Origin of the sequence: Odoribacter lunatus (genome assembly GCF_943193135.1) — a bacterium.
GTDB lineage: Bacteria > Bacteroidota > Bacteroidia > Bacteroidales > Marinifilaceae > Culturomica > Culturomica lunata.
Genome location: NZ_CALPCZ010000017.1, coordinates 1 through 55539, shown reverse-complemented (window position 1 = coordinate 55539; position 55539 = coordinate 1). Strand labels below are relative to the sequence as shown.

Genomic DNA, 55539 nt, shown 5'->3' with positions numbered 1-55539 from the left:
AGGTGTAATTGCCGCCTTCATTCCCGGCTTGGGGCGTAGCTTCGTGTCCTGCACGGGCAAGATAGCCGTGATGCCAGGATTCGGTGGCGCCCCGCTTTTTGTATTTAAGGAACACCCACGCAGCGTCCCAGTTGAAATCATCCCGCCACGAATTATCCCATGAAACATTCACTTCCACAAAAGCCGTATCGCCGACGATATTGACGACACGGGGTTTACTTGCTACCCGGATATTATTACCGAGAACAGGCGGGGAAAAGACACCGAAAAGAACCATTACGGAAAGGAATACCCATGACCTCCGTAAATACCGCATTCCGGCACACTTGATTAATTTTTTCATATCAAGAAATTACTTAGCACCTTGAAAGCTCCCGGAAAGGTGGGTTTATAACAAAAAGAAAGCGTGGGAACTTTAGTTTATCTGCCTTATGGGTCTGGACTCCCTGTACAAAAATAAACAGTTACCCACACTTGACCGGATATATAATATGTATATACGGCAAACGTGAACGTTTGTACTGTTATCCCTTTGTACAAGAAATTGTCCAGATTTCTAAGGCAAGGATAAAGCTAAACGCTTCAAAATAATATTTCAATTACGGCAGTTCTCTCTGCCACAACAGGACAAATATAAGGAAAAAATTCAAAAAGCAGAAAAGGTTAAAATGGTCGATAGAGATGTGAAATCCATACGAAAGTATATAGAAATCTCCTCATAATCCATAGGATTCCTTTCTATAAGCTATGTTCTAAACCGATAATTTTTACCGGGAGAATTTAGGGACGACGACTTTGAGGACGCCGGGCTGTATTTTGGCGCATACGGGTGAGGACATGACTGTCGCTTCTCCATCTATGTGCACATGGGAGATGTCCCCCTCGATGATGACTTCCCGACACTGGATGTTTTTGTAATAACTCAGTCTGTCGATTTTGCCGTTCATGAAGCAACACAGAAAATAGAATACTTTAAACAGATTCGGCCGCCGCAACAAACATACATCCATTAATCCGTCCCGCAAGGAGGCATGGGGAGCTATGCAAGCGTTGTTACCGAATTGAGAGCTGTTTGCCAGGCTGAGAATAAAACATTTTTCTTCGTGTACTTCCCGGTCACAGGTTATCCGGTAGTTTTTAGAGGTGTAATTAAACCATAGTTTGAGTCCTGCCCATATATAGGAGATGATTCCCCTGACCCGGAAACGGTTAAATTCATGAGCTACTTCGGCATCATAGCCCACTCCGCTTACATTCAGAGAAGGAATGCCGTTTATTTCCAACACATCTATCCGGGCATAAGCGTGCGAAAGTACCTGCCTCAATGCTTTTTTCATGTGAACGGAGTAGCCCAGATGCCGGGCAAATCCATTTCCACTGCCTAAAGAGACGATAGCAAAGGCAACCGATGTTCCCATAAGCGCTGTTCCGACTTCATTGACTGTTCCGTCCCCTCCTACCGCAACGATATGGGTATATGTTCCTTTTTGTAAGGCTTCCTGAACGATTGTCCGGGCATGTCCCGCATATTCCGTGAAACGGATGTCATACGCTACATCCCGATATTCCGGCAATTCCTTTATTTTGTCTGGCAATTTTTTCCCCGCTCCGACGCCGGAAATCGGATTGACGATAAATAATAAATGCCACGCCGCTTTGTTCTCCCTATCTTCCGATTCCATAGTACACATAACCGAACTCTTTCATCTGTTCAGGACTATAAATATTACGCCCGTCAAATATCACTTTTTCTTTCAGGGCTTTTTCTATATAGGTGAATTTAGGTACTTTGAATTCCTGCCATTCCGTCACGACTATCAAGGCATTCGCCCCGTTCAGCGCTTCATACATGGTCGGCGCATATTCTATTTTATTGCCGATCCGACGGCGGCATTCTTCCATGGCCACCGGATCAAAAGCGCATACCGTAGCACCCGCTTCTATCAATTTGTCTATCAAAACCAGTGCAGGTGCCTCACGCATGTCATCCGTCGCCGGCTTAAACGCCAATCCCCACAAGGCAAAACGCTTGCCCCGAATATCCTGCCGGTAGTGTTTCATTACTTTATCGAAAAGTATTCCTTTTTGTTTTTCATTGACACGTTCAACGGCTTTCAGTACTTCCATACCGTATCCGTAACGATCGCCGGTTTTTATCAGTGCTTTTACGTCTTTCGGGAAGCAAGAACCTCCGTAACCGCATCCCGCATTCAGAAATTTCTTGCCGATACGGGTATCGCAACCGATGCCTCTTTTTACCGCCTCTACGTTTGCCCCGACCAATTCACACAGGTTTGCCACATCGTTCATAAAGGAAATACGGGTTGCCAGCATGGAATTGGCGGCATATTTCGTCATTTCCGCCGACGGTATGTCCATCACCAGCAACGGTATATTATTCAACAGGAAGGCATGGTAGAGCCGTTCCATTACTTTTTTCGCTTTTTCCGATTCCACTCCGACAACAATCCGGTCGGGAGCCATAAAGTCGTTTACGGCGTCCCCCTCTTTCAAAAATTCAGGGTTGGATGCTACGTCAAACTCCACTTGTGCATTCCGTTTTGCCAGTTCCTGCGCCACAGCTTCCTTTACTTTAAAGTTCGTGCCTACGGGGACCGTGGATTTTGTCACAATCACAGCGTAGTGGTCAAGTAGTTGTCCTACTTCCCGGGCTACCCCCAATACGTAACTCAAATCCGCACTTCCATCTTCATCCGGAGGCGTCCCCACTGCAATGAATACGGCATCCGCATCTTTTAAGGAGTCTTTCAATGAAGTGGTAAAGAACAGACGGTTATCCGCCCGGTTTTTCGCTACCAGTTCCGCCAGTCCGGGTTCGTAAATCGGAATTTTCCCGTCATTTAATACCTTTATCTTTTCTTCGTTTACATCGACACATGTAACGGTGACACCTGATTCTGCCAAACAAGTTCCGGATACTAACCCGACATATCCCGTACCAACAACTGATATTCTCATGGATTCTATTTTTATAATCGTGTACAAAAATAGAAAAAATCTATAATTTTGCCGTTCGTATATTTCGCTTTTAATTTCGTTTTTAAATTCTATATTATCATGCGATTTAATAAATATTTTTTCTGTTATTGCTGCCTGGTTATTTTTTTGTCGGTTTCTTGTATATCCAAGAATAAGCAATCGGCTGCAACTAATAAATATATTTACAGCCACACCGCAGGTACGATTCTTTCGGGTACCCCTGTCCGTATCTGGCTGGAAGGTACAGCCAAGAGCGAATTTCAGAGCGGAGAGGTCCTCCCCGCTTCCGTTTTACAGTTTTCTCCCGCAGTGAAAGGGCAACTGACGCTGTCCGACGCTTCGATGCTTGAATTTATTCCCGACCAACCTTTCAAAAACGGACAGGCTTATCAGGTGAAATTTCATCTGGGAGTGATTATGGATGTTCCCCAAGAGTATCAATATTTTGAGTTTCCCCTTCAGATTACGGAGTTGCAGGCATCGTTTACTCCCGGATTCCTGATTTCGGAAAATAATGATACACTTTCTTACGAAGCAACGATTGTGACTTCCGATAATACGGAACCGAAAAAGGTTGAAAACAGTGTATCCGTACAATGGAAATCATCCGGCTTAAAGCAGGAATGGCGCCACCAGGGGAATAATCATACACTTAAAATCAAAGGTATAGCCAAGAACGAACAGCCTGCCTCCCTGAAATTGAAGTTCGGCAAATTAATCAAGAATTACGAGGAGTTTGAGATTCAGATTCCAGCTATCCAGCAATTCGGTATTCTGGATATGCGTCTCAATCAGGATGACCGTAATTCCGTCCGGATTGATTTTTCGGAAGCTATCTCCGCCGAACAGGATTTAAACGGGCTGATAAGTATAGAGGAAGTGGATGACATCCGCTATAAGATTTCCGGCAATACTCTTTTTCTTTATTTTACACCGAAGGAAGACCAAAGTGAATTGCATGTTACCGTGCACCCGGGGATTCAAAATTCAGAGGGTGTGGCATTAAGTGAAAGCGATAGCCGGGTAATTGCTTTGCCTTCGGACATGCCGGCGGTAAAATTCATCGGGAAGGGGGTGATTGTTCCCGCCGATGGAGAATTGCTCATTCCTTTTTCCGCCGTCGCGTTAAAAGCCGTCGATATTCAGATTATCAAGGTATTCCGTCAGAATATGAATTTTTTTCTCCAGGAAAACAATTATACGGGTGAAAGTGATCTTATGCAGACGGCCCGTCCTGTTTTCCGCAAAAAGATTGATTTGACGAAGGAGCATGAACATCTGAATCTGAACCGCTGGAATGATTTCACCATCGATTTGTCGAAATTGACCCAGTTGGAAAAGGGTGTTATTTACCGGGTGGAAATCCGTTTCCGCAAATCTTATACGACACTGGCGTGCGCTTCGGACGGAGAGGATGACGCCGATTATTATACGCAGAACTGGGACGGAGACAGTTACTATTATGACAGATATTATTATCCCCGCAATTATCAGTGGAACGAACGCAATAATCCCTGCAGCGATTCCTATTATACGGGAAGCCGTTTTATCAGCAAAAATATTATCAACACGTCGTTGGGTATTCTAGCCAAAAGAAGTACCGACAATAAATATTTCGTCGCCGTCAATAATATCGTTACCGCCGAGCCGGTCGGCAATTGTGTAGTGAGCGTATATGATTACCAAAATCAAAAGCTTGATTCCGCCGTAACGGATAAGCAGGGCTTTGCTTACCTGAATCCCGGCAGTAAAGGGTTTATTGTTCAGGCTGCCAAAAATAACGACCGTGCCTGGCTGAAAGTATCGGATGCCAACAGTCTGTCGTTAAGCAATTTCGATGTGGGAGGCGAGAATGTACAATCCGGGCTGAAAGGTTTTATTTACGGTGAACGCGGCGTATGGCGCCCAGGTGACAATGTTTATCTCTCTTTTATTCTGGAGGACAAACAGCATGTTTTGCCGGCAGGCCACCCCATTACGGCTCAATTAATCGATCCGAAAGGGAATTGCGTGGAAACCCGCCAAAGTACGACGTGCAGCTCTCCTATTCATACCTTTAAGTTTTCTACTCCGGCAGATGCTCCGACGGGTTATTGGAAAGCCCTTGTTAAAATCGGAGGTTCGGTTTTCTCCAAAACTTTGCGTATCGAGACAATAAAGCCAAACCGCTTGAGCATTCATATGCTCTTCCCGGAGGATGATATTGTCGGCAAAGGGGCGGGCTCGTCTGTTATTCAAGTAAAGAGCCGCTGGCTGAACGGGGCTTCCGCTCCCAACCGGAAAGCGATTACGGAAGTACGGTTATATACCGCGAATTATAATTTTAAGAATTATCCCGATTATTGGTTCCAAAATATCACTTCGGGATTTGAGCCTTATGTGGAGACGCTGTTCGACGGGACGACGAATGCGGCGGGAGATTTCTCGTTTGATGTGAATCAAATCAAAACAGAGAATGCGCCGGGTATGCTCCATGCCACGTTTACGACCCGTATTTTTGAGGACGGCGGGGATTTCAGCATTTCAAGCCAATCAGTCAAATATTCGCCTTATTCACTATATACCGGCATCCGCTTGCCGGATACGGATGACAACTGGTTCCCGACCCAAGAGAATGTGAAGTTAAACGGGGTTGTGCTTCGGCCGGACGGAGAAAAGACAACGACCCGGACAACCGTGAATATCCGGGTGTACAAAACAACCTGGCGCTGGTGGTGGGATGCCGAGAATAATTCCCCGGGGGCTTATATCAACCGCTCTTTTGACAATCTGGTGTTCGAGAAAAATGTAACGGCTGTCAATGGCAGTTTTTCCACCGACCTGCATATCGGGGAGTATGGCCGTTATTGCATTATCGCAACCAATAAAGCATCGGGACATACCACGAGCAAAATCGCCTATTTCGGTTCGTGGGTGAATAGCGAAAACAGTGAAACCGCCACGGTGCTGAACCTTTCCACGGATAAGAAATCTTACAAAACGGGAGAAAAAGTGCGTATCCGGATTCCCTCTTCCCGACAGGGTGTTGCTATCGTGAGCCTCGAAAACGGGACCTCTTTTAAGGATATCCGCCGTATCGAGACACAAGAAGGTACGACTTGGTTTGAGTTTGAGGCGACCAGCGGTATGTGCCCGAATGTGTATGTTTTTGTCACGTTGATTCAACCGCAAGAACAACGCGACAATGACCACCCTATCCGTATGTACGGTATTCTCAATATCAATATAGAGGATCCTTCTCTTCACCTGAAACCTGTTATTAAGTTACCGGCGGAATTGCGTCCGGAAGAGGATTTCCGAATTACCGTCAGTGAGGAGAACAAGCAAGAGATGGATTATACCGTAGCTATTGTAGACGAAGGCTTGCTTTCCATTACTTCGTTCCGTACTCCCCAGCCGTTCCCTGCATTTTATGCAAGAGAGGCTTTGGGTGTCCGGACTTGGGATTTTTATGATTTTGTCTTCGGCGCTTACGGTGCACGGCTTGAAAAGGCTTTTGCCATAGGTGGCGACGAGGCGATAAAGTCTATGCAAGACGAAAAGAATAATCGGTTTAAACCGGTCGTACTGTTCAAAGGCCCTTTCCATTTGAAAAAAGGCGAGAAGCAGACGCTTACTTTCCGTATGCCGGAGTATATCGGAGAAGTCAGAGCCATGGTCGTTGCCGCTACGAATGAGGGCCAATACGGTTCCACCTCCGCATCGGCCTTGGTGAAAAAACCGCTGATGCTTTCGGTTGCCCTGCCCCGTACTTTTACACCCGGCGATACTCTTGATATTCCTTTGACTGTTTTTGCCATGGATAACAGTATCCGACAGGTGGATGTCGAATTGACGACAAATGATAAAATCAAGGTACTCGGCCAAACAAAGCAACAAACAAGGTTCCCGGAGAAAGGGGAAAATCTGTTGTGGTTTAAATTGTGTGTACAGGAAACTACGGGGACAGCTACCCTGCAATTCACCGCCCGCTCGGAGAAGGAACAATCCGTATTGAAAGAACAAGCCGAGGTGCGTGTTCCCAATCCCCCGATTACGGAGGTACAATCCCGTATGCTGAAGCCCGGCGAGAGTTATGAGTTCAAAGCTTCCGTTGCCGGCGCTAACCCGCAAGCTACGTTGGAGATTACGACAATACCTCCGCTTAATCTGGCTGAACGTCTGGAGGAGCTCATTACTTATCCGCACGGTTGTGCCGAGCAGATTACGTCGGCTGTATTCCCGCAACTGACGCTGAACCAACTTGTCAATTTGACACCCAAACAAAAAGCGCAGATTGAGGAGCATGTGAAGACTGTTATTAACCGGCTCAGCCTGTACCAAACGAAAGAGGGCGGTTTCGCTTACTGGCCGGGAGAGCCCTATACGTCCGAATGGGTCAGCAGCTATGTCGCCCATTTTCTGCTCACCGCCCAACAATTGGGCTATAAGGTGCCAGCTTCGCTGTTACAAAATGATTTGAATTATCTGAAGACGGCTGCCAACCATGCCCGTATCGGCAGTGCTTATGACGCTATGAATCAAGGCTACCGCCTGTATGTACTTGCTTTAGCCGGGCAAGCCAATCTTGCCGCTATGAACCGGATGAAGGAAGTTACGCCGATGGACAATACGGCTGTGTGGCTGTTGGCGTCGGCTTATGCCGTAAGCAATCATCCGAACACGGCCCGCAATCTTGTCCGGAATATTACGACGGAGGTGGCTCCTTACCGTCAAACAGGGTATACTTTCGGCTCCACAACGAGAGACCAGGCGATTATGCTTCAGGCTATGGTACAGCTGGATATGCCGAATGAGGCTTTCCGGATGTTGGAAAAAATATGTACATCCCTTAGTTCCGATGAGTGGATGAGTACACAAACCACGGCTTTCGCTTTATTGGCTGTATGTGATTACGTTCAACATTTTGTAGGCAAATTGGACGATGTGGATTTGTCGATAAAAGTGAATAATAAAACGCAAAAAGTGATGTTGGAGCGTACTGTTTACCAACAGGAAGTTCCCATTACCAAGGAAAAGGCAGCCGCAGAGGTTACCAATAAGAGCCAAAGCCAGGTGTATGCCCGTCTGATTTCTTCTTCCGCTCCCTATCATGTAGTGAGCAAACGCCTGATGTCGGGTCTGAATATGCAAACCCGTTATTATGACGGTGCAGGTCATCCGATTGACCTGACAGAAATAAAACAGGGTACGGATATTACGGCGGAAATCAGTATTCAAAATACCGGTATCACCGGTACCTACCAGAATCTCGCCCTATCCTATCTGCTTCCCTCCGGCTTTGAGATTATCAATGACCGGCTGACAGGTAATATCACCGCTTTTAAAGAAGCGGATTACGCAGATATCCGGGACGACCGCTATTATATTTATTTTGGTCTGAAACAAGGACAAACGAAAATTTTCAAATTCCGCTTCAATGCGGCTTTCCCCGGTATGTTCACTCAACCCGCCATTACCTGTAATGCGATGTATGACAATACAATTGAAGCGGTACTACCCGGAGGAAAAGTAATTATTCAATAAAGATATGAGAACACGTTTTTTAGGATTTATTCTGTTGTTGTCTGTTTGCCTGTCTGTTCAGGCACAAAATGTTGATACTATCAATATTTACAGTCCATCCATGAATAAGGAAATTAAAAATGTCCTTATTCTGCCGGAAAGCTACGGAAAGGATAAAAACCGGACTTACCCTACCGTTTATCTGCTGCACGGTTTCGGCGGCCGCTATGATACGTGGCTTAAAAATGTTCATACCAATCTTCCCGAATTGGCCTCCCTTTATAATGTTATCATTGTATGTCCCGACGGTGCCAAAAGCTGGTATTGGGACAGCCCCGTCAATCCGGAAAGCCGGTATGAGACTTATGTCAGCCAGGAATTAACAAATTATATCGATGCCCACTATGCAACCGGCAAGGTAAGGGAATCCAGGGCTATTGCAGGATTCAGCATGGGCGGCCACGGAGCTTTGTGGCTTACTTTCCGCCATCCCGATATTTTCGGTGCCGCCGGTTCCATGAGCGGTGGCGTGGATATACGCCCTTTCCCGAACAGATGGGATATGAAACAACAATTGGGAGAATATTATAAAAATCCGGAGAGCTGGGATGCGCATACCGTTATAAATCAAATCCCCTATCCTGCCCCGTTAGGACAACCCGCACTTATCATTGATTGCGGAAGCGAAGATTTTTTCTATGAAGTGAATAAAGCATTGCACGAAAAGCTGCTTTATTATCATATTCCCCATGATTTTATTATCCGACCGGGTGCCCATAACGGGAAGTACTGGAAGAATGCCATAGAGTATCAATTGCTTTTCTTTCATAATTATTTCAAGAAAAACGGCTCTATAGCCGAATTACCCCAAAGATAGCCATAAGACAAGCGGTAATAAGACACCCAAGAAAAGAGCCCCAAAGGTTTCCCCCTTGCGGCTCTTTTCAAAGATATTAATCAACAATTCAGTACTTATGATGAAACAAAAATAGTACTGATTCAGCTGTCGTACAATCCCCATTTCAAGGTAAAAAACAAAGTTTTTTATTCGCTTGTCTCCTTATATATGGGGAGCTACATTTTCCAAGGTCATGCAACTAAAGTATGTTTCATCCGTATTATCAGCATCAAGTTTTAAATTATGCACTTACAAGAAATTATTCAACGTATACACCCCGGTATAGCCGTATTAAAATGCACGGCTGTGCTGTTAGCCTATTTTTTCGGCTCATTTGTCACCAAACGTCTCCATGAACAATCTGGAGCTATCGGTGCGATTCTGGCCTGTACCTCCGCTATTGTTGTATTGCAGGAAAGGGATTTAAAGAATTCGCTCCATACCGGCTGGCTTCGGGTTTTAGGAACTTTTATCGGTGCTTTTATCGCCTGGATTTACCTAACTTTATACTCTTTTTCCGTTCCCGGCATGCTGCTTGCAGTCTTCATTGTGGAAATTATCTGTATGGTCATAAAAGTCCCTGATAACGGCAAAATGGCCACTATTACGCTGGTTATTATTTTAATTACCAGTCTGGAATATCCTCATTTACCACCGTGGGAAAACGGTCTTTTACGTTTCAGTGAAGCAGCCGTCGGGGCCGGCATCGGTATTTTTATGGTCTGGATAGAATATCTCCTGCTGGAACTCAAGAATTTCTGGAAGAATATTATTCATCCTTCCCAAAATGAAAAATAGTTCCCGCAATCCGAATTGTTCAATTTTTTCTAAATTTACATCCCCAAAATGTACAAGAAGTATCTTACAGAACAATATCCAGAATAAAACGTAATAAAATAACAAAACAATAACTAATGCAACAAAAACTATGAAACTGAAATTTTTATTATTAGCTGTAATTTTGGGCTCATTAAGTCTCTTTGCCTGCAGTGATGACGACAATTACAAACCTACCCAAGAATTAGAAGAAGCTCTCGCAGCAAAATACCCCAATGCCACCCGGATATCCTGGGAAAAGAAAGGTATTTATCGCGTCGCCGAATTTCGGCTTAACAATCAAGAAGTACACGCTTGGTTTGATCATTCCGGCGGATGGTATATGACCGAAACAGAACTTAAAACCATTGCTGCCTTACCGGCAAAAGTACAAGAAGGATTCAGAAACAGCGAATACGCTGCATGGAAAGTGGATGACGTAGACAAAGTGGAACGGCCGGACAGTGAACCCGTCTATATCATTGAAGTAGAACAAGGCAAACAGGAAATAGATTTGTATTATTCGGAAGAAGGTATTTTGGTTAAAACCGTAACCGATGACCATTCCAAACCCGAAGACCATCTGACCAATAATCTTCCCGTTTCTGTAAAGAGTTTTATACAAGAGCATTATCCGAATGCCCGCATTATCGAATACGAAATCGAAAACGGCAATTTAGAAGTAGACATTCTTGACGAAAACAACAAAGCCAAAGAAGTCGTTTTCAATAATAAAAATGAATGGGTGTATACCAAATATGAAGTTCTTCGCTCAAACGTGCCCCAAAATGTAATGGATGCTTTATCAGCCTCTCAATACAAGGATTATGCGATTGACGATATTGACTTCTATGAAACACCGGCAATTTCCTATTACCGTTTTGAACTGGAATCGGGCAACAAAGAGGTAAAAATAGATATCGACACAACCGGAAATATCATGCAATAATTCATTATCTCTAAATCTTACATCATGAAAAAATACATCTGCACAGTATGTAATTATATCTACGATCCGGCCGTAGGAGATCCGGATAGTGGTATTGAACCGGGTACTTCTTTTGAAGACCTGCCGGATGATTGGGTATGTCCCTTATGCGGAGTCGGGAAAGAAGATTTTGAACCCATAGAAGAATAAAATCAAAACCGTGTCGAAAATATCCGACACGGTTTATTTATACATTTTTTATCACACGTCCTTTACCTTCAATACATTATACGAAATATCCGTATCGTATACATCCGTACCTTCCACCTTTTTTATCAGACGCACGACTCTGATTGTCAGCGGTAATACCAATACTTCGTAAAACGATTTCAAAAGAGCCTGGGTAAATATCATGACTAACAATTCCCTTACCGGAATAATTCCTCCAAAAGCAATCGGAAAAAAGAGGATAGAATCCGCACTCTCTCCCGCTATTGTTGAAACAATTGCCCGCAAAGAAAAATGGCGTCCCCGGGAAGCTATTTTCATCCGACTCATGATATAAGCGTTCAGAAAAGAGCCGACCAAAAAAGCACAAAGACTGGCAACCACTATACGGGGTGCCATGCCAAAGACAAAATTAAATCCCGCCTCTCCCGTCCAAAAAGACGCCGCAGGAAGCATTATGGCCAATTGAGCAAAAGCCACGACCAAAAAGTTCATGGCAAATCCTGACCAAATAACCAACCGTGCTTTTTTAAATCCCCAAACCTCCGCGATGCAATCATTGATAATATATGATACCGGAAAAACAATTAACCCGGCCGTAGCCGTAATCCCTCCAACCTGTATAACTTTCGTTTCCAAAAGATTGGACGTAATCAGGCATACATTGAAGAGTACGCCTAAAAGCATAAAAGGGACTGTGACTGTTTTCTGCATCCTACAAACTATTCAAGAGGCCAACTTTTCCCTCGTTCACTAATTTCAATATCAATTCTCCGAAAAGCGTATTCGCCCATGCAAACCAACGACGGGTATATTTGGAGGCGTTATCCTTATGGAAAGACTCGTGCATAAATCCAGTATTTCCATCCGTATCCCGAAGCATACGAACACAATTCCGGATTTCCGCATCATCTTTGCTTGTTATAGCTTTCATTATTAAACTCATCGGCCACACCATATCGTATCCGATATGAGGTCCGCCTATCCCCTCACCTGCACTTCCTTTGAAGAAATACGGATTGCTGTCACTCCATACCATACGACGGGTGTTTTTATAAACCTCATCATTTTCAGACACACATTCCAAATAAGGCAATGCCAAAAGACTAGGTACATTCGCATCATCCATAAAAAGCGTATTACCAAAACCATCCGCTTCAAAAGCATATACTTTGCCATGTTGAGGATGACGAGCTACCGCATATTTCCTGACAGCCTGCTCTACTTCGTCCGCCAATTCTCTGCACCGTGCTGCCGATTCTTTTTCCCCAATCACTTTATCCCATATTTCGGCCAATTGCCGCAAAGATTTTACAGCAAATAGATTAGAAGGTATCAGGAATCCCAAATCCGTAGAATCGTCCGAAGGCCGGAAACAAGAAACAATCAAACCGACCGGCTTTACCGGCTGTCCCCAACCGTCACAGGTTAAGGTGTCCGATTTCCTTTCCGTACGTCTCTGAAAACGATAGGGTCCCTTATCTTTCTTACGCTGCTGTTCCGTAAATGTCTGATAAATCAACTGTGCCGCCCGTTGCCATTCCTTATCAAAAACGGAAGTATCCCCCGTTGTTTTCCAATAATTATAAGCCAATCTGACCGGATAACATAATGAATCCACCTCCCATTTCCTTTCATGTATATAAGGCTTCATCTCCGTCAAATCAGATTTCCATTCACTAGACTCCGCCCCATGCGTAAAGGCATTGGCATAACGATCAAGCAAAATACACTTGGTCTGCCGATTTATCACGCCGGCAATCAACAACCGCAGTTGCTCATCTTTCTTGCACAACGGCAGATAAGGCCATACCTGTGCACCGGAATCCCGCAACCACATCGCATTGATATCTCCTGTTATCACAAATGTGTCGGGCCGCCCGTCTTTCATCTGAAAATCAACAGTCGTATCCAATGTATTGGGAAAACAATTCTCAAACATCCAAGCCAGCTTCGGATCCGTCAATTGCTTTTTTACCGACTCAATGACCTCTTCCACGGCCTTGGACATAAAACGCCGGTTTGCCGGCAAAGGACGGTTACTGACAAATTCTTTTTCACCATTTATTGCTTGTGCTACCGCCTTTAGAGGCGTAGTACCCACTGCGGCCGCCATCATCGCCAAACCGCCTTTTTTCAAAAAATCTCTACGGGATACCATACTTTATAAATTACATACACCATCAATTATTTTCTATTCCTCCGCAAACTTACTGTCGGCATGCGGCTTCCATACACTTTTCGCCACACAATGCAGCTTTTCCCCTGTTTCATCCTTTATCTGATGAGCAATCACGATTTCTTCTCCCTCCTGTTCTATCTGATAATACGAATAAATGTCAGTATCCGGCATTATCTCATGCTCATATACCACCTCCACCTCCGTAAGAATATGATTTCTCAAAAAATCAAACGGCAGGGAATTTGTCAGCCACCGCATATAAGAAGCCTGTGTAACATGACCATTAAAATCTATGTTGTCAAAAGTTGCCGGAAACAAACGCCCTTCCGTCATCCGTAACATTCTTTCCTTTTCTTGTAGCAAAGGAGGCAGTGTTATTTTTTCAATCCGGTGACCGGTACTCATCTCAACTATTTCCTGCGTCTGTCTCAACGGTCTTCTCCGCTTCAAATCAATCAACATCCATTCCGAAGTGGCATTGACCAGTACTTCTCCATCCTGACGCAACATCCGGTAATCACGCAAAGCAAACAAACGCTCTATCCCCGAAGGCCATGTTTCCAATATCACCGTCTCTTCTTTGTGAGGCATCTTGAAAATCTGAATATGCAGACGATGCAACATCCATGTCTGTCCCTGTTTATTCAGCGTATTCACATCCACGCCCAAGGTTTCCGTCTGCCTCTCCGCCACATCATTAAACAAATCACACAAGGTCTTTATAAATAAACGTCCCTTATAATTCGTATAATGATTATAAATCTTGATTTGCTCTGTATGTTTGGTAACCGGAATCATATTCAATAACAAATCTGAAGCACCTGTTCTTTATCGGTCGAAACTTTCTCCGTACGTACATGTATCCGTCCCTTCTTCTCCTCGGGATTAAAACACCATCCTATTTTTCCCTCTTCAAATTCACCAACCGACACTGCCGGCAAAGATTTTCCGTTATGCAGGATTTCAACCGGAGCTTCTTCCGCTTTCACTTGTAAAACATATACACGTTCTTTCAGACGTCCTTCATAATCTCCCCTGGCTTTTCCTATAGTCACAGTTACATTGCCTTTTTTATCGGTAGGTGCAGAAACAGAAATTAATGTGCGGGCAAATTTCCCGTTTTCAAAATCCCTTGTTAAGCCGTCATCTTCATACATATCAAAAGAGGTTTGCCCGAACGGATACAAATCAAGTGTCAGAACATCCGCCGGTTTCTCCCAAACGTAATTCATATCCGGATACATCGGAATGATAGCCCCTTCACGCACAAATACGGGACACGTTGCCAAACTTGCCTTGTATTTATCCAACCATTTCCCTCCTTCATAAGCCTCTCCTGTCCAATAATCATACCATGTTCCGGCAGGAAAATATATGTTCTCACGCTGACACGTACCCCGCCAGTCTCCCCGTTTATACACTGGTGCTACCATCATCCATTCTCCACTCATAAACTGATATTGCGTAGCTGTATCGTAAGTAACCTCATCTTGCGGGAACTCAAGCACCATAGCCCGTACCATCGGCACTCCGGTTTCATGAGCCTGACGGCAATAAGTATAAGCATACGGCATCAAACGCATTTTTAATTTCAGATAATTCCGGTTAATCTCTTCATAAGGATGTCCGTATAACCAAGGTTGTTTGTCCACGGGAGCCCAACCGCTCATTGTCATAATAATCGGTGTAAATACTTTCCATTGCAAATCACGTGTATAGGTAAATGCCGAACCGCCAAAAATCCCGTCAATATCACTGGTCGCCGCATTAAATGCAGACAATCCCGCTCCCGTTACTGTCGGAATATGATAGCGGATATAATCGAAATCCCCAACCTGGTCCCCACTCCACACGGTAGAATAACGCTGAGTTCCAGCCCAACCGCATACCGACCAAACAAAACCACGTTCATTCGTATTGTTCTGTATACCTTCGTAAGCCGCTTTCGTTCCATTCAGCGCAAACTCATAACCGGCACCAACCCAAGCCACATCCAATTTACACAAACGGGTTCCACAGGTACCTACCTCATAAGCAATTTTATCTACCCCGTTTTCCGTCCAAAGTCCCGTATAGAATCCCCTCTTCTTTAACTCTTTCACAACAGAATCCAATTTTACATACCCACACCCGTAACCGTCATTAGGCAAAATCCAACCTCTCGGCATATCATGTTCTACATATTTGTCGGCAATCTGGGTTATAACATCGGGAGTCTGCTGTTTCCATCCCACGCGCTGTTCGGGTTTATTATAACAATCGGCATCTCCCATTGTCAGCATCCATTGAGCCGGCATAAAAGGTTTTCCGGTCATTGTCGTATAATCTCCCAATATATCCTTTAAACCGGGGCCATAGAAATAAAAAGCATCAAAACGATTCTCATCATGCGTCAAGGTACTGAAATAAGCTGTTTTCATCCCTTCTTCCGTCGGTTTAGTTTCCTCTCCGTTAAAAGCATACTTCCCTTGTGCAAATGTATTTCTGAATACTCCGTACCCATTGGACGACATATAAAAGGGGGCAGGATTGGAGGCTTCACCTTCCTGCCAACCGGTAACAGCAATATCCAATTCTGTTCCCGCATGTGAAAAACGCCCTTGTTGCATTCCTCCTCCGTAAAAATACTCTTTCCCTCCCCGCTTCAACATCTGAGAAGTTTTAGAACCAAAAGAAATCGGCTCTTTCTCTTCAAACAGCATCTTACGGTCATCTTTATCATACATCGCAAAACGCAACGGATTTTTATAAACACGGACTACGCACTGGGGAGTAGCAAATTTATAGTAATGGCCATTTTCACTTACCGCCACTTTGGGATTTTTAACTGAATAATCCACCACGATAGCATCCGCAGCAGGATTCGTATACTCATTATCTTGAGCAAGCCAAATACGGAATATATCATCCCGATAAAACATCAGTTTCACTTTCGCATAACCGGAAACAAATTCAAATTCATGTTTATTCAACTTTTTAAAACCGGTTACTTTTCCCAAAGACATTTTGGCAGCATATAAATGTACGTTTAACACATCGTTATCCTTTCTCTGATCTTTCGCATACAGAATTTCAAATGTAATTTTATGCGAGCCCTGTTGTGTCAAATCCACCGGCGGAAACACAAGCAATCGCTCCTCCTGTTTTTCCAAAGGCTTTACGGAAGCTTTTACCGTCGCCTTCAACTGACGCCCGTCATTAAACAACGCCCGCACATCAAAATCCTCATTTACAGATTGAGAACCCATATTCTTTATTCTGACTTTTAATGTATCATGCGCCGTAAACTCATTCCCTTCCGAACGATGAGAATCCAAATTCAATAAAGCAATATCCTGCGCATAGGGTTCCGTTAATTCAATATCATCTACCATCCAATACCATGAAAATATGCCTTTCCAGAAAAAACGGATATAAACCTTTTCCTGCTCGGCAGCTATTTCCGATATATTAATCTCTTCTGTAATAGGCTCATGCATATTCGTTGAAGCAGGACGCCCCCCTAATACATCATATTCTTTCCACGTCTTACCATCATTACTAACACCAACCCACAATCCCTTTCCTTTTTTGGTAAACCAGTCATTCCAACGAAAAACATGCTGAAACTTCAGTACCACATCTTTCTTATTCCGGCAGTCAATAGCTGCAGTTTGAAAATACCCTTGCGGATACTGCTTTTTTTGATTCCACTTGGTAATCTCCTCTCCGGTAAAAACTCCAGGACGATATTGCATGTGATACCCCCGGCTCACGGAAGCAATAGGCGGCGCCTGCTGCTCAAACTGAAAAGAACCGGGATAAGGCTGATCCGTCAGCATCCATTCATAAGTATGCCCCTCCGCACCCGTAGAATCCACAATAATCCAACCGTTAGGTAACTTTCCCGAAGAGAAATCCTCTTTCCAGAAGCTCTTTTGCTGAGCACACACCATAACACCAAGCCCGACAAACAAGGCCAATAAAATACTCTTTACCATAACTATCAATTAAAAATCCATTTTACTATTACACGCTTTTATTTTTCTTGTGTAAACATAGAATATTTTTCTTAAATACACACCGCCACAGCCATAAATATTAAAAAGATTATCCTAACAAATATCACTAATCTTACAAATTTCCATAAAAGAGGCACCTCTTGCCGGACCGAAACTACCTCCGACTACAACAATATAGTCTTCTTTGGAATAACCGGATGCCAACAATACTTGCGGAATATCCCGAATAAATTCATCCCGAGAACACGGTTTTTCCGTATAATAAGGAACCACACCGAAAGACAAGGCCAACTCCCGCATCACTTTTTCATTATAACAACGGGCATATACAGGCAAACCTCCCCGAAAAGCCGACAAATAACGAGCCGTCCGACCACTCAATGTATCCACAACGACAGCCTTTATGGGCAATATCGCCGTAACCCGGACTGCCACCCGTGCCAGAGCCGCTGTTACCTCATTATTAATCCGAACCAAATTTCTGTTTGAATCCGAAGGTGTAACCGATTCATTAGCCGCAGCCACCTTGTTCATAACCTTTACAGCTTCCAGCGGATAATCACCATAAGCCGTCTCCCCACTTAACATGACAGCATCCGTTCCCATAAAAACAGCGTTCGCAATATCACTGACCTCCGCCCGCGTAGGACGGGGATGCTCTATCATAGTATGAAGCATCTGTGTAGCAATAATAACAGGCTTCTTACTCTCTATACACTTATTGACTATATAACGCTGAATTCCGGGTATCTTTTCCGCATCAATTTCTATCGCCAAATCTCCCCGAGCGACCATCACCCCATAAACATGATCCAATATTTCATCAATATGATCCACCCCCTCCTGATTTTCAATCTTAGCAATGATTTTTATATTACTATGCGCCTCATCCAATATTTTTTGAATTCCTATCACATCCTCTTTATTACGCACAAAAGAGTGTGCAATAAAATCAAGATGATTTTCAATAGCAAAATCAATAAAAGTGCGATCTTTCTCACTCAACGACTGCAATTTCATTGTCGAACCCGGTACATTTACGCTCTTTCGGTCTTTTACAATCCCTGCATTCGTTGCCTCCAATTCAAGACGGTCAGCATATTTATTCCTGACAATAAATTCTATGTCTCCGTCATCAATCAAAATCTTATCACCAATTTTTATATCTTGCACAAAATGGTCATAAGAAACATGTATCAACTTTTTCTCGGAAGTAAGCCCTTCCTCCCCTGTTACATAAATAATCTCCCCTTTTTTCACCTGCATTGGCTCCGTAACCATTCTCGTCCTTACTTCCGGGCCTTTCGTATCAATTAGTAAAGGTATCTTATTCGACACTTCCCGCACATTCCGTATCACTTTCATGGCATCATCCAATGTCTGATGAGCCGTATTAAGACGCACCACATCCATTCCAGCCTCATACAATTCACGTAAAAATTCAACATCACATCGTTTATCCGAAATAGTAGCTACAATTTTTGTCCGTTTCATAATTCCAATTTATCAATCTTTACAACAAAATTTTCATTCCCGATTTGCCAATAAGGCCTGTATACCCAATTCATACGAATTCAAGCCGAAACCAGTTATTGTTCCCATACACACCGGTGAAAGAAATGAACAATGCCGAAAAGCCTCCCTTGCCGCCGTATTAGAAATATGCACCTCAACGACAGGAGCAGCAACAGCAGCAACAGCATCCGCAATAGCTACAGAGGTATGGGTATATCCCCCTGCATTCAAAACAATACCATCATACGTATATCCGACCTCATGAATTTTATCTATCAAGACTCCTTCAATATTGGATTGAAAATATTCAATATTGACACATTTATACTTTCCAGATAGATATTCCAGATAATTTTCAAACGTTTCCTCTCCATATATAGCAGGTTCACGCATGCCAACTAAATTAAGATTAGGCCCATTCAATATTAAAATCTTCTTTACTCCTTCATTATTCATATCTTTATAATATATTTAAATTCAATGTTTTACATAGCACATAGAATAATATTCAAAAAGAAATTATCGAAATAATTAAATTAAATCCTCCAAAATTATCTATTATTTACACAAAAATATATACCTTTATCCGCAAGTTAAAGCATTTTGCTATTTTTCAGCGAAGATATATTAAATTTATTACACTTATAAAACAACAGGAAATGACTTGGGAAAATGCAATTGAAAATTACAAGACTTACTTGATTCTTGAAAAATCATTGTCAGCAAATTCAGTAGAAGCCTATTTAAATGATATTCGCAAATTGGCCAAATTTTGTGAAGACAATCACAAGCAAAAAGATATTGAGAAAGTATCTTATGACTTACTAAAAGATTATCTGAGCTTTGTCAGCGATATGGGAGTAACCCACCGTACCCAGGCCAGAAGCATCTCAAGCATCCGTTCTTTCTTCAAATTTTTAGTATACGACGGAATATTGGAAAACAATCCGACCAAATTGCTTGAAGCCCCAAAAATCGGACGTAAGTTACCCAGTGTACTTACCGTAGAGGAAGTCGATGCAATCCTGAATGCCGTAGAAATGTATAAACCGGAAGGCCAACGTAACAAAGCTATTGTTGAAACTCTATATTCCTGCGGACTTCGGGTTTCGGAATTAATCAGTGTTAAAATATCCAATATCAACTTCCGGATGGGAATCATCAGAATTGAAGGAAAAGGAAACAAAGAACGTATAATTCCATTAAGCAAGAATGCCAAACAGGAAATCAAACTTTATATGAAAGGATATCGTAGCTATCTCGATATTCAAAAAGGATATGAGGACATCTTGTTCTTGAATAAACGGGGAACCTCCTTATCCCGGGTAATGGTATTCAACATTATTAAGCATGTGGCAGAACGGGCTCACATTACAAAAGCCGTATCTCCCCATACGTTCCGTCATTCTTTTGCTTCTCATTTAGTTACAAGAGGTGCCGACTTAAGAGCCGTACAGGACATGTTAGGACATGAATCCATCTTAACCACGGAAATTTATACACATCTCGATAATAACTACTTAAAAGAAACAATCAATAAGTACCATCCGAGAGTCAAAGGAAACGAAAACAAAGAAAAAGAAGAGGAAGAAAAATAAAAACTCAAAAGAGCGTTAATAACGCTCTTTTTTTTACTCCCAAACATCTTATGGAAAACAACGAGGAAATTCTCAAACAGCTGAATAGCGAAAATCCGGAAATACGAAAAGAGGTTACAGAAAAAATCAAAAACGAAGGTGATCTTTCAATAATTCCTTCTTTATTAGATTATTTATCGTCTATCAATGACCACCATGACATAACAACCATTGTCAATTTGTTGGCGGATATAAAAGACAACGGATTCATATCTCTCTTAATGAATCGGATAAAAAACACCCAACAACCTGCTTGTAAATCCCTTTTTCTCCGAATTTGCTGGGAATCCTCCCTCGACTTTTCCGACTATGCCGAAGAATTTGTTAAGATTCTCAAAGATGACGATTTTATAGTAGCCTTAGAAGCTGCCACTATATTAGAGAACCTAAATCATATAAACCAAGAAAAGAAAACACAACTTCTCAAAGAAATCAAGACCATTGACACCACTGATGAAAAACAATTCCTGGTAGATAACATCTTAGCAACTTGGACCATGGAAGAAACAGAAGAATAAGACGTTTATTTTAACAAATTCTTTATTTGCTCCACTTTTTCTTCCAAAGCCAATCCACCGTCCACCCAATGGATTTCCATTCCATCCCTTTCCATCTTCCTGAACCAGGTCATCTGACGTTTGGCAAATTGGTGTATGGCAACATTCAATTGCTCTATCATAGCTCCATAGTTCAATTTTCCTGTCAGATATAGCGTAATATATTTATACTCCAAACCATAATAAATCAAATCCTCTGCTGCAAGCCCCCCCTCAAGTAGCTTTTTCACTTCCTCCACCATTCCGTTCTGCAAACGTGTATGCAATCGGTCTGTAATACGTTTACGCCGCACCTCCCGATCCACATCCACTCCTATAATCAAAGGACGAAGTTTCGGAAAATGCTGTTCTTCCATCGGATGTGTCCGGTAATACTCTTCAATTTCTATTGCCCGTAACGCCCGTTTCACCGTATCAACATCCGTCGTATTATGCATTTTCTTGTAAGTCGATAAAATAGTTGTCAATTCTGCCAAATTCTTTCCCTGTAAGCTCTCCCTTAACTCTTTATTCACCGGAACAGCCAACAACTTATACGCTTTCAGTACAGCCTCGACATACAACCCGCTACCTCCACACAATACCGGAAAAACCCCTCTTCTCCGGCAATCCTCCCATACCCGAACAAAATCCTTCTGATACTCAAAAACATTATACTTATATCCAGCCTCCACAATATCAATTAAATGATACGGAACCGGCCTTCCTTCATACACATATTCCTCCAAATCCTTCCCCGTTCCAATATCCATTCCACGATATACCTGTCGGGAATCAGCACTGATTATCTCCCCTTTAAACTCTGCCGCCAATCGTACTGCCAACGTTGTTTTTCCAGAAGCCGTAGGACCAATAACACTTAAAAGATTAAACATTTTTCCTTCTTATTTCGTATTTCTCCCCAAGCATACGTTTTTTACACGTTTATATGACAAATGTAATCAATATCACTCTTTTTTAACCAAAAACAGATATATTTGTCGTGAATGCTTATAAGAATATTAAAAAATTACTTATGAATAATAAATGGCTCTGGACGGCTATCGCTATTTTGGGAATGATTAATATCTGTTTTTCTTTACCGATAAAGCAGAAAGAAATCGTCGAAAAACTCATTGTGGAAAATTCTTTTGAAAAAGCCTTGTCTGTAATAGAAAGTTTCCAGCCAACGGATACGACAGACGTAGATATGTTACTATTAAAAGGAATCTGCTACTACAACATCTCCTCACAAAAAGAACAAGCCATTTCAACCCTACAAAATGCCCTATCACTTAGTAAAAACAGATATACAGACATCGATATCATTTATCATTTGGCACAAGCCTATGAGGCAAACACTAAATATACCGATGCTCTCAATAATTACAAACAACTTCAAAAATTAGTCCCGGAAAAATTCCAAAACTTCCACCAAAAAATCGACACACAAATCATATTGTGCAAACAACATTTAATTTTAACACCCGAGACAACAGAGACATCTTTCATATCTTCCGATTCACTTATGCCCGAAAACTATAAACCGGCAGCTAAGCAATATACCATCCAAATCTGCTCCATGAGTTTTCCCCTTTCGGACACATTTTTCAAAGGCCAATACGGCGTAAAACTCATCCGGATGGGAGACATCTACCGTTACATATACAACATCTATCCTTCTATCGAAGAAGCCCGAACCGCCCTGCCCACCATTCGCAAAATATATCCGGACGCTTTCATCCGCGAAATTGACGAAGAAAAACTGGGACAAGCCGTCGACTTAAATATGGACCGAATAAAATAAACCGCCTATGATGAACGATGAAAACATTCTTGTCCGGGCACTCGAGCCGGAAGATTTGGAGTATTTATACAAATGGGAAAACGACATGGATTTATGGGAAGTCAGCGACACATTGACCCCGTTTTCCCATTTCACACTAAAAAAATACATTGAAAACTCTCATCAGGACATATACGAGACCAAGCAGTTGCGCCTGATGATCACCGACAAGGAAAACAATACCCCCGTCGGGCTGATAGACCTTTACGACTTCGACCCCTACCACCAGCGGGCCGGTCTGGGAATCATGATCCACGACATGGAAAACCGGAAAAAAGGATATGCCCGAAGCGCCATCAAACTGATGCTCGACTACTGCTTTGAAACGCTGGGACTGCACCAGGTCTACAGCAGCGTGCCAAGTTGCAACATCGCCAGCCTCAAACTATTTCAATCCATGGGTTTTGCCCAAACCGGATACAGAAAGCAATGGCTAAAGCGAGGCGCAGAATGGGAAGACGTCATCTACTTTCAGCTTCTTGCTTCGGACTGGAACCAATAAACGCAGTATTTTCTACTGCGTTTTTTTATTCATTTACATACGGCAGCACGATCTGCTTCCAAAGCAGATACCCCTTTCCAAGCAAATGCAGGCCGTCATTCGAATACTCCGGATTCATCTTCCCCTCCTCATTGCAAAAATGCGAATGCAAATCGATATAAGTAAAACGCCCCTCCACGGCCTTCTCCTGCAGGAGGCGATTTATTTCAAGCACCACATCCCCGCGGGAAGTATGCCCCTTAAACATCCCGTAACAGTCATTCACCGGCAGCACGCTCTGTACGTACAGCTTCGTTCGGGGAGAATCCTCCCCTATCTTCTTCGCAATCCTGAGAATGCGGGCGACAATCGTATCCGCCGAAGTGCCTCTCGCCACATCATTAATACCTATCAGCAAAAAAATCTTCGCCGGTTGTCCGCCCAATACGGCATCCAGCCGATCATACACCCCTTCCGCAATATCCCCACTGATTCCCCGGTTCTTCATGCGGGCATCCCCGAACAATTCCGCCCACTCCCCTCCGTCGGTAATACTGTTGCCTAAAAATACTATATCCGTCGAAACGACCGGCAACGCCTCGTATAACGTTGCCTTTTGATACCAATATGTAGAATACTTCCTCTCCTGAGTATGCCCCCACTGACAAAGAAGCAATAACATGCATACCACCAAATACTTCATCATACCGTTAATCTTTTTCTATTGAAAAAATCTCCTTCAGCCAGGGCAAAACCCACTCTTTCTTGAAATAATGCATAGGCGGATCCACATTCGCCAAACGGAAAAAAGTGCTCCGGTCGATACCTTCGGGCAACCGCTCCAAATAGGTACGGTCTTCCGGTGCAGCGAAACGCGGATAATGGTGATAAACAAAACGTTCCGGATGTCCCGATGCGGCGAAAGCCTTTTGTATCATCCCGAAATCCCGGTCCATCCCGCCTTCCGTACAGATTACATAACGGGGCGCTAAGGCCGCAACCAGATCCGGGAAATCAAAATGACAAAGGAAACCGGGTATCAGATGCCGGATAGAATTGGGGAAAGGCCTGTTGCCGTTCTCTCCCGGATAGGTCATCACCTCCATCCTCTCTTTCGTACGGCACAAAAAATCATTGTAGACAAAAGCATAAACGGTCGTATCCAATACGCCCAACACCATCAACGGCTCCGTTCCCAACGAGAATCCGCTGACAATAATCCGTTCCCGGTCCACATAAGGACGGGTCTTCATCCATTCCAGCACCTGCTGGTCAAGCCACGCCGTATATCCCAAATAACTCCAGCCCATCTCCAACAGATAACGGGCGACAATATCGTAATCATAGCCCCTTCCCGTATAACGCTCCAGATCGCAAGTCTCCCCCGCCGCCGGATTATCAACCGCCACCGCTATACAGCCGGCCTTCACATAATGGAGTGCCATTGCCGCCTTGTCCCGGTTGCCTCCTGCTCCCAGCTTCGGATAAACGGGGTCTTCTCCGGCAATCGCCTCTTTCGTGCTGCCGGAACCGGGTATGCACAAAACCGCCGGCAGCTTTTTCCCCTGCCCACAGCCGTCCGGCAACAATACCAGAAAAGGAAAAACCATCCCTTCTTCGGGATAAATCTCCCACTTCTCCACCACATAACCATCCCGCGGTGTCACGGAAATCCTGCGGGCATCCGCAACTCCCGTCCCCGAAGGAAAATTCATCAGCCTTTTCATAGCCTCCCTCACTTCCTCCTGCCACTCACGCATCTCCCCGGCTGTCATTCCCTCCCGGAAAGCACATTTCGGCTGAATCTGTTTCATCCGGTTGTGTACCGCTCCCAGCGAACTGAGAAAACGGCCGTCCTCCCGTCCGGAAACGATTTTAGCCTGCTCTGCGGGCTGAAAAGCCTCCGGCACCCGCTGTGCAAGGACTCCCATACACAACGCCGTAAACAAAATAAAAACAATACACTTCTTCATACCGACTGATCTACTTGTTCAACTTCTCAAGCACCTGCCAACACTGGAACAAACCGCGGGGAACATGGAAACAGCCTTTCCACTTGCCCCCTTTCAAAGGCAGCAGCACCTCGCCTCTCCGGTTCAGATAGCCGAACCATTCCGGATACTCCTTGTCGGCAAAATGACTCCATGTATAATCGTGTACCTTCTCAAACCATTTCAGACACTCCTCCGAGCCGGTCAGTTGGTACCCCTTCAGCATCGTAATCAACGTTTCGATATGCACCCACCACAATTTCTGGTCCCATTCCAGCTGCTGCACCGGATGTCCCAGACGGTCCATAAAATAGAAAATGCCGCCATACTCCTTGTCCCAGCCGTATTCCACCTCCTGCAACGCAATTTTCACAGCCCTCTCTATCAACTCCTTGTTATTCAGTCTGACACCCAAATCCATAATGAACCACATCGCCTCGATGGCATGCCCCGGATTCAGTAAACGTCCGTCGAAGTTATCCACCAGCTGCCCGTCCGTTCCAAGATGCTCCACCACCAAGCCCAGCTCCGGACGATAAAACACGTCCAGCACCTCATGGATGCAGTTATAAATAGACTTCTCCATAAAATCCTTGTCCAGCAGCGGTTCGATTTCCAGCGCCAGATTGCAAAGAATCATGGGCAGCGCGAAACTCTTCATATTCCGCGTGCCGGGATAAGCCTTGTTCCATTTTCCTTTCGGATTATCCACCTTCGATAAAATAATGTCGAACGTCTTTTTGGCAATGTCCGCATACTCCTTGCTGCCGGTGGCGATGCTCAACTGTCCGAAAGCCATCGCGGCAAACGTATAGGAGAAAATATTATACGGCTCCACCAACGGTTTCCCTTCCCGCGTCAGGGCAAAATACCAATTGTAATTTCCGTCGTGTCCGTGCTTCTTCAGAAACTCGGCTCCCTGAACGGCACAATCCAGCCACTCCTGTTTCTTCTCCACCTTATTGTAAAGCATCGAAAACATCCACACTTCCCGCCCCTGCAGCCAGATGAACTTGTCCGTATCAAATACATTCCCGACACGGTCCAAACAAGTGAAGTAACCTCCGAATTCTTTATCCTGAGACTTCTCCAGCCAAAAAGGAATCACCTTGTCCAGCAACTCCGACTTATATTGCTGTGCTAACTTTTTAAAATCCAACATGGTCATACTATTTTATCAATCATTAATCATTTTTCCAATCTTCTCCAGGTCAGCCCCTTCGGCTGTTCTCCCGCCGGCCATACCAGACTGTACAACCAGCCTACCCCCACCGACACGACAATACCGATAGCTCCGTATAGCAGGAAAGACACCGGCGTATAAATACTCAACGCAAACACCACAACCGTTCCGGAGATAAAGCCCAGCAAAGCCCCCTTCGCCCCGATCCGGTCAAAAAAGATGCCCATCATAAACAGACCTCCCAGTCCGCTCGACAGCAATCCCAGTATCGAATTGAAGTAATCCAGCAGCGAAAGAATATTCCACGTAGCCATCATCACCGCCAGCACCGTTCCCAAAGCTCCTGCCGCGAGAGAAACCCAGCGCGCCACATTCAGTACGCTCTTATCCGAAGCACCCGGCACACAATGCTTATAAATATCCATAGAAAACGCCGTAGAGGTAGAATTGATATTGGAAGAAATCGTGGACATCGTAGCCGCAAAAATTGCAGCAATCAGCAGTCCGGCAAGTCCCACCGGCATCTGGCTCATCATAAAGAACGGGAAAATGGCATCCCCGTTGGAAAGTGCATAACTCAATTCATCGGGACGCGATTTGAAAAACGTATACAACCCCGTACCGATCAGATAGAACACCACCGAAATAAACACGCTCATCAAGCCGTTCATCATGATGCCCTTTCCCGCACTGCGCTCATCCTTCGTCGTCAGATAACGCTGAATCACCGTCTGGTCTGAAGTATAGGAAATCAGGTTGTTGGCGATGCCTCCTAAAATAACCACCCAAAAAACAGCTTTCGTGCAATCGAAACTCCATTCGAACATCCGGAACTTATCGTGATCTACGGCGATATCTATAAATCCGCCCACACCGCCTTCCGTATGAAGAATCAGGTAAATGGCAGCGAAAAAGGCTCCGCCAACCAGAATGAACCCCTGAATCACATCCCCCCAAACCACGGCTTCCACACCGCCCATCGTACAATACACCACCGTAACGATACCCATCAGGATGATACAAATATAAATATCGATACCGGTCACCGTCGTCAGCGCCAGGGAAGGCAGATACAGCACCAGCGCCGTACGGGCCACCATAAACGCGATAAACAATACGCTGGCCATCAGACGGGTCGTATAATTGAAACGCAGCTGCAAATACTCATACGCGCTCGTCACATTCAGACGCCGGAAGAAAGGCAGATAATACTTTATCACCGGATAGGACACCAGCAGAATCATCACCAGCATCGGATAGTAAGCCCAGTTGGTGGCGAAAGCCTTCGCCGGAATCGCCATATACGTGATGGCGCTCAACATCGTGGCATAAATACTGATTCCGGCAGCCCACCACGGAATACGGCCGCCTCCCTTGAAAAAGTCCTCGCTGCTCGAAGCGCGGCGCATGAAATAATACCCCAGCAGCAACATCCCCACCAGATACACAACCAGCACCGACCAGTTCACCCAGCCGAATCCCGTCCTGGTGCCCATCTCCACGGCATATACCCCTGCGGAGCGTATGCCGGGCTGACTTTCACCGTTCACCACCAGCCAGTTTCCCTTGTAAGGCACAACCGCCGCCCCGGCCAGCGCCAGTTCGGAGAAATAGCCTTCCGACACCCACGAATCCGTCAGCGTATGATAAATCAACAGATTGCCGTTGAAATCATACCAGTCGGCAGGATGCCGCAAATAGGCACGCTCCTCCTCCTGCAATTGTGCGGTAAGCGAATCATTTCCCGCCTGCAGCGCCTGCTCCAGTAACAAAGGCCTGTCCAGCGCCCGCTTGAACCGGTCGTAATTCACGCCTCCTATCACAGCGACATGGTGACTTCCCGAAGCAACAGCCGTGCCGCCGACCAACGCCCGAGCACGCCCCTCTTCATAAGGCACCGCATCGGCTACCGCCTCCCATTTGCCGTTCCGAGGATTGTAGCCGTATCCGTCCGTATGCACCCGGCTCTCCTGTCCGTCAGCTGCCGGCAAAAAGCCTCCCATAACGAAAAACCGAGCCTCTTCCGCCGTATTCTGCACAACCCCTACAGGCTGTATGCGGGCTTCTCCGGGAAACGGAGCCACCTCTTCCCAGCCTTTGCTCTCGCCCAAACGCAACGCAAAACAACGGTTACCCGGCTTGTTGTCCATATTTCCGCCGGCCACATACACGACATTTCCACTCAATCCGCCTGCCATATTATCCATCGCCACCGGCAAATCAGGCAAAGCCTCCGCAACAATCTCCCCTCCGGCACGCTCTTTCAATATCCATACCTTGTTCAGTCCTCCCGCTGCATTCCGGCCACCGACACAAACCACCCCTTCCGGCGTAGTAAAACTCACCCCGTAAGCAGCGCCTTCAGGCAACTTGCCCGCTTTCTTCCATTCCGCCTCCGGATTCAACGGGTCCGCCAGCACGAAAATATCATCGTAATACACTTTTTCCCCGCCTTCCGCTGCCGGAACTCCGGGAAAATTGCACCCTCCGGCTACCACCAGCCTGTCACCCAGAATTCCTGCATAAGGGGCGGAAACGCCCTGTCTGCTTCCTTCCTCTCCGGATACCCATAAGCCGGACAATTGTTTTACACTCACCACATTGTGATGATTATCCCGTCCTTTATTCTCTTCCGTCAAAGAACGCGTTTCGGCTCTCAGAGCGAAAGCCCCGAATATCAGACATCCGACAAGCCAGCAGTATCTAAAAGGTACTCTCATACAATCTTTTTATAAAAAAATCCTTACATTTTATTACATCTGTCGAAAAAGCGAATAGCTTCCAGTTCCGCTTTCATCGCTTTTTCCTCCTCGTCCGTCATATTGCGGAACGGAGTACGGTTCTTGCCCAAATCCAGACCAATCAGCTTCATAATGCGTTTCCCGCCCACGATATTTCCCCGGTAATTGCAAATAACATTAATCACCTCCTGGGAGAAATTCTGCAACTCGCGAGCCTTCTCCAGATCGCCGGCTTCCCAGGCTTCCAGAATGCCCACAAGGGCCCGGCCGTTATAATTCGTCGTGCCGCCGATACCTCCCTGCGCGCCGCCCATGGCCAGACACGGCAAAATCGTCTCGTCCTGTCCGTGCAGCATATCGAACTTGCCGCCCTTGTACAAACGGCACTGATTGTATTCATACAGACTCTCGTAAGTATACTTGATGCCGGCGAAATTGGGAATGCGTCCGTCCACCGCCTTCAAAAACTCGACCATAGACAGATAAGCATTGTTAAATGCCGGAATATGATAGTAATAGAAAGGCAGCTGCGGTGCACCGGAAGCAATCTCCTCACAATACTTCACCAGCTCTTCCACCCGGCCGATTTTAGGGAACGGCGTAGCCATCGCCCCGATTCCCCATGCCCCGATTTTCTGGGCATGAGCGGCCAGATTACGGCTCGTCTTCACACACGTACTTCCCACATGCACAATCACTTTAAATCCCTTCGGAGCCACTTCCACCCACTTTTCCGCCAGCTTCATCCGCTCTTCCTCCGTCAGCATATAGCCTTCCCCCGAAGAGCCGTTAATAAATACACCCTTCAGGCCGTTATTCACCAGTAATTTCGCATACGCCGCAATCGGTTCGTAATTCACCTCCCCGTTTTCATAAAACGGAGTAAAAGGTGCGTCAATCAATCCTTTAATCTTTTCCATTTCTTATATTTTAAAATATATCACTTTCACTTCTGAACGTCGAAGCCGGCAGCCCCTCCTCATTCACGAGATTCCCCGTGGAGAACGGTTCCCATCCGTAACGGACATACTTCGGATTCTTCACCTTCGGGCTGGATACCTTCACCTCATTTCCTACGACTACAGCCTCTGCCGGCACAAACAAACGGTCCTCCCCGGCCACTTCAAACGTCCTCAATGCCTGTCCGTCCGACGCTTTCATTCCCTGGCCGTAATCAAAAGCAACATACGCCGCCCCGTTCCGGGACTCCATCCCTCTGTACAACGGTCCCGAAGGCACCAGTCTGCCGAACCCGTAATCCCGGTGCAGCGCCCATCTCGCCAGCCGCTCTCCGACTTCCCGCTTCCGCACGGGATGCACATCCGTCGGGTTCCCCAAATCACTCGACACCGCCATGGCGACATTCGCAATCTTACCCGCCAAACGCCGCTGACTGTCACGGAAATGCGGCCAGCTCGGACGGTTTATACTCGACAGCTGCACATAGTAAAACGGCAGTTCCTCTCCCCACGTATTCCGCCAACTCTCCACCAGGGCTGGGAAAACACACTCGTGCAATTCCACGTTGTGCGCATTCGATTCTCCCTGGTACCACACAAAGCCCTTCACCGGGAAACCCGCCAGCGGCAACACGCCCGTCGCATACAGATAAGACGGTTCATAAGAATGACGCTGGTATTTAGAGGTCGTATTCTTCATGTTCAAAACAGCTCTCCCCCTCACCCAATCCTGCAGCATGTCGTTTTTCGTCCAGTCGTAAAGCTCATCCACCAGCACCGGATGAAACTCCATCGTTTTTCTGTCGATAAAAGCCTCCGCCGGCGCTCCGCCGATCGCATTGCAAATCAGGCCGACCGGCACATGCAGACTATCGGACAACATTTTTCCGAAATAATAGGCCACAGCGGAAAACTTCGCCACGCTTTCGGGCGAGGCGTTCGTCCAGGACGCCGGCAGATAGTGCTCCATACGGTTCAGCAGAAGCAAATCTGTCGTATCCCAACTCACCGCATCGGTATATACGCGGGGCTTCATATCATAAAGTCGGATGCGGTCATCGGCAGCCTGCGCCAAAGCTTCCTTAGCTCCGGCAGCCTGTTTCACCATAAACGCCATATTCGACTGGCCGGAGCAAAGCCATACTTCCCCCGCCAACACATTTTTAAAAACCAGACTCTTTCCCGCCGTCCGCACCGACAATTCATACGGACCTCCCGCCTCCAGCGGTTCCAGTACCACCTGCCAGCGTCCATCCGCTCCTGTAACGGCCTTTTTCCGCTGCTTTCCGATTCTCACAGCGACCTCCTCGCCGCTATTGGCAATTCCTTTCAACACCAATGCCCGATCCCGCTGCAATACCATATTATCCCCGTACACGGCAGGCATCTGCAAACCGCCATAATCCCCCGTCACGGCGGAATAAACTTTCCGCGCCACAATCCCGGCACCCTCCGCAACGGGATGCAACGCATCCGGCAACAAATCCGGACGGTTATACAGCCTTTCCTGCAAATCAATCAAAGGCACATCCGCCACCCGCGCCACATGCTCTATCGCCTGCTGTATCTGCTCGTACCAATCCCGCGTACCCGACTTAAAGCGCGCATGACGGTTCGTTATCGGCGTCATCCGGCAAATCCATATCCGGCAATCTGGGTTCGCCACCCGGAACGTATCAATCAAATGCAAATAATCCCGGACGAATTCATCCCGGTAGTTAGGCCAGTTCCGGGGATCCGTATCATTCAACCCCAAATGGATCACCACCACATCGGCGGCGAAAGCCACCGCATCGCGGAACTCCTGCTGCTGCACATAAGGCCGGTGTCCCTTATTCAACAATGTCGCTCCCGACTTCCCGAAATTACGCACCTCATACCCATCCCCGAGTAATCGTGCCAACTGAGCCGGATAACAATCCCGCTCCCGGTTTTCCAGCAGGTAGCCATACGTCACGCTGTTCCCCACACAAGCTACCTTTGTCTGACGGGCAAATACCGGACCTGCCCACAAAAGCACGATAACAAGAATACCTATACGCATGGCAGCAACTATTAAAAACCTATTTCTTTACTTTCACCTTCGCAATCGCCTTCTTCATCTTTCCGGTCCCGATGCAGGGGGCATGCCCGTCCTGCGGGAAAAACACGGCGAACTCTCCCGGATGCAGCGTAAAGTACAAACCCGCCTCATCGGTATAAAAAGCGATGTCATCCTTCACATTATACGCCTCCCGGAGTTTTACCAAACCGGAACGGGATTTCCAGGCGAACGTCTCTTCTCCCGCCAGCGGGAACTGAATATCGATATACTCATCGTGCGTCTCCAGCACCGCTGCCGATTTATCCTTGCCCTCCGGCTCCACCACATTGATATAAACATCCTCACCGTCCAGCTCCACTCTTCCCGGCTCCATCCGCAACAAGTCGTGCGATTTCACATAATCAAACACCGATTTAAAAGCAGGGTGCAGACACTCCGCTAATTCACTGTTTTTTAAAGCATCTATAATCATTATATTTTCATTTTAAAGCACATCAAAACACCTCCGCCCCATTCCATCTTACAAAAATAGATGACGGTTTTATAAAAACAAAGATATTTATTCTTTATATTAATAATTCCCTATCATACACTTCTTCCTAGTTTCGCCATAGATACGCCATATCAAAATCAGATTAAAAACAGAATATATCCTGTTTAAATTCATAATATAATTTATTTTAATTGGATTTAACTTGGATTTAACTTGGATTTAACATGGATTTAATCTGGATTTAATTTAGCTTTAATATCATTTTAAATATAAAAAACCACAACGTTTCATTAGACCAAAAAATATATTTGATTAAAAAAAACAACGAGCCCCCGGAAGTTTCACTGATTTCCGGGGGTTTTGCTGTATTCACATTTTATCCCTATCTTTGCGGGCGAAAAAACAGAAGAAATGAAGCATAAGTCCGGATTCGTCAATATCGTAGGAAACCCCAATGTCGGCAAATCGACGCTAATGAACCGGCTGGTGGGGGAAAAAATTTCCATCATTACCTCCAAATCCCAAACGACCCGTCACCGGATAAAAGGGATTGTCAATGAAGAGGATTTCCAGATTGTCTTTTCGGACACGCCCGGCGTGGTGAAACCGAGCTACAAGATGCAGGAGTGCATGCTGGAGTTTTCCAAATCGGCCCTGACAGATGCAGATATCATCCTGTATGTTACGGATGTTATCGAAAACATCAACAAAAACGAAGACTTTATTGAAAAGGTAAACCAAAACGAAGCCCCGGTATTATTGGTGCTCAATAAAATAGATTTGACCAATCAGGAGAAGTTGGAAGAATTATACGGGAACTGGCAACAGCTTATTCCCCGCGCCGAGATTTTTCCCATATCGGCAACAGAGAATTTCAACATCGACAATCTATATAAACGTATTATTGAGCTTTTGCCAGAGGGGGAACCCTTTTTCCCGAAAGACGAACTGACAGACCTGCCCGCCCGCTTTTTCGTGACGGAAAGCATCCGGGAAAAGATTCTGCTCAACTACGAGAAGGAAATCCCCTACTCCGTGGAAGTGGAGGTGGAAGAATTCAAAGAGGACGACCGCCGCATCAACATCATGGCCGTCATATACGTGGAGCGCGATTCTCAAAAAGGCATCATCATCGGCCGGCAGGGAGAAGCCCTGAAAAAAGTGGGCACGGAAGCCCGTCTGGACATAGAGGCCTTTTTCGGGAAAAAGGTTTTTCTGCAGTTATATGTGAAAGTCCAGAAAGACTGGCGTAACAAAGAACGGGATCTAAAAAATTTCGGATACGTGCAATAGAAAAGCGTGTAAATCAAGAACAACATGAGCAATATCGTAGCAATTGTCGGAAGACCCAATGTGGGCAAGTCCACTTTATTCAACCGCCTGATAGGCACCCGCAAAGCGATTGTCAATGAGGAAAGCGGGGTAACGAGAGACCGGAACTACGGAAAATCGGAATGGTGCGGCAAAGAGTTTTCGGTTATCGATACAGGCGGTTATGTGTCCAACAGCGATGACATTTTTGAAGAAGAAATCAACAAACAAGTATTGTTGGCACTGGACGAAGCCGATGTTATCCTTTTCATGGTGGATACGGAAATCGGCCTGACGGGACTGGACGAGAATTTTGCCAAATTATTGCGCAACATACAGAAACCGGTCTACCTGGTAGCCAATAAAGTGGACACCAGCGAGCGCATATACGATGCCAGCGAGTTTTACCGGTTGGGCATCGACAGCGAACTCTACTGCATCTCTTCGGCCAACGGATTCGGGACAGGCGAACTGCTCGACGCCATCTGCTCGCACTTCTCGGAAGAAAAAGAAGAGAATACGGACCATTTGCCTCACATCGCCATTGTAGGGCGTCCGAACGTGGGGAAATCATCGACAATCAACGCGCTTATTGGAGAAGCCCGCAACATCGTGACGGAAATCGCCGGTACGACCCGTGACTCGCTCTACACGCGATACAACCGTTTCGGTCACGATTTCATCCTGGTGGACACCGCCGGCATGCGCAAAAAAGCCAAGGTAAGCGAAGACGTGGAATTTTATTCGGTGATGCGCTCCATCCGGGCGATCGAGGAATCGGACGTGTGCATGCTGCTCATCGATGCCACCCGGGGAATGGAAGCCCAGGACCTGAACGTGTTCCGCCTGATCGAACGCAATCACAAGGGGGTCGTTATTCTGGTCAATAAGTGGGACCTTATAGAAAAAGACCACAAAACGACGGCAGCCTTTGAAAAAGAGTTAAGGGAGAAAATCGCTCCTTTCCGGGATGTCGATATCATCTTTACCTCCGCCGTAACCAAACAGCGTTTACTAAAAGCCTTAGAGGCGGCCATAAAAGTGTATGAGAACCGAACACAAAAACTAAAGACATCCGAACTCAACCGGATTATGCTGGAAGCAATTGAAGCCTATCAGCCTCCCATGACGAAAGGCAAGTCCGTAAAAATCAAATACGTCACCCAGTTGCCGACACATTCCCCCTCATTCGCTTTCTATTGTAACCTGCCTCAATACATAAAAGAGACTTATAAACGTTACTTGGAGAATAAAATCCGGGAGAACTGGGATTTTACGGGTGTTCCGATCCAGCTCTTCATGAGAAAAAAATAAATTAATAAGTTTTTTTCTATTTTTTATTAATTTTGCAAGCGTTTTTGAAATACGCATGACTCAAAATAATAAGATAGAACACGACGGAATTGTCAAGAACATTACAACTGATACGGTAGACGTGATTATCGAAAGCCTGTCGGCTTGTGCGGGATGTCACGCCAAGAGCGTATGCGGCATGACAGATGCAAAACGCAAGACCATTACGGCAGAGCGGCCTTCCTTTCCAATAGCCGCAGGCGATAAAGTAACAGTATACGCCAGTTTGAACAACGCCGTGTATTCCGTTATTTTAGCCTATATTATTCCGGTTATCATTATTATCCTGTTATTATTCTTACTATTATATCTCGGTTGCGATGAAACGCTGGCAGCAGTGAGTGCATTAGGCGGTATCACCGTTTATTTCATAATCCTCTATCTTAACCGTCGGCGGATTGGCAGAAAAATCAAATTTACAATAGAAAAAAATTAAAGATACATAAACACTTAAACATGAATACGATTCTTATTACTATTATTTCTTTATGTGCAATTGGTGTTGCTTCGGCAGTCATACTTTATTTTGTTGCACAAAAATTCAAAGTAGAAGAAGATCCGCGCATCGATATCGTGGAAGGTCTTCTTCCAGGAGCCAATTGCGGAGGTTGCGGTTTTCCCGGATGTCGTGGATTGGCAGAAGCAGCTGTAAAATCGGAAACCATGGAAGGCGTATTTTGCCCCGTAGGAGGAAGTGAGGTAATGAATAAAGTAGCAGTGGCTTTAGGACGTGAAATAACTGCCCAAGCTCCCAAAATTGCGGTTGTTAGATGCAATGGCAGTTGCGAAAACCGTCCACGTACCAGTATGTACGACGGAGCCCATTCATGCGCTATAGAACACTCTTTATATATCGGAGACACTGCTTGTCCTTTCGGTTGTCTGGGATGCGGAGACTGCGTGGAAGTTTGCCAATTTGACGCACTACACATTAATCCGTCTACCGGTTTACCGGAAGTAGACGAAAGCAAATGTGTCGCTTGCGGAGCCTGTGTGAAAGCCTGTCCGAGAAATATCATCGAGTTGCGTAACAAAGGCCCAAAAGATCGCCGAGTATTTGTATCCTGCGTCAATAAAGACAAAGGAGCCATAGCACGCAAAGCTTGTACGGCTGCTTGTATAGGTTGTATGAAATGCGCTAAGGAATGTCCTTTTGAAGCAATTACGGTAGAAAATAACTTAGCTTACATTGACTACAACAAATGCCGCTTATGCCGCAAATGTGTTGCAGTTTGCCCAATAGGCGCCATTCATGAAGTAAATTTCCCTGAAAGGAAAGTAACTCCGGAAGCCCCCCAAGCATCAGAAGAATAAAATAGATCTATATCGCAAATTTAAAACTTTATACTGTGTTAAAGACATTCAGAATCGGAGGCGTACATCCGCCCGAGAATAAGCTATCATCAAGCGAGAAAATACAGATTTTACCTGTACCTGAACAGGTAATCATTCCGCTGGGACAACACATCGGTGCTCCTGCGACACCGATAGTACAAAAAGGAGACTATGTCAAAGCAGGGCAACTAATTGCCACAGCTACAGGTTTTGTATCCGCCAATATTCACAGTTCAGTATCAGGTACTATCGTAGCCATTGATAATTTTACCGATGCGGCAGGTTTATCTAAACCGGCCATTACGATAAAGGTAGAAGGTGACGAATGGGAAAAAAACATCACCCGCAGTGAAAAAACGGATCACAACATTACGCTATCCAAAGAGAAAATCATCGAGGCTATCAGTGCCGCAGGTATTGTTGGTATGGGAGGAGCCACCTTTCCTACGCAAGTAAAACTATCACCACCTCCCGGCAACAAAGCTGAAATATTAATTATCAATGGCGTGGAATGCGAACCTTATTTGACTGCCGACCATCGCATTATGCTTGAAAAAGCAGAAGAGATTATTGTAGGCGTTCAGATTCTAATGAAAGCTATTGATGTAAAACAGGCAGTCATCGGTATCGAAAATAATAAACGAGACGCTATCGAAAAATTGCAAAGCTTGGCAACCAAAACATTAGGAGTAGAGGTATGCCCGCTTAAAGTACGGTATCCTCAAGGAGGTGAGAAACAACTTATCAAAGCCATTACAGGACGTTCCGTTCCTTCGGGTGCACTTCCGATTGCAGTAGGAGCTGTCGTACAAAACGTAGGAACCGCATTAGCTGTATACGAGGCTGTTATGCAAAACAAACCGTTAGTGGAAAGAGTTGTGACTATCACCGGAAAATCAGTAAAACACCCGGGTAATTACCTGTGCCGTATCGGAACACCGATATCCAAACTGATAGAAGCAGCCGGAGGACTTCCCGAAGATACCACCAAAATCATCGGTGGCGGGCCTATGATGGGACGGGCCATGGTTAATCCGGAATCCCCCATACTGAAAGGTACGAGTGGTATTTTAATCATAAACGACAAAGAAGGCGCCCGCAAACAAAGCCGCAACTGTATTCGCTGCTCTAAATGCGTATCCGCATGTCCGATGGGCTTGGAGCCTTATTTGTTAATGACATTAGCTACCCATAATATGCTGGAAGACATGGAAAAAGAAAAAGTCATGGACTGTATTGAATGTGGTTCCTGTAGCTTCACATGCCCGGCAGACCGTCCACTTCTGGACTATATCCGTTTAGGCAAAGCCCGGACTGGCGCTATGATTAGAAATAGAAAAAAATAAACCAGAACAGTATGAATAAATTATTAATATCTCCCTCTCCACACGTACATAGCGGAGACTCTATTGAGAAAAACATGTATGGAGTATTGATTGCACTTATTCCTGCATTTCTTTGTTCCATTTTCTTCTTCGGTACAGGTGCATTGATAGTTACTTTAACTTCTGTCCTCGCTTGCCTGCTATTCGAGTATTTGATTCAAAAATTTTTATTGAAACAACAACCGACTATTCTTGACGGCTCCGCCCTCATCACCGGAGTACTTTTAGCTTTTAACGTACCGTCCAATCTTCCGGTATGGATCATCATTATCGGAGCTCTGGTAGCTATCGGCATCGGTAAAATGAGTTTCGGCGGCTTAGGTTGCAATATTTTCAACCCTGCCTTGGTAGGACGTGTATTTTTGCTAATTTCTTTTCCGGTACAAATGACTACCTGGCCCTTACCTGCGGGTTTCAGCAATTCTTATTTAGATGCTCAAACAGGTGCTACCCCTTTGGCTATTATGAAAGAAGCCTTGAAAAGCGGTCGTTCCGTAAGTGAAGTATTGTCATCAGATACCCTTATCTCCTTTCGAGACATGCTTATCGGTAATACGGGCGGAAGTTTGGGTGAAGTTGCTGCCATTGCCTTGCTGATTGGTTTTGCATTTATGCTATTCCGCAAAATTATTACATGGCATATTCCCGTAGCCATTTTCGCTACCGTATTCGTATTTACAGGCATTTTACACATATGCAATCCGGAACATTTCGCAGGTCCACTCTTCCATTTGCTTACGGGTGGTATGATGTTAGGTGCTATTTTTATGGCAACAGACTACGTCACTTCTCCTATGAGTACAAAAGGAATGGTGATTTACGGTATCGGAATCGGTATCATTACGGTAGTTATCCGTACTTTCGGAGCTTATCCCGAAGGCATGTCGTTTGCCATATTGATTATGAATGCCTTTACGCCCTTAATCAACCGCTATTGCAAACCTCAGCGATTCGCTTAACAACATTAGTAAAATTATGGGAAAAAAATTAGAATCAAACTTCAAAAATATGGTATTAGTGTTATTGGGAGTAACACTTATATCTTCAGCTGCCGTAGCCTATGTTCAGTCATTAACGGGCAGTGCAATCAATGAAGCAAAGCAAAACAAACAGGCCAACGCCATCCGTCAGGTCATCCCGGGGGAATATAATAATAACCCTATTGCCGAGGCTTGGAAAGTAACAACACCCGACGGAGAGGAATTGGAATTCTTTCCGGCAAAGAAAAACGAAGAAACCGTTGGTACTGCTGTAAAGACCTATAGCAAAAAAGGATTCGGAGGGGAAGTATGGTTAATGGTCGGTTTTTATCCGGATGGACGCATCTCCAATTATTCCGTATTGGAACACAAGGAAACCCCCGGTTTAGGTTCCAAAATGAATGTTTGGTTTACCAAAAATGGTAAAGGAAGCGTTATCGGAAAACACCCCGGTACAACCGCTCTAAAAGTAAAAAAGGAGGGCGGGGATGTAGATGCTATTACAGCTGCAACTATTTCGTCAAAGGCATTTCTTGATGCTGTAAACAGAGCATCTGCCGCTTTAGCCGGTAATGCGGATAGCTATTCGGGTGCAACCCCCAAAGCCACCGCAGACACGACGAAAATATGCGAGGAAAAAGCAAAATGCGATTCACTCTGCAATTTACCCTGCAAGCATTAATTTAGATAAAACAAATACAATCACCTGAAATATGAGTAATATATCAAATTTAACACGGGGATTATTTAAAGAAAATCCGACTTTCGTACTCTTACTCGGTATGTGTCCGACCTTAGGGGTTACCACATCCGCCATTAACGGTATGGGTATGGGACTAGCCACGGCATTTGTACTAGTTATGGCGAACTTGGTTATATCATTAGTCGCTAACATCATTCCGGATAAAATCCGCATTCCTTCATTTATCGTAATCATTGCAGCATTTGTAACGATTGTCGATATGTGCATGGCGGCTTACCTGCCTTCCCTTCATGAGTCTTTAGGATTATTCATTCCCTTGATTGTTGTGAACTGTATTGTTTTGGGGCGAGCCGAAGCTTTCGCTTCCAAAAATAACGCATGGGCTTCTGTTTTGGATGGATTAGGCATGGGCTTAGGATTCACCATGAGTTTAACCATTTTGGGAAGCATACGGGAAATATTGGGAAGCGGAAAGATTTTCAATTCCGCGATATACAATGAACACTATGGAATGATTGTTTTCGTCCTTGCACCAGGTGCTTTTCTTGCTTTAGGCTATCTGATTGCTTTTATTAATCATTTGAGAAAAACCAACTAACCTCTCCAGAACATGGAATATATATTGATTTTTATCGCTGCCGTTTTTGTCAATAATATTGTATTGGCACAATTCTTAGGAATCTGCCCGTTTCTCGGGGTTTCCAAAAAAGTATCCACGGCATTAGGTATGACAGGCGCCGTTACCTTTGTAATGGTATTGGCAACTCTCGTCACGTTTATTGTTCAAAAAACCATATTAGACCCGTTTAATATCGGCTTTATGCAGACCATTACTTTTATCCTGATTATTGCCGCCTTGGTTCAAATGGTGGAAATTATCTTGAAAAAAGTAAGTCCGGCACTTTATCAGGCTCTGGGGGTATTCTTGCCTCTAATTACGACAAACTGTGCCGTATTGGGTGTGGCCATTATGGTTATTCAAAAAGAATACAATCTGCTTGAATCTATTGTTTTCGCCGCTTCCATTGCTATCGGATTCGGTTTGGCACTGACAATTTTTGCAGGTATTCGCGAACAACTCAATCTAGTAAAAGTGCCCAAAGGGATGCAAGGCTCCCCTATCGCTTTGGTAACAGCCGGTCTGTTAGCAATGGCATTTATGGGTTTTTCCGGTATTGTATAATATTATCTCGGATTTTTCTGTCTCCAGACAGAAGAATCCATTAATTGCTTTTCTATTCATGAAAAGATTAACTGGGTATATTATCATTCTGTTTCATTTATTTGCCTGTTCATCTATCAATGTTGTTGATGAACCGGATCCCGGATTGATACCGAACCAAACCACCTCTTCTTCTGAAATTGAAATTGTTATAGGCAGGTTACCCGATAGTATACCCATGGGGGAAAATGCTCAGTTTACATTACGCGTTCTTCAAAATACCCCGACAAATTTTGTCCGGCTTGACATTGACACCATCGGAAAATTCTCATTGGAAGCCAATGGTAAAAACTTCACACAGATAGATTCTATTTTAACCGATTTATCTTATGATTTTAAGTTTACCCCAAAAGAAGAAGGACAGTCACTCATTACTTTTCATGTAAAAAGCGAAAAGCACGATACGAGCCGAACCGTCGGGATTCGTACCTATTCGCCAGAGTCCGAAATTAGATTCCTTTCGGTTCCCGATAGCATTGCTGTCAACCAATCGGCTGAATTTCGCTTTATCATCCGGGGGGCAACGGGTGAATCATATAATTTAAAAGTCGACACGATTATCCCGGAATTTAAAATGCCCCTCCAATCACCAATTGCGGGACAAAGTGAGACAGTCATCTCCAGAGGTGTCGAGCTATCTGTAAACGGCGGGGCTCTTAGCGATTCGATAAAATTACTGGCAGGCTATACGAACAAATTCCGTATTGCCAATCCCCAAGCTGTCGGCAATTACCAAATCTTGTTCACTTTTACAGACAAACGAGGTAAAGAGACCAAATTTACCAAAACTTTCCGGGCCTATTCTCCGGGAAATATCAATATTCAATTCTATAATGTCAATCCCTGTTATGATTTGCATATAGATAAAGATAAACTCTATGATACACTAAACCAATTATACAGTTATATCCCGCTCTCTCCCGTCTTTCAGGGGCAAGAATGTGATTCCACAGCCTATCCTATCCACAGAGATTCAAAAGAAGCCAATAGTTGGAATATTGTTGGAAAAAGAGGTATCACCTTCCATATAGAACAAAAAGGAAGTGATGAGTTTTACTTTCCTGCTGACGCCATTAGGTATCCTGAAACAACACCTTTAAGACCGGAGATAGACGGGCATGATGTCAGCCAAACAATGCAACGCGCCGGTTTCCACGGAATGTTGTTCTACTACATCCCCGACAGGATTTATAAAGTTTCAACAATGTATCGGCTTACCGTATTCGACCGATGGGGTAAAAAGGCAACGCGTGATTTCATCGTACGAACTTATTAACTAATCGCTCGTAGGTTAATCCTGTAAAATTGGGTATTATTATATCCGCTTTATCCTGAATCGCTCCGGAAGGATTTGTTGTAGCCAATCCAACCACTGTCATACCGGCGCTTCTCCCCGCTTCCAGTCCCGAAAAAGAGTCTTCAAATACCCAACATTCGTCCGGAGAGACGCCCAACTCTTCTGCCGCCAATAGATAGCACTCCGGGTGCGGTTTGGAATGCGTAATCTTATCTGCTGTAACAATCGTATCGAACCACTCTTTCAACTCAGGACAAGCCCAGTATACATTTTCCATTTTCATATTATTGGAACTGGTGACAATTGCCAGTTTCACCCCCTGCCTCCGCAAATCCTCAATAAATTCAGGCAATCCCGCTATAAAATTATAAGACATCTGACTTTCAAATTCTGTAATCTTATCCACAATGACTTTTGCCTGATTTTTATCCGGAAAATAAGAGGTAAGCAATTCCTTCAAGGTTTTACCCTTTATCCGGTTGCTAAAATCAAGAACATCCGGATAAAACAAACGCCCCATTTCCGACCAAAATAAAGAGTAATATCCTTCCGTATCCAAAATTACTCCGTCCAAATCAAACAAACCTGCCTTTTTTTCTCTCATCGTTATATTCCGTATCGTTTATTTTGGGACGAAATTACACAAAAAGCCGCCAATGAAACAAAATATATCCTACTTTTGCACGACAAATTCCGTCAATCGATTCGTCTATGAAAAAATACCTACAACACCCCATATTTAACGTACTATCAGATATTGCCGAAGAGAAAAACGCCGAGATATATGTCATTGGCGGATATGTTCGTGACTTGTTGCTCGACCGCCCGTCAAAAGATATTGACATTGTAGTCAGGGGAAACGGTATTGAATTGGCACAAACCGCTGCTCAAAAGTTGGGAAAACAGACAGTATCTGTTTTCAAGAATTTCGGTACCGCCATGTTTCAATACAAAGGGATTGAAATTGAATTTGTAGGTGCACGCAAAGAATCGTACCGTGCCGACTCCCGCAAACCCATTGTGGAAGAAGGTACCATCGAAGATGACCAGAAACGACGGGATTTCACCATTAATGCTCTTGCTATTTCTTTGAATAAAGCTACTTACGGACAACTGATAGACCCTTTCGGCGGATTACAACATCTTGAAGAGCGTTTGATTAAGACTCCATTAGAACCGGGTATCACGTTTTCAGATGACCCATTACGCATGATGCGCGCCATCCGTTTTGCCTCTCAGCTCAATTTCAAAATTGAAGCAGAAACCTTCAAAGCGATACAAACCCACAACCAACGCCTTTCTATCATATCCATGGAAAGAATCATGGATGAATTCAATAAAATCATGCTTTCTCCCGAACCCTCCAAAGGCATCGGACTATTGGACGAAGCGGGACTATTGGAACAATTTTTCCCGGAACTGACGGCACTTAAAGGCGTGGAAGTGGTAAACGGTGTCGGACACAAAGATAATTTTTGCCACACTCTTACGGTATTGGACACCCTTTCCCTCTATTCAAATGATTTATGGTTACGCTGGGCAGCTTTACTCCACGATATTGCTAAACCGGTCACCAAGAAATTTATACAAGGCCAAGGCTGGACTTTTTACGGACACAATCACGTTGGGGAACGCATGGTTGCCAAAATCTTCAATCGGCTGAAGCTACCGCAGAACGAAAAGATGAAATATGTACAGAAGTTAGTAAAACTACACATGCGCCCTATCGTATTGAGTGAAGAAATCGTAACGGATTCTGCTGTCCGCCGCCTGCTTTTCGATGCCGGCAATGATATTGACGACTTGATGACCTTGGCGGAAGCCGACATTACCTCAAAAAATGAAGAGAGGGTTAAGCGCTTTTTGAATAATTTCAAAATCGTACGTCAAAAATTAAAAGAAGTCGAAGAAAAAGACTCTATCCGTAATTTCCAGCCTCCCATCAACGGAGAAGAAATCATCGCAACATTTAACCTGCCTCCCTGCCGTCTTATCGGCGACATTAAGAATGCCATCAAAGAAGCCATTCTTGACGGGATTATCGGCAACAACCCGGAAGAAGCCCGCCGTTACATGTTCAAGATCGCCGCTGAATTAGGAGTATTCCCACAACAATCATAACCCCCAAATTGATACGGAGTTAATCCAGCGGAATCAGTTGTTGGCTCCGCTTCCTTATATTTTGAAAGAATTAAAATACTTTCCGGTAAATCCGTCGTGCCGTTTCCACGGCATCTCCCGTAGCCTGTACCGGATAAATATTTTGCTGCCTCGTCCAGGGTTCTTCAAGAGCATACCAGTCAATGTCCGCAACGTCTTCGCCTTGAAGGCGTTTTTCCAACAGTCTGAAGTAGGCTTCCCAGCGAGGATAATAGAAGTCTTTCAGCAAGCCGTTCCATTCTTTGTGGGCATAATCCCGCAATCCTCCGTCATCCGCAGCAGTTCTGTCGCCCCATGTCGTTATCTGGGTGCGGGCATTCCATTCATTGAGACGTCTGTTTTCGTCATCCGGAGCTATTTTTTTAGCTTGTTCCAGCCACGTGCCGAGCATAAATTCGGGACGAGTGCTCAACAGTTCATCCTGCGCCAATATCAAATCTAAAAATTGTTTGCTACGCGTAGCGAACGCCGTTTTGTCTTTTTTGCGATAGGCCTCCATTGTTTCTTTCAGGAGTTCATTTCCTCTGTCGCTCAATGTCTGACGTACAATGTCTACCAAGTCGTATTCAAAGTTGTTGTTTCCCCGATACCAGTCCGCCACCGCCAGCATGGCTTCCGCAGCAGGCCGCAGGGCGCCAGGAGCGTAATACATCCGGGAGCTTCCCCACGAGGAGGCTGAGCGGACGTCCTCTCCTGGACGGGCGCAAAAGACGGATTCGGTGGTGCCTTCCTGTATGCGCGGACAGTTGTAAGCGGTCGCCGCCAGTATTTCCCACGCTTTCAGCAGCTGCGGGTCGTCCGTGCCGTAACGCGCCTTAACGTATCCTTTTATCCATTCTTCTTTGGTAAATTTTTCCGCACGCCAGGGTAGCTCAAACAGGAGTTCGTACATGACGGGGTTGTTTTCTATCCCTTCGGGAGTGATGCCCACCCCCACCATCGTCTGTCCGTTCGGGTGATTCCGCGCGAGGTAGTACCCCTCTATCACTCTGTCCATTCTGCCGTACATCCCAACATTTCCGCCGAAGTTAAGCAGCATGCAGTAAAGCCAGTCGTGTTTGCCGTATCCTTTTTCCCGGTACCAAGGAGAGTCGGGATCTCCCCACATGGGGCGATTTTCGCTGGATAAGTCCAGAACCATCAGGTCGCCAGCCTTCAATCCGTCAATCATGGCGGGACGCGGGTTCGCCTGCCATGCCTGTATAACCCAAACGGCCTGAGGATTGTTTTTTTTCATGGCTTTCATGATGGCCTCTCCGGCAGCAGCCAGGTCTACCCCAGCCGTATTTCCTCCTTCATGAAAAGGATCGATGCTGTAATAGCAGGCTTTTCCGAAGAGTTTTTCCATTTCCGCATAGTATAAACCCGCAATTCTTTCAAAAGAGGGATCTGTAGGCTGCAAGAATGCGGGGCGACGGAATCCGCACCATTTTCCGGGGTCTGCCACGTTTACACCCAATTTCTCCCGCGCATCGTTGGGCAGCATTCCGGCATATCCCGGGAATACGGGGTCTATTCCCCACTGTTTCATGCGGTTCAGTATCCGCTGCTGCAATTTTACCTGCTGCGCGTACCATTCTTCCGTAGCGGGTCCTCCCCACCCTTCCAGGTTATTCATGTGCCACCAAGCCAAGAATGCAGGTCCGGCGATGAAACGCCCTATTTCTTCGGGTGTATAGCCTAGATGTGTCAATACATTTTTCCACACGGCTTCCATTCCGACAATGGAGAGCGGCATGTTTATGCCGTGCAGCGCCATCCAGTCGATTTCCCTCTCCCAACGCTCCCAATCCCCAAATGCCATGGAGTATGAGTAGGTGCAATAGTTCAGGTCATAACGTTTTTTCAGGTCCGTTTCATGTCTTTCCCTGTGAGTGACCGGAGGCAATACATCCGGCAATTTCGCTTTCATGCCGTTCCATGACAGGTGAATACCTGCATGATACTTTAAATACCAGTTTACTCCCACAGCTATGTTCACATAGGTATTTCCCCTGACAACCACGCGGTCACCCTCCTGGTCCAGTTCAAAGAAATCACGGTCACTTTTCTGCAGTTCTATTTTAAATTTCTTGGAAGCTCCCGGGTCTATCCGATCTAACATTTCATTCACCGGCGACGCTATTGTCTGCATACCAAACAATAAAAAAATTGAAAAAATAAGGTGTCTCATACGCTTTTGTCAAATTAGTGTATCCAAGGTAGATTATTCCATGTTATACCATTTCTTTCTCCAACAATTCTTCCATTCCTGCAATGACCGGCGCTTTTTCCCGAAGCCGCGGGAGGCTGTTGTGGCCTCCGGCATACAAGACGCAGCCGAATCCGAGCGCCTGCGCCACCTCGGCATCATGCAGGGTATCTCCCACCATCAGCGTCTCTTCCGGGCGCAGACCGTAGTCCTCCACCATTCTCTTGCCTCTCTCGATTTTGCCCGCCGCGTAAATATTATCGGAGCCGCAGACCTGTTCAAAACAATCCCCGATATGGAAATCGAGCACCATTTGTTTCAAAAGGTTTTCTTTCAAAGCCGATAATATGTACTGTTTCCGGCCGCTTTGCTTTATCTGGCACAAAACTTCCGGCACAGCTTTGTTCAAGGTCACATTTCCCGCAAACCGATCGTATGTTTCCACAAAATCAACGGAGATTTCATGCAAACTCTCTTTTTCCATATCGAATCCGACTTTTTTATAAAAATCGACGACAGGAAAACCGAATACGTCTTTGTAGCCCTCCAAAGAAAGAAGGGGCAATCCTCTTTTTCCCAACATATCGTTCAACGTATCCACTCCGACCTGTACATCATTGAGCAATGTACCGTTCCAGTCCCAGACTATATTTTTGTATCTCATGTAAAATCCGATTTATGTGTCGGTAAAAGTAGTATATTTTCAGAAAAAAATGAGATTCGTTTCCGAACCTCATTCTCTGTTTTTATTCCGCTCCGGTATATCTTACATATTAGCAGCAATTTCAGCAGCACAGGCCTGCATTTCCTCTTTGGAAAATTCTTTTTTGGGATTGGAAAAATTCAGGTCGTTTCCCCCGTTCAACGGTACCAAATGTACGTGAGCATGCGGCACATCCAAGCCGATTACGGCGACGCCCACCCTTTCGCAGGGAACGGTTTTCCGGATGGCGTTCGCCACTTTTTTCGCAAAAACCATCAGTCCGGCCAATTCTTCATCGGTCAGATCGAAGATATAGTCTTCTTCCCGCTTCGGAACAACCAAAGTGTGTCCTTTCTGTAAAGGAGCAATATCAAGGAAAGCATAGTATTTATCCGTCTCCGCCACTTTGTAAGAAGGTATTTCTCCCCGGACTATCTTTGAAAAAATAGAAGCCATAACCGTCAAATTATAAAGTGATATCCATAATCTCAAATTCCATCTCTCCCGCAGGCACCTTTACTTTCACTATGTCACCCAATTTTTTCCCTACCAACGCCTGGGCTATCGGGGTATGAATGGACAACTTGCCTGCTTTGAAATCGGCTTCCGTTTCCGATACCAACGTATAAGTCATCTTCGCCCCATTTTTCGTATTGCGGATGGTCACCTTGTTCAACATCTGCACTTTCGACGTATCCAATTGAGATTCGTCGATTACACGGCAGCTGGCGATAGTATCCTGCAACTGGGCAATTTTTGCTTCCAACAACCCTTGGGCATCCTTTGCCGCATCATACTCCGCATTCTCGGAAATATCCCCTTTTTCTATCGCTTCACCAATCGCTTTAGATATTTTAGGACGCTCTACATTTTGTAATCTCTCAAGTTCTTCCTGTAATTTTTTTAAACCTTCTTTCGTTACGTATGATACTTTTCCACTCATAACATATTATTTAAGTTCAGTTGATACACAAAAAAATAAACGACACTTATCCTCCAATAAGTGCCTTTTATCTAAAAAAGAATTCCGATTAATTTTGGAACTCTCACCTTCGAGTACAAAAATAAAGACTTTTACCTAAACAACAAAATTTTCCCTTAAAATTATTCCAATATTCCTTTATCAAGGTAAATACTCCTGCTGAATATTACTCATGGCAGCAAATAAATTACTTCTTACATGTGGAGAAAGTGTTTCCATTTCCTTAATAATCCTCGCCACCGCATCCCGATTCGTCGCCCGCTCATAAGGGCAGAGTTTTTTCTGCTCCTTAAAATCCCGATAGGCCGCATAACGGGAAATCTCCTCTTTACTCAAATAAATCAAAGGACGAATCAATGTAAAAGTTCCCTCAAACATAGCCAATCTGGGAGGCATGCTTGCGATTATTCCATTAAACATCATGCTCATCAGCAGACTTTCCACGGCATCATCACGATGATGCCCCAGAGCCAGTTTATTGCACTCCTGCTCTTTGGCTATCTCAAACAATGTTTTCCGCCGGTTCCAGGAACAAACGAAACAGGCCGGTTTACCGGAGCCATCCCGTACCGCCGCATCTATCGTCCGATGTACAAACGCCACTCCCAATTGCCCGCAAAACTGCCGGATATACTCTTCATCCACTTCATAAGACACATCCTCCACCGCAATATGCGCCGCCACCACTTGATAATTATGCTTACGGTCTCTTGCCCGCAACGCCAACACTTCCAACAAGGCCAATGAATCCTGCCCTCCGGATACCCCCACTAAAATTTTATCGCCACTTTCAATCAGACCGTAATCATAAATAGCTTTCCCCGTTTTCCGAAAAAATTCCCGCATAAACAACTTTTGTTCTTTATCAGCCATTATTCCTCTTTTTCAAATTCATCAAGCAAAATTAAAAAAAGAGACTACAGCAAAAAACAACTATTCACGTTGCTTAGTTAAAAATTTTACTATCTTCGTTCCGTCTTAGGTGATATTTTTAACGTTATAAATTTTATTTCATGAAAAAAATCTTCTTCCTTTTGTTTTGTGGACTGTGGGTACTGCAAACGATAGCACAAGAAAAGCCCTATTGGCAAGATGTGCAGGTTGTTGCGGTAAATAAAGAATATCCCCGCTCCTCTTTTATGACTTACGACAACTTAGACCAGGCTCTAAGCTTCAAGTATGAAAACAGTAAATACTACACCTTACTCAACGGGACATGGAAATTCTATTTCACCGATGCCTACAAAAATCTACCTGCGGATATTACCGATCCGGCACGTTCCACATCAGACTGGAAAGACATTCAAGTACCGGGCAATTGGGAGCCTCAAGGCTATGGCGTAGCCATTTATACCAACCACGGCTACGAATTCAAACCGCGTAATCCACAACCTCCCACCTTACCCGAAGCCAATCCGGTAGGTGTTTACCGCCGGGACATTGAAATTCCCGCAGACTGGATGGACAGAGATATTTATCTCAATATCGACGGCGCCAAATCAGGTGTATATGTTTACATCAACGGCAAAGAAGTCGGATACAGTGAAGATTCTAAAAATACAGCTGAATTTTTGATTAACCCGTATGTAAAACCGGGCAAAAACGTACTTACCTTAAAAATATTCAGATGGAGTACCGGCTCTTATCTCGAATGTCAGGATTTTTGGCGCATCAGCGGTATCGAACGCGATGTATATCTGTGGTCACAACCTAAAACGGCATTGAAAGATTATCGCGTCATTTCAACCCTCGACGATACTTATAAAAACGGTATTTTCAAACTAAGTATGGACATCAAAAACACGTCCGACAAAACACAACAGGTTACAGTAAGCTATAACTTGCTTGACAGTCATGACAAAACCGTTGCTACGGCAAACAAAAATCTGACTCTGTCTCCTGCAAGTGTTGAGACCGTTGATTTTGAACAAACACTCAACAATGTTGCCACATGGACTTCCGAAGCACCTAATCTCTATCGGTTGGTGATGACAATAGAAAAAGACGGACAAAAACAGGAAATCGTGCCGGCTCGCGTAGGTTTCCGCAGGATAGAAATCAAACAGATTGCGGAAAAAGACGCACAAGACCGTCCTTATACCGTCTTGATGATTAATGGCCAACCTTTGAAACTAAAAGGTGTCAATATTCATGAGCACAATCCGTTGACAGGCCACTACGTACCGGAAGAACTGATGCGGAAAGACTTTGAACTGATGAAGCGCCATAATCTCAATTCCGTACGTCTTTGCCACTATCCGCAAAGCCGTCGGTTCTATGAGTTATGCGACCAATACGGTATCTATGTGTATGACGAAGCCAACATCGAATCCCACGGTATGTATTACAGCCTGCGTAAAGGAGGTACTTTGGGAAATAATCCGGAATGGCTGAAACCTCACATGGACCGAACCATCAATATGTACGAAAGAAATAAGAACCATCCGTCCGTGACCGTATGGTCTTTGGGAAATGAGGCCGGAAACGGGTACAATTTCTATCAGACTTATCTGTGGATTAAAAACCGGGAAAACGGCAACATGAATCGTCCGGTATGCTACGAACGCGCACAGTGGGAATGGAATTCCGACATGTACGTCCCCCAATATCCGGATACCGAATGGTTAGAAGAAATAGGACGTAAGGGCAGCGACCGACCGGTTGTTCCTTCCGAATACTCTCATGCCATGGGTAATTCCTCCGGCAGCCTTTGGGACCAATGGAAAGCCATTTACAAATATCCCAACCTCCCTGGAGGTTACATCTGGGACTGGGTTGATCAGGGATTATGGGTAAACAAAGACGGAGGCTACTGGGCTTACGGCGGAGACTTCGGAGTCAATACCCCCAGCGACGGAAACTTCTTATGCAACGGTATCATCAACCCTGACCGCAACCCGCACCCGGCAATGGCTGAAGTTAAGTATGCACATCAGAATGTCGGATTTGAAGCTGAAAACCTGGCAGAAGGCAAAATAAAAATCACCAACCGTTTTTATTTCACCAACCTGTCAAAATACTTGGTTAAATACATCATTAAAGCCAACGATAAAAAGATTAGCGAAAAAGTTTTGAATCTCTCATTAGCCCCGCAGGCTTCCGAAATCATAACGATTCCGATGGCCTCCTTGCAACCCAAAGCAGGTACGGAATATTTCGTTAATTTTGAAGTTTACACCAAAACGGCAGAACCTTTAATTCCCGCCAATTACCTCATTGCACAAGACCAATTCAAATTGCCGATAAAAGCACCGGTAAAAAAATATACAACCTCCGGTGCCCCCCAATTGCAAATCAGCAATCAGGGAGACCTGCTGACGGCAAAATCTTCCAAAGTTTCTTTTGTTTTCGACAAAAAAACGGGAATAGTAAAATCCTACCGGGTAGACGGAGTAGAATACTTCCATGACGGCTTCGGTATCCAACCGAACTTCTGGCGTGCTCCCAATGATAATGACTACGGTAACGGCGCACCTTCCCGTCTCCAGGTATGGAAACAATCCAGCAAAGACTTCAATGTAGTCGAAGCCAATATCGAAAAAGAAGGAAATGCAGCAGTCATACAGGCCAACTACTTATTAGCAGCCGGCAACCTCTACATCGTGACCTATAAAATTTATCCATCGGGAGTCGTTAATGTAAAAGCCCGCTTCACCTCCGTATCTATGGAAGCAGCACCGGGTGAGATTTCCGAAGAAACCAAATTGGCTACATTCAGCCCCAAATCGCAAGCCGCCCGGGAAGCCGCTGCCAAACTTGAAGTACCGCGCATCGGCGTCCGCTTCCGTCTGCCGGAAAGCCTGCAACAAGTTCAATATTTCGGACGGGGACCGGAAGAAAACTACCTCGACCGCCAAGCCGGTACATTAGTCGGACTATACAAAACCACAGCCGAAAAACTTTATTATCCGTACGTACGCCCGCAGGAAAACGGACACCATACGGATACCCGCTGGGTAGCCCTCACGGGCAAAACCGGGCAAGGCCTGCTAATCAAAGCAGACCAGACCGTCGGATTCAACGCTCTGCGTAACTCCATTGAAGATTTTGACTCCGAAGAAGCTGTTAAACACGACTATCAATGGAATAACTTCACCGAAAAAGAGATTGCAGGACACGATCCGGAAAAGGCCAAAAACCGCCTCAGAAGAATGCACCACATCAACGACATCACTCCGCGTAATTTCGTAGAAGTATGCGTAGATATGAAACAACAGGGCGTAGCCGGCTACGACAGTTGGGGCTCCAGACCTGACAAAGCCTATACCATACCGGCAAATCAGGAATATACGTGGGGCTTCACTATCATTCCGGTTAAGAACGCAAGTGACGCAGCAAACAAAGCCACGCTCACCTACGAATAGCCCTTCAGGCATAGTCTCTGAAAATAAATAACACATCCCTTAGAACAGGCAGTAGCACCTGCCTTTCTAAGGGATTCTTTTTTCTTAAATCTAAAAGAAATACAACCCCTACTAACACATCTAATTTAAATATAAAAATACATAAATCAGATATTTACGTCTTGCACTCCCCTCCTTCCGACATTATCTTTGCTATCGGCTAAATAATTCAATCATGAAACAAACCTTTACGTATTATCCCTGTATTCTTCCAAAAGATACCGGAAAAATGCCGGCTGCCAATGCTCCGGACATCAGTATTGAAGCATTTGAAAACAAACAATACCATAAAGCACTACATGCTTTATTGGACTCCATCGACCCAAACCTGCGAAACAACCATACTTCGGACAAAGAATTCACACTCTTTCACGGTCCGCTCACCATTCACATCAAAACAGAAGACGAGAAACTACACATACACGCCCCATTCCTGACCCTTCCGGATAAAAATCCCATAGCCATGATGCGGCAAATCGCAAGCCTGAACTTTGAAGACTTAGACCTCGCACACCTGCATCTTCAAGACAATCAAATCCATTTCAGATACACTTGTCCAATAGCACTCAGCCATCCGCGTAAAATCTATCAGGTGCTTGAAGAAATCTGTCTGACAGGCAGCCGGTATGACTATGAATTCCGTAACCAATTCGACGCCCGGAGAATCCTGTCCCCCCACTTTACCCCTTATCCCGAAGACACGGTACAATACATCTGCAACGTCATTCAAAAAAGCGGACACGACTGCCTCCGCAATCTGAATTATTTTGAACACTCGCGTAAATTCGACGAGATGCGGTATCTGCTCTCCATCACCCTGCTGCAAATCATGTACGTTGCGCAGCCGCAGGGAAAACTACTCCATACACTACGAAAAAATCTCCAAGACATAAACAGGGACATTCCCGAATCCGTCATCATTGCCGATGGGAAACAAGCCCTTAAAACCCTCATCGATACTCCCAAGGAAGAATTAGCGGAAAGCCTCTACCACACAGAAAGCATCATACCGGAAAAACCATACATCTACCCCTCAGACATCCGCGAGAAATACAACCGCTGTTACCAAAAAGCAAGCGGACAGCTGGAATCCGGAGAATACAGGGAATTTTGCTTACAAATCACACAAAAATTTTATGAGCACCTTAATAGATTCAAGCTACCCGAAGAGACCTATCAACTTCTGACAACGGCATTACGTAAAACCTCCGGACAACCGTGGGAAATAGCTGCTTCCATCCTCTACGAGACATTGGAAGCACTCACCCGGCAAACAGTAAAAGCAGGTTCCCGCAATCCCTTTATTGCCGCATAACGAACCCAAACATTTCATAAGCATGCAACAACATCTATTCCAGGCCATATATAAAATCACACAAGCCAGAGGATCCGGCAGTTGTTTCTACTTAAAAAAATACGACCTCTTCGTTACCAACCACCACGTCATAGAAGGATTTCGGGAAGTAGCCGTTGAAGACCATACACGCAAACGCTACCTGGCACGCGTCCTGCTGACCAATCCCAGCCAAGACATTGCCCTGTTAAAATCCGACAATGACTTCTCATTCCTGCCCGAACTGCACCTTGCCCGACAAGAGCCCCACACCGGTCAGAAAATATACGTCGCAGGCTACCCCTTCGGCATCCCCTTCACAATCACCGAAGGCACCGTCTCCGCCCCGCTCCAGTTCATTGACGGCCAATACCGCATCCAGACGGATGCAGCCGTTAATCCCGGAAACAGCGGAGGAGCCATGTTTAACGCCCGAGGAGAAATCGTCGCCATAACAAGCAACAAATTCACAAACGCCGACAACATGGGATTCGGTATTCCCGTCCGGTTTCTAATACCATTGCTCGAACAAAGCGACCAATTCGATACGCACAAACTCAACCTGCAATGCAGCTGCTGTGACGCCATCATACCCGAAGACGAAAAATATTGTCCGCAATGCGGCAACAAACTCCCCTTCTACCTGTTCAACGAACGCACCCTGTCGGAACTGGCTGTCTACTGCGAAAAAGCCATCGCCGACATGGGCATATCTCCCATACTGGCTCGCACCGGACACGAAAGCTGGACATTCCACAAAGACAAATCGGAAATCAGAATATTCGTCTATCGGCAACAACTTTTAATCTGCACCTCTCCTATCAACCTACTGCCAAAGAAAAACTTTGCTCCCCTCCTTCATTACCTCTTATCCTCCCCGGATAACTCCCGCTACCAACTTGGCCTGGAAGGCAACCAAATCTTTCTATCCTACCGCATTCATCTCTCCGACCTGCAAGCCGATACTGAAGACAGCATACAAAGAAACATTACCGACTTCGCCCTACAAGCCGATAAAACCGCCCGCTATCTCTCCGAAAAATTCGGATGCGACTTTCCTGAATACTCCTTAAAACAATAAGAAATTATTTAAAAATAATAGAACTATCAAAAAGATACATGCCTACCAAGCAGGTATAAGCTGATTATTTTTTATATTTCTTTCTTCAGATGTATTAATATGATTTTATATTTTTA

The 55539-nt window shown here is 45.0% G+C and carries 46 protein-coding genes; 23 read left to right on the top strand and 23 right to left on the bottom strand.

Annotated features, from left to right (window positions below; genetic code table 11):
• From NFR61_RS07740 to NFR61_RS07730, 3 genes are all read right to left on the bottom strand, one after another.
• On the bottom strand, nt 1-343 hold a 343-nt coding region (locus NFR61_RS07740; protein ID WP_251622513.1), incomplete at its 3' end, for a hypothetical protein.
• 424 nt (nt 344-767) lie between these two features.
• Nucleotides 768-1691 carry a diacylglycerol/lipid kinase family protein gene (locus NFR61_RS07735; protein ID WP_251622511.1) on the bottom strand — a complete coding sequence of 308 codons (924 nt, stop codon included), beginning with the start codon at nt 1689-1691 and terminating at the stop codon, nt 768-770.
• Entirely contained in the window at nt 1666-2979 is a 1314-nt protein-coding gene (locus NFR61_RS07730) for a UDP-glucose dehydrogenase family protein (protein WP_251622510.1), read from the bottom strand. The genes NFR61_RS07735 and NFR61_RS07730 overlap by 26 nt, the downstream gene beginning before the upstream one ends.
• A gap of 99 nt (nt 2980-3078) precedes the next feature.
• Between NFR61_RS07730 and NFR61_RS07725 the strand changes: the two genes are divergently transcribed.
• From NFR61_RS07725 to rd, 5 genes are all read left to right on the top strand, one after another.
• The gene (locus NFR61_RS07725; protein ID WP_251622507.1) at nt 3079-8526 is read left to right on the top strand and encodes an alpha-2-macroglobulin family protein; all 5448 of its coding nucleotides are present in this window, start codon (nt 3079-3081) and stop codon (nt 8524-8526) included.
• Between the two features lie 4 nt (nt 8527-8530).
• Nucleotides 8531-9382, top strand: a complete 852-nt coding sequence (locus tag NFR61_RS07720; protein ID WP_251622497.1) for an alpha/beta hydrolase — start codon at nt 8531-8533, stop codon at nt 9380-9382.
• A gap of 264 nt (nt 9383-9646) precedes the next feature.
• The gene (locus NFR61_RS07715) at nt 9647-10201 is read left to right on the top strand and encodes an FUSC family protein (RefSeq protein ID WP_251622495.1); all 555 of its coding nucleotides are present in this window, start codon (nt 9647-9649) and stop codon (nt 10199-10201) included.
• 130 nt (nt 10202-10331) lie between these two features.
• A complete protein-coding gene (locus tag NFR61_RS07710) occupies nt 10332-11168 on the top strand; it encodes a PepSY-like domain-containing protein (RefSeq protein ID WP_251622493.1) in 837 nt (278 codons plus the stop codon).
• A gap of 24 nt (nt 11169-11192) precedes the next feature.
• Complete coding sequence (gene rd, locus NFR61_RS07705) at nt 11193-11357, top strand: rubredoxin (RefSeq protein ID WP_251622491.1); 165 nt, start codon at nt 11193-11195, stop codon at nt 11355-11357.
• A gap of 51 nt (nt 11358-11408) precedes the next feature.
• Here rd and NFR61_RS07700 read toward each other — a convergent pair whose 3' ends face one another.
• The 6 genes from NFR61_RS07700 to aroQ all read right to left on the bottom strand — a co-directional run bounded on the left by NFR61_RS07700 (nt 11409) and on the right by aroQ (nt 19529).
• Nucleotides 11409-12089, bottom strand: coding sequence for a queuosine precursor transporter (locus NFR61_RS07700; protein WP_251622489.1), 681 nt, complete (start codon nt 12087-12089; stop codon nt 11409-11411).
• A 1-nt stretch (nt 12090) separates the two neighbouring features.
• Nucleotides 12091-13536 (bottom strand): glycoside hydrolase family 125 protein, encoded by a 1446-nt coding sequence (locus NFR61_RS07695; protein ID WP_251622481.1) that lies wholly within the window; start codon nt 13534-13536, stop codon nt 12091-12093.
• 33 nt (nt 13537-13569) lie between these two features.
• Entirely contained in the window at nt 13570-14355 is a 786-nt protein-coding gene (locus tag NFR61_RS07690) for an acyl-[acyl-carrier-protein] thioesterase (RefSeq protein ID WP_251622472.1), read from the bottom strand.
• Nucleotides 14356-14357: 2 nt separating this feature from the next.
• Nucleotides 14358-17537, bottom strand: coding sequence for a glycoside hydrolase family 31 protein (locus tag NFR61_RS07685; protein WP_251622465.1), 3180 nt, complete (start codon nt 17535-17537; stop codon nt 14358-14360).
• 114 nt (nt 17538-17651) lie between these two features.
• Nucleotides 17652-19055, bottom strand: coding sequence for a pyruvate kinase (pyk, locus tag NFR61_RS07680; RefSeq protein ID WP_420910113.1), 1404 nt, complete (start codon nt 19053-19055; stop codon nt 17652-17654).
• A 30-nt stretch (nt 19056-19085) separates the two neighbouring features.
• Complete coding sequence (aroQ, locus tag NFR61_RS07675) at nt 19086-19529, bottom strand: type II 3-dehydroquinate dehydratase (protein ID WP_251622457.1); 444 nt, start codon at nt 19527-19529, stop codon at nt 19086-19088.
• A gap of 203 nt (nt 19530-19732) precedes the next feature.
• On the opposite strand from aroQ, the gene xerD reads away from it, so the two are divergent.
• Both xerD and NFR61_RS07665 read left to right on the top strand, forming a co-directional pair.
• Nucleotides 19733-20671, top strand: coding sequence for a site-specific tyrosine recombinase XerD (xerD, locus tag NFR61_RS07670; protein ID WP_251622452.1), 939 nt, complete (start codon nt 19733-19735; stop codon nt 20669-20671).
• A gap of 50 nt (nt 20672-20721) precedes the next feature.
• On the top strand, nt 20722-21228 hold the full coding sequence (locus tag NFR61_RS07665; RefSeq protein ID WP_251622442.1) for a HEAT repeat domain-containing protein: 507 nt from the start codon (nt 20722-20724) through the stop codon (nt 21226-21228).
• 5 nt (nt 21229-21233) lie between these two features.
• On the opposite strand, the gene miaA is transcribed toward NFR61_RS07665, so the two are convergent.
• Nucleotides 21234-22142, bottom strand: a complete 909-nt coding sequence (gene miaA / locus NFR61_RS07660; protein ID WP_251622440.1) for a tRNA (adenosine(37)-N6)-dimethylallyltransferase MiaA — start codon at nt 22140-22142, stop codon at nt 21234-21236.
• A 140-nt stretch (nt 22143-22282) separates the two neighbouring features.
• On the opposite strand from miaA, the gene NFR61_RS07655 reads away from it, so the two are divergent.
• Complete coding sequence (locus tag NFR61_RS07655) at nt 22283-23053, top strand: tetratricopeptide repeat protein (protein WP_251622432.1); 771 nt, start codon at nt 22283-22285, stop codon at nt 23051-23053.
• Between the two features lie 7 nt (nt 23054-23060).
• On the top strand, nt 23061-23594 hold the full coding sequence (locus NFR61_RS07650) for a GNAT family N-acetyltransferase (RefSeq protein WP_251622424.1): 534 nt from the start codon (nt 23061-23063) through the stop codon (nt 23592-23594).
• A gap of 25 nt (nt 23595-23619) precedes the next feature.
• Here NFR61_RS07650 and NFR61_RS07645 read toward each other — a convergent pair whose 3' ends face one another.
• Genes NFR61_RS07645 through NFR61_RS07615 form a run of 7 tightly spaced genes read right to left on the bottom strand, consistent with a single transcriptional unit; the run spans nt 23620 to nt 32963 of the window.
• Entirely contained in the window at nt 23620-24276 is a 657-nt protein-coding gene (locus NFR61_RS07645; protein WP_251622525.1) for a GDSL-type esterase/lipase family protein, read from the bottom strand.
• Between the two features lie 7 nt (nt 24277-24283).
• The gene (locus tag NFR61_RS07640) at nt 24284-25546 is read right to left on the bottom strand and encodes an alpha/beta hydrolase family protein (protein WP_251622422.1); all 1263 of its coding nucleotides are present in this window, start codon (nt 25544-25546) and stop codon (nt 24284-24286) included.
• A 10-nt stretch (nt 25547-25556) separates the two neighbouring features.
• The gene (locus NFR61_RS07635; protein WP_251622515.1) at nt 25557-26723 is read right to left on the bottom strand and encodes a n-acyl-d-glucosamine 2-epimerase; all 1167 of its coding nucleotides are present in this window, start codon (nt 26721-26723) and stop codon (nt 25557-25559) included.
• 29 nt (nt 26724-26752) lie between these two features.
• Nucleotides 26753-29467: a sodium:solute symporter family protein gene (locus tag NFR61_RS07630; RefSeq protein ID WP_251622421.1), complete on the bottom strand. Its 2715-nt coding sequence runs from the start codon at nt 29465-29467 to the stop codon at nt 26753-26755.
• Between the two features lie 23 nt (nt 29468-29490).
• Nucleotides 29491-30408 carry a dihydrodipicolinate synthase family protein gene (locus tag NFR61_RS07625; RefSeq protein WP_251622413.1) on the bottom strand — a complete coding sequence of 306 codons (918 nt, stop codon included), beginning with the start codon at nt 30406-30408 and terminating at the stop codon, nt 29491-29493.
• A 10-nt stretch (nt 30409-30418) separates the two neighbouring features.
• On the bottom strand, nt 30419-32491 hold the full coding sequence (locus NFR61_RS07620) for a GDSL-type esterase/lipase family protein (protein ID WP_251622404.1): 2073 nt from the start codon (nt 32489-32491) through the stop codon (nt 30419-30421).
• A 19-nt stretch (nt 32492-32510) separates the two neighbouring features.
• On the bottom strand, nt 32511-32963 hold the full coding sequence (locus NFR61_RS07615; protein ID WP_251622396.1) for a NanQ anomerase/TabA/YiaL family protein: 453 nt from the start codon (nt 32961-32963) through the stop codon (nt 32511-32513).
• A 432-nt stretch (nt 32964-33395) separates the two neighbouring features.
• Between NFR61_RS07615 and era the strand changes: the two genes are divergently transcribed.
• Genes era through NFR61_RS07565 form a run of 10 tightly spaced genes read left to right on the top strand, consistent with a single transcriptional unit; the run spans nt 33396 to nt 42549 of the window.
• Nucleotides 33396-34277 (top strand): GTPase Era, encoded by an 882-nt coding sequence (gene era, locus NFR61_RS07610; RefSeq protein ID WP_251622394.1) that lies wholly within the window; start codon nt 33396-33398, stop codon nt 34275-34277.
• Between the two features lie 24 nt (nt 34278-34301).
• Nucleotides 34302-35609, top strand: coding sequence for a ribosome biogenesis GTPase Der (der, locus tag NFR61_RS07605; protein WP_251622383.1), 1308 nt, complete (start codon nt 34302-34304; stop codon nt 35607-35609).
• Between the two features lie 55 nt (nt 35610-35664).
• On the top strand, nt 35665-36084 hold the full coding sequence (locus NFR61_RS07600) for a SoxR reducing system RseC family protein (RefSeq protein WP_251622375.1): 420 nt from the start codon (nt 35665-35667) through the stop codon (nt 36082-36084).
• A 20-nt stretch (nt 36085-36104) separates the two neighbouring features.
• Entirely contained in the window at nt 36105-36962 is an 858-nt protein-coding gene (locus NFR61_RS07595) for a Fe-S cluster domain-containing protein (protein ID WP_251622368.1), read from the top strand.
• A gap of 35 nt (nt 36963-36997) precedes the next feature.
• Nucleotides 36998-38329, top strand: a complete 1332-nt coding sequence (gene rsxC, locus NFR61_RS07590; RefSeq protein ID WP_251622366.1) for an electron transport complex subunit RsxC — start codon at nt 36998-37000, stop codon at nt 38327-38329.
• An 11-nt stretch (nt 38330-38340) separates the two neighbouring features.
• A complete protein-coding gene (locus tag NFR61_RS07585) occupies nt 38341-39327 on the top strand; it encodes an RnfABCDGE type electron transport complex subunit D (RefSeq protein WP_251622364.1) in 987 nt (328 codons plus the stop codon).
• 49 nt (nt 39328-39376) lie between these two features.
• A complete protein-coding gene (locus NFR61_RS07580; protein WP_338150539.1) occupies nt 39377-40030 on the top strand; it encodes an RnfABCDGE type electron transport complex subunit G in 654 nt (217 codons plus the stop codon).
• Nucleotides 40031-40061: 31 nt separating this feature from the next.
• Nucleotides 40062-40649 carry an RnfABCDGE type electron transport complex subunit E gene (locus NFR61_RS07575; protein WP_251622357.1) on the top strand — a complete coding sequence of 196 codons (588 nt, stop codon included), beginning with the start codon at nt 40062-40064 and terminating at the stop codon, nt 40647-40649.
• A 12-nt stretch (nt 40650-40661) separates the two neighbouring features.
• Nucleotides 40662-41234 carry an electron transport complex subunit RsxA gene (gene rsxA, locus NFR61_RS07570; protein ID WP_251622355.1) on the top strand — a complete coding sequence of 191 codons (573 nt, stop codon included), beginning with the start codon at nt 40662-40664 and terminating at the stop codon, nt 41232-41234.
• Nucleotides 41235-41292: 58 nt separating this feature from the next.
• Complete coding sequence (locus NFR61_RS07565; protein WP_251622353.1) at nt 41293-42549, top strand: hypothetical protein; 1257 nt, start codon at nt 41293-41295, stop codon at nt 42547-42549.
• On the opposite strand, the gene NFR61_RS07560 is transcribed toward NFR61_RS07565, so the two are convergent.
• Nucleotides 42530-43174, bottom strand: coding sequence for an HAD family hydrolase (locus tag NFR61_RS07560; protein WP_251622351.1), 645 nt, complete (start codon nt 43172-43174; stop codon nt 42530-42532). The two genes, NFR61_RS07565 and NFR61_RS07560, sit on opposite strands and share 20 nt — an antisense overlap.
• 107 nt (nt 43175-43281) lie before the next feature.
• Between NFR61_RS07560 and NFR61_RS07555 the strand changes: the two genes are divergently transcribed.
• On the top strand, nt 43282-44691 hold the full coding sequence (locus tag NFR61_RS07555) for a CCA tRNA nucleotidyltransferase (protein ID WP_251622349.1): 1410 nt from the start codon (nt 43282-43284) through the stop codon (nt 44689-44691).
• A 70-nt stretch (nt 44692-44761) separates the two neighbouring features.
• Here the strand turns inward: NFR61_RS07555 and NFR61_RS07550 are convergent, their stop codons facing one another.
• From NFR61_RS07550 to NFR61_RS07530, 5 genes are all read right to left on the bottom strand, one after another.
• Entirely contained in the window at nt 44762-46903 is a 2142-nt protein-coding gene (locus NFR61_RS07550) for an alpha-N-acetylglucosaminidase (protein WP_420910112.1), read from the bottom strand.
• 43 nt (nt 46904-46946) lie between these two features.
• Nucleotides 46947-47585 (bottom strand): HAD family hydrolase, encoded by a 639-nt coding sequence (locus NFR61_RS07545; protein ID WP_251622345.1) that lies wholly within the window; start codon nt 47583-47585, stop codon nt 46947-46949.
• Nucleotides 47586-47687: 102 nt separating this feature from the next.
• Nucleotides 47688-48080 carry an HIT family protein gene (locus NFR61_RS07540; RefSeq protein ID WP_251622343.1) on the bottom strand — a complete coding sequence of 131 codons (393 nt, stop codon included), beginning with the start codon at nt 48078-48080 and terminating at the stop codon, nt 47688-47690.
• 10 nt (nt 48081-48090) lie between these two features.
• The gene (gene greA / locus NFR61_RS07535) at nt 48091-48567 is read right to left on the bottom strand and encodes a transcription elongation factor GreA (RefSeq protein WP_251622342.1); all 477 of its coding nucleotides are present in this window, start codon (nt 48565-48567) and stop codon (nt 48091-48093) included.
• A gap of 180 nt (nt 48568-48747) precedes the next feature.
• Entirely contained in the window at nt 48748-49479 is a 732-nt protein-coding gene (locus tag NFR61_RS07530) for a tRNA lysidine(34) synthetase (RefSeq protein WP_251622340.1), read from the bottom strand.
• Nucleotides 49480-49619: 140 nt separating this feature from the next.
• On the opposite strand from NFR61_RS07530, the gene NFR61_RS07525 reads away from it, so the two are divergent.
• The 3 genes from NFR61_RS07525 to NFR61_RS07515 all read left to right on the top strand — a co-directional run bounded on the left by NFR61_RS07525 (nt 49620) and on the right by NFR61_RS07515 (nt 55423).
• Complete coding sequence (locus NFR61_RS07525; RefSeq protein WP_251622338.1) at nt 49620-52970, top strand: glycoside hydrolase family 2 TIM barrel-domain containing protein; 3351 nt, start codon at nt 49620-49622, stop codon at nt 52968-52970.
• 214 nt (nt 52971-53184) lie between these two features.
• Nucleotides 53185-54324 (top strand): type III secretion system chaperone, encoded by a 1140-nt coding sequence (locus NFR61_RS07520; RefSeq protein WP_251622336.1) that lies wholly within the window; start codon nt 53185-53187, stop codon nt 54322-54324.
• A 22-nt stretch (nt 54325-54346) separates the two neighbouring features.
• Nucleotides 54347-55423, top strand: coding sequence for a trypsin-like peptidase domain-containing protein (locus NFR61_RS07515; protein ID WP_251622335.1), 1077 nt, complete (start codon nt 54347-54349; stop codon nt 55421-55423).
• The last annotated feature ends 116 nt before the right edge of the window (nt 55424-55539 follow it).

Bases quoted from the DNA above. Each gene is read 5' to 3' on its own strand.
- NFR61_RS07735 (WP_251622511.1), bottom strand. From the start codon at position 1,691: ATGTGTACTATGGAATCGGAAGATAGGGAGAACAAAGCGGCGTGGCAT.
- NFR61_RS07730 (WP_251622510.1), bottom strand. From the start codon at position 2,979: ATGAGAATATCAGTTGTTGGTACGGGATATGTCGGGTTAGTATCCGGA.
- NFR61_RS07725 (WP_251622507.1), top strand. From the start codon at position 3,079: ATGCGATTTAATAAATATTTTTTCTGTTATTGCTGCCTGGTTATTTTT.
- NFR61_RS07720 (WP_251622497.1), top strand. From the start codon at position 8,531: ATGAGAACACGTTTTTTAGGATTTATTCTGTTGTTGTCTGTTTGCCTG.
- NFR61_RS07715 (WP_251622495.1), top strand. From the start codon at position 9,647: ATGCACTTACAAGAAATTATTCAACGTATACACCCCGGTATAGCCGTA.
- NFR61_RS07710 (WP_251622493.1), top strand. From the start codon at position 10,332: ATGAAACTGAAATTTTTATTATTAGCTGTAATTTTGGGCTCATTAAGT.
- rd (WP_251622491.1), top strand. From the start codon at position 11,193: ATGAAAAAATACATCTGCACAGTATGTAATTATATCTACGATCCGGCC.
- NFR61_RS07700 (WP_251622489.1), bottom strand. From the start codon at position 12,089: ATGCAGAAAACAGTCACAGTCCCTTTTATGCTTTTAGGCGTACTCTTC.
- NFR61_RS07695 (WP_251622481.1), bottom strand. From the start codon at position 13,536: ATGGTATCCCGTAGAGATTTTTTGAAAAAAGGCGGTTTGGCGATGATG.
- NFR61_RS07690 (WP_251622472.1), bottom strand. From the start codon at position 14,355: ATGATTCCGGTTACCAAACATACAGAGCAAATCAAGATTTATAATCAT.
- NFR61_RS07685 (WP_251622465.1), bottom strand. From the start codon at position 17,537: ATGGTAAAGAGTATTTTATTGGCCTTGTTTGTCGGGCTTGGTGTTATG.
- aroQ (WP_251622457.1), bottom strand. From the start codon at position 19,529: ATGAATAATGAAGGAGTAAAGAAGATTTTAATATTGAATGGGCCTAAT.
- xerD (WP_251622452.1), top strand. From the start codon at position 19,733: ATGACTTGGGAAAATGCAATTGAAAATTACAAGACTTACTTGATTCTT.
- NFR61_RS07665 (WP_251622442.1), top strand. From the start codon at position 20,722: ATGGAAAACAACGAGGAAATTCTCAAACAGCTGAATAGCGAAAATCCG.
- miaA (WP_251622440.1), bottom strand. From the start codon at position 22,142: ATGTTTAATCTTTTAAGTGTTATTGGTCCTACGGCTTCTGGAAAAACA.
- NFR61_RS07655 (WP_251622432.1), top strand. From the start codon at position 22,283: ATGAATAATAAATGGCTCTGGACGGCTATCGCTATTTTGGGAATGATT.
- NFR61_RS07650 (WP_251622424.1), top strand. From the start codon at position 23,061: ATGATGAACGATGAAAACATTCTTGTCCGGGCACTCGAGCCGGAAGAT.
- NFR61_RS07645 (WP_251622525.1), bottom strand. From the start codon at position 24,276: ATGAAGTATTTGGTGGTATGCATGTTATTGCTTCTTTGTCAGTGGGGG.
- NFR61_RS07640 (WP_251622422.1), bottom strand. From the start codon at position 25,546: ATGAAGAAGTGTATTGTTTTTATTTTGTTTACGGCGTTGTGTATGGGA.
- NFR61_RS07630 (WP_251622421.1), bottom strand. From the start codon at position 29,467: ATGAGAGTACCTTTTAGATACTGCTGGCTTGTCGGATGTCTGATATTC.
- NFR61_RS07625 (WP_251622413.1), bottom strand. From the start codon at position 30,408: ATGGAAAAGATTAAAGGATTGATTGACGCACCTTTTACTCCGTTTTAT.
- NFR61_RS07620 (WP_251622404.1), bottom strand. From the start codon at position 32,491: ATGCGTATAGGTATTCTTGTTATCGTGCTTTTGTGGGCAGGTCCGGTA.
- NFR61_RS07615 (WP_251622396.1), bottom strand. From the start codon at position 32,963: ATGATTATAGATGCTTTAAAAAACAGTGAATTAGCGGAGTGTCTGCAC.
- era (WP_251622394.1), top strand. From the start codon at position 33,396: ATGAAGCATAAGTCCGGATTCGTCAATATCGTAGGAAACCCCAATGTC.
- der (WP_251622383.1), top strand. From the start codon at position 34,302: ATGAGCAATATCGTAGCAATTGTCGGAAGACCCAATGTGGGCAAGTCC.
- NFR61_RS07600 (WP_251622375.1), top strand. From the start codon at position 35,665: ATGACTCAAAATAATAAGATAGAACACGACGGAATTGTCAAGAACATT.
- NFR61_RS07595 (WP_251622368.1), top strand. From the start codon at position 36,105: ATGAATACGATTCTTATTACTATTATTTCTTTATGTGCAATTGGTGTT.
- NFR61_RS07585 (WP_251622364.1), top strand. From the start codon at position 38,341: ATGAATAAATTATTAATATCTCCCTCTCCACACGTACATAGCGGAGAC.
- NFR61_RS07580 (WP_338150539.1), top strand. From the start codon at position 39,377: ATGGTATTAGTGTTATTGGGAGTAACACTTATATCTTCAGCTGCCGTA.
- NFR61_RS07575 (WP_251622357.1), top strand. From the start codon at position 40,062: ATGAGTAATATATCAAATTTAACACGGGGATTATTTAAAGAAAATCCG.
- rsxA (WP_251622355.1), top strand. From the start codon at position 40,662: ATGGAATATATATTGATTTTTATCGCTGCCGTTTTTGTCAATAATATT.
- NFR61_RS07565 (WP_251622353.1), top strand. From the start codon at position 41,293: ATGAAAAGATTAACTGGGTATATTATCATTCTGTTTCATTTATTTGCC.
- NFR61_RS07560 (WP_251622351.1), bottom strand. From the start codon at position 43,174: ATGAGAGAAAAAAAGGCAGGTTTGTTTGATTTGGACGGAGTAATTTTG.
- NFR61_RS07555 (WP_251622349.1), top strand. From the start codon at position 43,282: ATGAAAAAATACCTACAACACCCCATATTTAACGTACTATCAGATATT.
- NFR61_RS07550 (WP_420910112.1), bottom strand. From the start codon at position 46,903: ATGAGACACCTTATTTTTTCAATTTTTTTATTGTTTGGTATGCAGACA.
- NFR61_RS07545 (WP_251622345.1), bottom strand. From the start codon at position 47,585: ATGAGATACAAAAATATAGTCTGGGACTGGAACGGTACATTGCTCAAT.
- NFR61_RS07540 (WP_251622343.1), bottom strand. From the start codon at position 48,080: ATGGCTTCTATTTTTTCAAAGATAGTCCGGGGAGAAATACCTTCTTAC.
- greA (WP_251622342.1), bottom strand. From the start codon at position 48,567: ATGAGTGGAAAAGTATCATACGTAACGAAAGAAGGTTTAAAAAAATTA.
- NFR61_RS07530 (WP_251622340.1), bottom strand. From the start codon at position 49,479: ATGGCTGATAAAGAACAAAAGTTGTTTATGCGGGAATTTTTTCGGAAA.
- NFR61_RS07525 (WP_251622338.1), top strand. From the start codon at position 49,620: ATGAAAAAAATCTTCTTCCTTTTGTTTTGTGGACTGTGGGTACTGCAA.
- NFR61_RS07520 (WP_251622336.1), top strand. From the start codon at position 53,185: ATGAAACAAACCTTTACGTATTATCCCTGTATTCTTCCAAAAGATACC.
- NFR61_RS07515 (WP_251622335.1), top strand. From the start codon at position 54,347: ATGCAACAACATCTATTCCAGGCCATATATAAAATCACACAAGCCAGA.